The following is a 57,671-nucleotide window of genomic DNA, read 5'->3' as shown; positions in this document are numbered from 1 at the left end:
GCGCGCAGCAGGGCCGGCCGGTGAAGCGCCCTTGCCAGTCCCGCCACGAGGGTGTTCACGTCGGCGGGTTCCGGCGCCGCAACATTCACGGCGCCCGAATTCCCTGACGTGAGGAGGAACCCGAACGCGGAGGTGAGATCGGGGAGGGTGATCCATGGCCAGTACTGCCGGCCGTTGCCCAGCGGACCGCCAATGCCTGCCCGCAGCAGGGGCAGCAGGCGGCCCATCGCTCCGCCCGACCGGCTCAGCACCACTGCGGTCCGCGGGGTCACAATCCGGACTCCGGACGGGGCCTCGCGGGCTGCCGTCTCCCACTCGACGCAGATGCGTGCCATGATGCCCTGCCCGGCGGGGGAGTTCTCCGTCAGCGTCGACTGCCCGGCGTCGCCGTAGTAGCCCGAACCGGACTGGCTGATGAAGGTACGCGGTGGCGAGTCGAGCCGACGCATCGCCGAGGTAAGCGTCCGGGTGGGATCAAGGCGCGACCGGAACAGCTCATCGATCCGATGCGGCGTCCATGGCCTGGCGCCAATGTTCGCGCCGGAAAGATTGATGACGGCGTCGGCTCCCTCAAGGGAAGCCGGGTCCAGGGTTCCGGTGGCGGGATCCCACGGGATTTCCGACGGGGACGACGGCGGCCGCCTTACCAGCCGGACGACGTCGTGCCCGTCGGAGGTTAGGCGGGAGGAGAGTGCGGTTCCGATGAGCCCTGAGGCGCCGGCCATGACAATGCGCATGATCCATCTCACCATGCCCGGCACGGCAGGGCACCTCCCCGATGGCTCATGTCACGTTGACTATGATCGAACGATGACCTCTTCGAGTTACCTCCGGTTCCCTCATGTTCACGGCGATCTGGTCACATTTGTGGCCGAGGACGACGTCTGGATTGCCCCCCTCAGCGGCGGCCGTGCCTGGCGTGTTTCCTCGCTCCAGCTGCCGGCCCGCAACCCGCGCTTTACGCCGGATGGAACGAAGCTGGTCTGGACGGTCGTGCAGGGGACGGCTCCCGAGGTGGTCATCGCTGATGTCGACGGCGGGGGGTACCGCCAGCTGACTTTCTTCGGGCACAGCACCACTCGGGTTAAAGGCTTCACCCCCTCAGGGGACATCGTGGTCACCAGTGCGTTCCGCCAGGCCGAGAGCCGCCACACGCACGCTTACCGGCTGTCCACGGAGGGCGGCTGGGCCGAGGAGCTCCCGCTGGGACCGGTCGAGTCCGTGGCGTTCGGCCCGGAACTCGGGGACGAAAAGCCGGTGGTGGTGGGCAGTGTGCTGTCCCGCGAACCGGCCTGGTGGAAGCGATACCGTGGCGGCACCGCCGGCAAGCTTTGGATCGACAGCGACGGAAACGGCGAGTTTGAGCGGCTCCTGCCGGAGCTGGACGGCAATCTGGCTGACCCCATGTGGGTAGACGGGCGTATCGCCTTCCTCTCAGACCACGAAGGCTACGGCAACCTGTACTCGGTCCTGCCCGGCGGCGGGGACCTGCGGCGCCACACCGACCACGAGGACTTCTACGTCCGCCACGCCTCCACGGACGGCAAGCGCGTCATCTTCGAATCGGCGGGTGAGCTCTGGCTCCTGCATGACCTTGGCTCGGAAGCGATCCGGCTGGAGATAACGCTTGGATCGGCGTCCCAGGGCCGCCGTCCCTCACTCCTCAGGGTCTCCAAGCACCTCGGCGACGTCCGGCCGGACACCGCAGGGGAAGCCAGTGCTGTGGAGGCCCACGGAACAGTCCACTGGCTCCGGCACAAGGACGGACCGTCCCGCGTGGTCGAGGCAACGGCCGGCGTGCGCGCCCGCCTGCCCCGTCCACTTCCGGACGGCCGCATCGCGTACGTGGCTGACCACGACGGCGACGAGGCCCTGTTCATCAGGGAGATCGCCCCACAGGTCCCGGCACACGACGCCGCAGTCCATGCAGCCGCAAAGGCCGCAGCAGCGGCCAAGACCATTGCTGCCCCGGACACCGCAGCCGCCGGTGATCAGCCGGAGCCCGCCTCGCCGGCAGTTCCCCTGCCCAGCCCCGTTTCCGCCGCCGGCGTCGCGGGGCCCCGCGCCACCCACCCGGTGGCCGACGACGCTGCGGCCGACCTCGCCCCGGCGGAGGCAGCGACCGGGACTGCGGCCGGCCAGGCAACCGGCACCGTTGCGGGCGGTGCAAGCCAGCTCACGGTCCGGTTCCCCAAGCCTTCACGCGCCAGCGCCATCGAAGCCAGCCCCGACGGCCGCTGGATCGCGATCGGAACCGCCTTTGGCGACCTGTACATCGCTGACACCCAGGACGGCGCACTGACGGTGGTAACCAGTATCGGCGAGGGCAGCATTGAGGACCTCGCCTGGTCGCCGGACTCCGCCTGGCTGGCCTGGTCTGAACCGGTGACGTCCTTCGGGTCACGCAGCCGCCTGCGCCTGGTCCGCGCCAGCGCCCGGGAAGCCAACGCCAGGGAAACCAGCGCCGCGGAGGTCAAGACCGGTGAGGCCGCCATTGTGGAGGTGACGGACGGGCGCTTCCGGGACGAATCGCCGTCGTTCTCCCCGGACGGCAAGTTCCTGGCCTTCCTCTCCAACCGCAGTTTTGATCCGGTCTACGACGGCCATTCCTTTGACCTGTCCTTCCCCAGCCCGATCAAGCCCTATCTGGTGGCCCTCGCGGCGGACACCGCTTCGCCGTTCGGCCCCAGCGTCGCCCTGGCAGCCGGAGCCAACGAACAGGACGGCACCGCAGCCCAGTCCGGTGCAGCCGCCGAAGGCCAGACGGCGCCGGCCGCTGTCAGGGTGGACGCCGAAGGCCTCGCCCACCGGGTCATCAGCGTCCCGGTTCCGCAGGGCAACTATTCGGCCCTGACTGCCGCAGACGGAGCGCTGCTGTGGCTCGACAGCGCGCTTGCCGGAGTTACCGGGGAGGGCAGGGCAAGCCTGGAGGACAAGAACGCTGCCCCGAGCCTTGTCCGCTTCGACCTGGCCAAGCGCAAGAGCACCATCCTCGTGGACGCCCTGAACAGCTACCGCCTGTCCGGCGACGGCCGGAAGGTGGTCCTGGTCCATGACAAGCAGATCCGGGTGGTGCCCTCCGATGCTAAGGCCGACGAGGACTCCGGCCAGTTGGTCATGGTGGACCTCACGCGCATCCGGGTCCTGATGGATCCGCTGAGCGTCTGGGGCCAGGCGTTCGACGAGGCATGGCGGCTGCAGCGCGACTTCTTCTGGACCGAGGACATGGCGGGCCAGGAATGGGACTCCATCCACACCCGCTACCGTCCGCTCGTGGAGCGGCTCGGATCGCATGACGACCTGGTGGACCTGCTGTGGGAGCTGCATGGTGAGCTCGGCACGTCCCACGCCTACGTACGCCCGGCGGCAGCCACCGAAAACGGCAGCAACGGCCAGGGCCGGCTGGGTGCCGACCTCGCGTTCAACGGCGAGGGCTGGGAAATCGAGCGCATCCTGGCCGGCGAATCGTCGGACCCGCTGGCCACCTCACCCTTGACCCGGCCGGGCGCCGACGCCAAGGCCGGGGACGTCCTGCTGGCAATCGACGGCGTGCGCCTCACAGAGTCGCTGACCCCGGCCATGCAGCTGGTGGGCGCGGCGGGGCGGGCGGTGGAACTGACCATCCGCAACGGCGCCGGCCATGGCCCGGCATCCGGAGCCCAGCGCCGGATCGCCGTCGTCCCCATCAAGGATGAGGAACGGCTCCGGTATCAGGACTGGGTGAATGCCAACCGCCGTACGGTACGCGAAGCGTCGGACGGCAACTTCGGCTACCTGCACATTCCGGACATGCTGGCCAACGGCTGGGCGCAGCTCCACCGTGACCTGGACACCGAGACGGCGCTTGACGGCCTGATCGTGGATGTTCGCCGCAACCGCGGCGGGCACACCTCCCAGCTCGTGGCCGAACTGATCGGGCGGAAGGTGACGGGCTGGAGCATGCCCCGCGGCGAAAAGCCCCGGACCTATCCGCACCACGCGCCGCGCGGTCCGGTCATCATCCTGGCCGATGAATTTGCCGGTTCCGATGGCGACATCATCACGCAGGTCTCGAAGCTGCGTGGCATTGGCCCGGTGATTGGCACCCGCACCTGGGGTGGCGTCGTCGGCATCGACAACCGCTTCACGCTGGCCGACGGAACAGGCGTGACCCAGCCCCGCTACGCCACGTGGTTCGGCGGCGGAGTGGGCTGGAGCGTCGAAAACCACGGCGTGGCTCCGGACATCGAGGTGACGTTCCCGCCGCACGCGTATGCTGCCCGCCGGGACCCGCAGCTCGAATCCGGCATCACGGCGCTGAAGGAGATGGTGCAGGAGCTGCCCACGGACCGGCCGCCGGCCCGCGAGGGCTACCGCCGGCTGCGGCCGGAACCGCTGCCGGCCCGGCGCCAAACGCAGGCGTAAAGCGAAGGCCCTGGGGGTTCTGGTGTTCCAGAACTCCCAGGGCCTTTGCTGTCGGCGCCGCCACCAAGCGGCGAAGCCGGGAAATTAGGCCGGGAACATTAGGAAGTTGCGAGCGTGGCGTCGAGGGTGATGTCGATGCTGGCGAGGGCGCCGGAAACAGGGCAGCCGACCTTGGCTTCCGCTGCAATCTTCTGGAATTCATCTTCCGAGATGCCTGGGACCTTGGCATTCAGGGTCAGGTGGCTGCCCGTGATGCCAGTGCCGGGCACGAAGGTGACATCCGCCTTGGTGTGAACCTCTTCCGGCGTGTGGCCGGCCTGGGCGAGTGCGTGGCTGAAGGCCATGGAGAAACAGGCCGAGTGAGCGGCGGCGATCAGCTCTTCCGGGCTGGTCTTGCCTTCCGAGGCCTCGGTGCGGGCCTTCCAGGTGACCTCGTAGGTGCCCAGTCCGGAGCTGTCGAGCGTCGTGTTGCCTGCGCCCGTCATCAGGTCGCCGTTCCATACTGTGTGTGCGGTGCGTGTTGCTGCCATGTCCACTCCTTAACTTGGGTTCAGTCCTGGGCCAGGCTGCCGCCCGGCCCTTCCTGCTCAATCCTATGGATTAGGTGCCTCCCGTGCACGGGTTGTCCGCTGTCAGAGGATTATGACCGGAAGCGCCAAAACGACGACGGCGACGCCCCCCGCGGGAGGGGGCGTCGCCGTCGTCGTTGGCATGGCAGGGGGCGGTTACCGCCAGAGCGTCGCGATAGCGACGTTCAGCAGAGCCAGCCCACCCACGCTGTGGGCCAGGCCGGCGGAGATCGGCTCGCCCTTCTTGTACTTGCGGCGGCCGATGAAGGCCAGCACGCCGACGACCAGGGCGACGCCGATCTTGATGCCCAGCTTCGCGTAGTTGGCGTCCATGTCGAGCGCGGGGATCAGGCCCATCATCACGATGCCGGTGAGGAGCTGAAGTGCCGCGCCGTCGAACTGCCGGGGATGGACAGTCGGCTTCTTCATGTTGCCGATCCAGATGCCGACGATCATGGCGGCGCCGACGATGTGCAGGAAGACCATGACGTTATAGACGATGTTCATGGCACCAGTCTAGCCAGATACTTCTACGCGCCGTAGTAAGGAGAGGCGGCGGTTCGCGGCGCAGATTTACCAAACAAAAGACGACGGCGGTGCGGACGCCGGTGGCATACCACCGGCGCCCGCACCGCCGTCGTCGTTGGCTGTTGGTTACAGTCCCAGGTCCGCTTCGAACGCGCCCTCTTCGAGGCGGGCCTTCAGCGTCTGCAGGAAGCGACCGGCGTCCGCACCGTCCACCAGGCGGTGGTCGTAAGTGAGGGACAGGTACATCATGGAGCGGATGGCGATCGAGTCGTCACCGTTCTCGTCCTGGACCACCACGGGGCGCTTGACGATCGCACCGGTGCCCAGGATGCCGACCTGCGGCTGGTTGATGATCGGGGTGTCGAACAGTGCGCCGACGGAGCCGATGTTGGTGATGCTGAACGTACCGCCGGACAGTTCGTCCGGGCCGATCTTGCCGTTGCGGGTGCGGTCCGCGACGTCGGCGATCTTGCCGGCGAGGCCCGCGAGGTTCAGGCTTCCGGCGTCGGAGATGACCGGAACCAGGAGGCCCTTGTCCGTGTCCACGGCGATCGCCAGGTGCTCGGCGTTGTGGTACGTGATTTCCTGCTTGTCCTCGTCGTACGCAGCGTTGAGCGTGGCGTGCTGCTTGAGTGCCTCGGCCACGGCCTTGGCGATGAAGGGCAGGAAGGTGAGCTTGACGCCGTTCTGGGCCTGGAACGAGTTCTTGGCCTTCAGCCGCAGCTTGGCCACCTTGGTCATGTCCACTTCGTGCACCTGGGTCAGCTGGGTGGAAACATCCAGCGACTCACGCATGCGGCGGGCGATGACCTGGCGGATACGCGGCGCCTTCTTCACGGTGCCGCGCAGCGATGATGCTGCTGCCGACGGAGCAGCGGAAGCTGCGGCAGGGGCTGCCTGCGCTGCGGCTGCCGGAGCGGCCTTGGACTCAGCAGCGGCCAGGACGTCCTGCTTGCGGATGCGGCCGCCGACGCCCGTGCCGGAGACGGAGGCGATGTCCACGCCGTGCTGGTTGGCGAGCTTGCGGACCAGGGGAGTGACGTAGCCGGACTCGCCGCCTGCGGCCGGAGCGGCCTGCGGTGCGGGTGCAGCCTGGGGCGCGGGCGCTGCCTGGGGAGCCGGCGCGGGGGCTGCTTCCTGGGCCGGAGCAGGCGCGGCGGCGGGCTTCTCAGCTGCCGGTGCGGGCTGTTCCGCTGCGGGGGCGGCGGGAGCCTCGGCGGGCTTCTCGGGAGCTGCAGCAGGAGCAGCGGCGCCGGAGCCGATGACGGCGAGGACAGAGCCAACCTCGGCGGTCTCGTCCTCGTTGACGCGGATTTCCTGCAGCGTGCCGGCCACGGGGGACGGGATCTCGGTGTCCACCTTGTCGGTGGAAACCTCGAGCAGCGGCTCATCAACTTCAACGGTGTCGCCAATGGCCTTGAGCCAGCGGGTGACGGTGCCTTCGGTGACGCTCTCGCCAAGTGCCGGCAGAGTGACCTCGTGGCCTTCGCCGGAGGCGGCGGGTGCTGCCTCGGCTGCCGGTGCTTCCTGGGCCGGTGCTGCAGCGGGTGCCTCTTCGGCGGGGGCTGCGGCCGGTGCTTCCTCGGCCGGGGCTGCTGCGGCGGGCGCCTCTTCGGCGGCTGCGCCGCCGCCCGAGCCGTCACCGATGCGCACCAGCGGGGCGCCAACTTCAGCGGTCTCATCTTCGGCGACGAGGATTTCCTCGATGACGCCGGCGATCGGAGAGGGGATTTCAGTGTCTACTTTGTCGGTGGAAACCTCGAGCAGCGGTTCGTCCACCTCTACCCGGTCACCTACCTGCTTGAGCCAGCGGGTGACAGTTCCTTCGGTGACGCTCTCACCGAGGGCGGGCAAGTTAACGGATTCAGACATGTCGTCCCCGTTCTCCTTTATTGATCTAAAGTGCGGATGATTGCTGCATTGTTCGGGCCTGGTGCACGCTGCTGTTCGAGCCGGGTGCACCAGGCCCTGGTTGTCTTGCGGAACGAATTAGCCGTGAAGGGCTTTGCCGGCGAGGGCAAGGTTGGCCTCGCCCAGGGCCTCGTTCTGGGTCGGGTGGGCGTGCAGCAGCTGGGCCACATCCTCCGGGTAGGCTTCCCAGTTCACGATCAGCTGTGCTTCGCCGATCTGCTCGCCCATACGTGAGCCGAGCATGTGGACGCCCACCACGGGGCCGTCCTTCTGGCGGACCAGCTTCACGAGGCCGCCGGTGCCGAGGATGGAGCTCTTGCCGTTTCCGGCCAGGTTGTACTCCTGGATTTCCACCTGGTCGTCGCCGAACTTCTCCTTCGCGGCCTTTTCGGTGAAGCCGACGGTGGCGATCTCGGGTTCGGAGTAGGTGACCTTGGGGATGTTGACATCCTCGACGATGACGGGCTTCAGGCCGGCAATTTCCTCGGCCACGAAGATGCCCTGCTGGTAGCCGCGGTGGGCGAGCTGGACGCCGGGGACAATGTCGCCGACGGCGTAGACGTTGCCCACGCCGGTGTGCAGGCGTTCGTTGGTGATGACGAAGCCGCGGTCGATGGTGATGCCGGCCTCTTCGTAGCCCAGGTTGGCGGTCACGGGGCCGCGGCCGACGGCCACGAGGAGCAGTTCGGCTTCGAAGGTCTTGCCGTCAACAAGGGTGACCTTGACGCCGTCGTTGTTCTGTTCGACGCCCTGGAAGAAGACACCGGTGGAGAACTTGATGCCGCGCTTCTTGAATGCACGCTCAAAGTTCTTGACGATCGCTGCGTCCTCGTTCGGGACCAGCGACGGCAGGCCCTCAACGATGGTGACGTCGACGCCGAACGACTTCCAGACCGAAGCGAACTCGACGCCGATCACGCCGCCGCCCAGGATGATGACGCTCTTGGGGATGTAGTCCATGGTGAGTGCTTCGTCGGACGTGATGACCTTGCCGCCGATTTCCAGGCCCGGCAGCGACCGGGAGTAGGAACCCGTGGCGAGAACGATGTTCTTGCCCTTGTAGGCCGTGCCATTCACGACGACGGTGTCGGTGCCCTGCAGCTTGCCTTCACCTTCGATGACGGTGATGCCCTTGGACTTGATCAGGCCCTGCAGGCCCTTGAACTTGCCGGCGATGATGCCGTCTTTGTAGGCGTTGACAGCCGTGATGTCGATGCTGTCCAGGGTGACGTTCACGCCGTACTTGGCGGAGTCGCGGGCGTGGTCTGCCAGTTCGGCCGAGTGCAGCAGCGCCTTGGTGGGGATGCAGCCGTTGTGGAGGCAGGTACCGCCGAGCTTGCCCTTCTCCACAAGGCCAACGGTGAAGCCAAGCTGAACGGCCCGGAGAGCCGTGGCGTACCCGCCGCTGCCACCACCGAGTACCAGGATGTCGAATTCTTGCGCAGTTGCCTGATCGGCCACTTAGACGCTCCCTCGCGTGAACGATGACACGAGAGTACGCATCATCTGGTCTTGGAAATTGCTCTGCCGTGATTATGCCAGCAGGCCATTTCCCTTTCATTTGTGACTACTGTGGTTCACCTTAGCGAACCACTTATCCATGCTCCACCTTGCCGGTGCTTTTGTGGAGCGCTTGTGTCGAGTGTCACGCGGCTGTGTGGCGAGCGGATCACGCTGCCACACAGCCGCGCGGCATACGGGCTCAGGCCAGGAGATCCTCGACGTAGGCCACCAGCGTGCGCACGGTGCAGCCGGTGCCCTGCTTCGGCGTATAGCCGTAGGGCGCCCCGTTGTTGAAGGACGGGCCGGCGATGTCGATGTGCGCCCACGGGATGGTCTGGCCGCCCTTGTCCTTGCCTACGAACTCGCGCAGGAACACGGCCGCCGTCATCATGCCGCCGTGGCGCTCACCGATGTTGGCGATGTCCGCCACCTGGGAGTCGAGGCTGGGCCGCAGCTCGTCCGGCAGGGGCATGGGCCACACGAGCTCGCCAGCCCGGTCCGCGGCTGCCTTCAGCGGGCCGGTCACGCTGTCCGCGCCCATGATGCCCGCGGTCCTGTTCCCGAGCGCGATCAGCTGCGCGCCGGTCAGGGTGGCAACGTCGATGATGGCGTCCGGGTACTCCTGGCTTGCCGCGACGATGCCGTCGGCCATGACCAGCCGGCCTTCGGCGTCGGTGTTAAGGACTTCGACCGTCTTGCCACCGAACATGGTCAGCACGTCCGCGGGACGCGACGCGGCCCCGGAGGGCATGTTCTCGGCGATGCACAGCCATGCGGTTGCCTTGACGGGCAGTCCCAGGCCCGCGATGGCCAGCACCGTATTAAGCACGACGGCGGCTCCCGCCATGTCGCTCTTCATGTCGCCCATGCCGAGGGCCGGCTTAATGGAGATACCGCCGGTGTCGAAGGTGATGCCCTTGCCGACCAGAGCGATTTTCCGGGTGGCCTTGGCGGGGGAGTACTCCACCTTGACGAGCCGGGGCTGCCGGGCGGAGCCCTTGCCGACGCCCATGATGCCGCCGAAGCCCTCCTTCTCCAGGCGCTTTTCGTCCCACACCGTGACCTTGACGGGCAGTCCCTTGGAAAGGTCCTTGGCGGCGTCAGCGAACGACTCGGGGTAGAGGTGGCTCGGCGGCTGGTTTACGAGTGAGCGGGTGGCGTTGACGGCCTTGCCCAGCAGGCGCGCACGGTCAAGTGCCGCGTTCAGGTCCTTGTCGCCGGCCAGTTCGGTGAAGATCGCGACGTCGGCCACGGGTTCCTTGAGGCCGTCCTTGGAGGAACGGAATTCGGTGAAGGAGTACGCGCCCAGCGCGGCACCCTCGGCGATGGCGGCAACATCGGCGACAGTCGCCGTCGGGAACGCCAGCGTGACCGAGGGCAGGCCGGCAAGCTGGCGGACTGCGGAGCCGGCGGCGCGGCGCAGCGCCTCGCCCGAGACCTTTCCTCCGGCGTCGACCTTGCCGACGCCTGCCAGGACCAGGATTCCGGGGCCCGTTTCCGGAAGGCCGGGAAGGCGGACCGCCTGGTCCGGAGCGCCGGTGATGCCGAGGACCTTCAAGGAGTCGGCCAGTGCCTCGACGGACTTCGCCGTCAATGGGTTTTCCAGCAGGAACGGGCCGTCCGTACCCTGTCCGACGCCGATGACCACTGCGTCGCTTGCCGCCTTCTTCAGGTCCCTTGCAATGGCACTAAGGTTGACTTCAGTATTCTTGACCACGAGGATCGGTCCTCAATTCTCTGTGATTGTTCGGGCAGGGAGCGCAGGCAAAAGAGCCAATTCCGATCGTAGTCTCTCGTTCCGCAACTACGGGGAAGCCCCCGGGACCCGGACCGGTTGAGAGCCGCGCCACAGCGCCCTGAGGAATGACGCCGCCCTGCCGGGCGTTATGCAGATTAACTCCCTGACCACGAAAGGAACTCGCCGTGTTTGAAAGGATTTCCGGCTCGCTGCTGGACCCCGACGCGCTCTATGCCAAGAACATTGGGCTGTTCCATAACCCTGAGCTCCGCGGGCTGAACCTGGTGATGGGCTTCACCGGTTTCGCCGATGCCGGCCACGTGGTCCGGCAGATCACGGACGAGCTTCTGGACACACTCGACTCCGAACGTGTGGCTGTGTTCGACGCCGACCAGCTGATGGATTACCGGTCCCGGCGCCCGCATGTGACCTTTGTCGAGGACCATCTGCAGGACTACCAGCCGCCCACCCTCGCCCTGTACAGGCTGGTTGACGGGCTGGGCAAGCCCTTCCTGTTCCTCGCCGGTTTCGAGCCGGATCTGCAGTGGGAACGTTTTGCCCGTGCCGTGGTGCAGATCGTCGAGGCACTGGATGTGAACCTGGTGACCTGGATCCACTCAATTCCCATGCCCGTGCCCCACACCCGCCCGGTCGGGGTGACTGTGCACGGCAACCGGCCGGAGCTCATTGAAGGCATCTCCTCCTGGAAGCCGACCGTGGAAGTGCCGGCCGCCGTCGGGCACGTCCTGGAACTCCGCCTGACCGACGCCGGCCGCAATGTTGCCGGGTACGTGATTCACGTGCCGCACTACCTGGCCGAGGCGGAGTACCCCACCGCTGCTGTGGCTGGGCTGGAGTACCTGGGGGCAGCCACGTCGCTGATGCTGCCGACCGACCGGCTGCGCGAGTCAGGCCGCGAAGTGGGCCGGCAGATTGCCGAGCAGATCGAGGCCTCCGAGGAAGTCCAGCAGGTGGTGGCCCGGCTCGAGGCCCGCTACGACGAAAAGGCCGAGGGCACGGTGCGCCGGTCCCTGCTCGCCAACGAGAACGATGAACTGCCCGACGGCGACGCCCTGGGCGCCGCTGTGGAGGCCTACCTCGCCCGGGAGAACCCCGCCCCGTAAGCCCCGTCACTGGGAGGCATAAGACTCGTCACTGCTGGGCCAAAACCGGACCAATTAAATAGTATTTTTGCTGGCGCTGGGGATAATAAAAGGGTGACTGCACCCCGCGCCTGGCTCATCTGGTCCATTGGCATCTTCTCGTACCTCGTGGCTGTGACGCAGCGTACGTCGTTTGGTGTGGTCGGACTGGAGGCCACCGAGAGGTTCCATGCCAGCGCCTCGGCCATCTCCTTTTTTACGGTGCTGCAGCTGCTGGTGTACGCCGGACTTCAGATCCCGGTGGGCGTGCTGGTGGACAGGTTCGGTTCCCGGGCCATGATTGCCGGGGGCGCCCTGCTGATGGGCCTCGGCCAGCTGCAGCTGGCATTTGCGGACAGTGTTCCGGCAGGTGTGCTGGGCCGCGTCCTCGTGGGTGCCGGCGACGCCATGACCTTCATCTCCGTCATCCGGCTGATCCCGCTGTGGTTCGCGCCTGCCCGGGTTCCGCTGCTGACCCAGCTGACCGGCATGTCCGGACAGCTCGGCCAGTTGCTGAGCGTGGTGCCGTTCGCCTTCATCCTGCACACCGCGGGCTGGACCCCGGCGTTCCTTGCGCTGGCGGGATTCTCCGGTGTCGCCGTCGTGCTGGTGGTCCTGATGCTGCAGGACGTGCCGCCCGGTACGCCCAAGCAGGACGCAGCCAAGGGGCTGCGCGCCACGGGAGTTTCCCTGTCGCGTGCGTGGAAGCAGCCGGGGACGCGGCTGGGGATGTGGAGCCACTTCACCATCCAGTTCAGCGGCACGGTGTTCGCGATGACCTGGGGCTACCCGTTCCTGATTTCGGCGCAGGGGCTCGACGCCGGCACCGTCGCCTCGCTCATGTCCCTCTACGTGGCCGGCGCCATCGGGGCCGGGCCGCTGATCGGACGTTTTGTCGCGCGGCACCCCCTCCGTCGCTCCACCATGGTCCTCCTCCTCGTCGCTGCCACCGCGGCAGCCTGGGCAGCTGTGCTGCTGTATCCCGGCCGGTCACCGCTGTGGCTGCTGGCCGTCCTCATCGTGGTGCTGGCCATCGGCGGCCCGGGCTCCATGATCGGCTTCGACTTCGCCCGCACCTTCAACCCGGCCCACCGGATCGGGACCGCCACGGGCATTGTCAACGTGGGCGGCTTCTTCGCAGCGCTGATGGCCATCTACCTGATCGGCGCCGTCCTGGACATCCTCAACTCCACGGGCTTTTCCCGCGGGGAGCTCTATGGCCTGGAACCGTTCCGCATCGCGCTCTGCGTTCACTTCCTGATCCTCGGCGTCGGCTCCACCGCCATGATGGTGGTCCGCCGCAAGGTCCGCCGGCAGATGGCTGCCCAGGGCGTGGTGGTGCCTCCGCTGTTGCAGGCAATGGCCCAGCAGCGTAGGGCACGGATTGCCCGCCGCAGGACTCCTTCCCGCGATTAGGCGCTGTTCCCGCTGACGGCGCCACTGGACTGCTCGTGGGGCCCTGCTCCTCAGCAGGCGCCTGTTGTCCACATAGCGCAGGTGTCCACATAGCGCAGGTCTCCACATACCGCAGGTCTCCACATACCGCAGGTCGGGTATCGCGGACGCGGTGACCGCCGGCGGAAGCTGTTTTCATGACAGCACCGGAGCATCTCACTATCAGCGGACCCGAAGACATTCTTGGCTACATCCCGCACAGCCTTGGGTATTGGCCCTCGCAGAGCCTCGTGGCCATGACCATGCAGGGCAAGCGCCTCGGAGCGACGCTTCGGGTCGACCTCCCGGAGGGCCGCGGACGCCGCGGCCGGGAGGCGTTCGCCAGGACTGTGGCGGAGTACCTTCTGGCGGATAAGGAAGCTGACGGCACACTGCTGGTCTTCTTTACCGACGGCCTTAACGACGACGGCAGGGAAAGTGCGACGGCGTGGTCCTTTCGGCCCTTACTCGCCGATCTGGAATGCGCGCTGGGCCTGGCCGGCATGCCGGTGCGGGATGCCTGGCGCGTCGGCGACGAGTACTGGCGCAACGTCTACTGCACTGACAGCAGCTGCTGCCCGCCGCCAGGCCGGCCCATTGCCGAGATCCGTGACAGCCGGCTCAATGCCGAAATGGTGTATCTGGGCAGCAGCGTCGGCGCGCCTCCCGGGGATGCACTACCCGGGAATGCCAATACGCCGGCAGCGGAGGATGCGGCTGTCACGGCAGCTGAACGCGACTGGACTCTGGCCCTGGCCGGTAAGGGGACCCATCGGGCGCAGTTCGACGCGGTCCTCGACGCCTGGACAGCAGCGTTGGAAGCCGTTTCGCCTGAAGCCGTTCCCGGGGGAGCCGTCCCGGGGGGAGCCGGTCTACTTGCGGCCCGTCCACTCTCAGGCGTTTCGGGCCGCGGGCTTGAACCGGAACTCGCCGGCTTCCTGCGCGCGTCCCTCCGTGTTCCGGCATGGCGCGACGCCGTCCTGGTCATGGCGGCCGCGGGACGCGCCGCAGCGGCTGCAGGGGCGGAAGCCTTTGGGATTTTCTCGGCGGGGGCAGGATCGCCCGTGTCCTGCCCGCCGCTGCCGGAACCGCATCTGTCTCCGAGCGGGCTTGCTGGCCCGGCAAGCGACGCCCGCGAGGCGTCCGCGGTACCCGGAACAGAACAGGGCGGTGATCGTTCCGAACAGGGCACTGCCACCCGTTGTCCTGGGCAGGCGCCGGTCTCCAGCTCCGGCCGGAATGCCTTGCCCGGCTATGGCGAAGTCCTGTTGGGCCTGAGTCCACCGGTGCCGGACTGGGACACGCTGAAACGCCTGGAGGGCCTGATGGTGGAGCTGTCGTGCGGCGGGGGTGAGGCGCAGGCCGCGGCACTAACGGCGACCGGCTGGATCGAATGGTGCCGGGGGAGGGGTTCCTTCGCGCATGCATCACTGACCCGGGCTCTGGAAGCGAGTCCGGGATACCGGCTGGCCGAGCTGTTGTCCGAGGTGGTCAGGCGTGGGACGATCTGCGGCTGGGCAGGTCGCCGCGAGGCCGCGTGGCAGAAATTCGGAGCGGACGCTGCTTAGAGCCTGACCTGGCGAAGCCGCCACGCCCCACCCCGGGGTGTATTACGGCCCGGTCGGCCCCTGGCACGGAAAATCATGAGACAATGGAGGCCTAGACCCGGTTGGGTCCGTGAATCAATGCTTGCAGTGGATCCCAAACGGGAACATTGCGGCCGCCCCGGCAGTTCTACTTAGTGGCTCTGTCGGTCGGATGCATCTGATGTCGATCACGGACTTGACAGGGTCATAGTGGTGTTGCCCGAAGGTGACTCCACAGACCGCCGCTAGAAAGGTTTTCTGTGACCCCGTCTTCCGCGAAGAAGGAACCCGCCGCCCTGGCCGTTGAAACTGCCGAGGAGAAGCCGGCGGCATCCAGCGCCAAGCGTCCCGCCACCCGTGCCGCTGGGAAGCCCGAGCCCAAGAAGCGCGGACCGAAGCCCGGAGCCAAGGCTGCGGCCGAAGCTGCCGGAAGCCGCTCAACCGATGACGACGCGGAAGCCGAGGAGGACCTCGACGAAGCGCAGCCCGACACCGCTGATCTGGTCGATGAACCCGACGAGGCCGGCAAGGAAGCCGCAGCGCCTACCGGTTCGGGATTCGTTTACTCTGACGCCGATGACGACGACGCGCCTGTCCAGCAGGTCATGTCTGCCGGCGCCACCGCCGACCCCGTCAAGGACTACCTGAAGCAGATCGGCAAGGTAGCCCTCCTCAACGCCGAGCAGGAGGTTGACCTCGCGCTCCGCATCGAGGCCGGCCTGTTCGCCGAAGAGAAGATCGCCGCCGACGACGGTTCCATGGACCCGAAGTTCAAGCGCGAGCTTGAGTTCATCATCCATGACGGCAAGCGCGCCAAGAACCACCTCCTCGAGGCCAACCTCCGCCTCGTGGTGTCGCTGGCCAAGCGCTACACGGGTCGCGGCATGCTGTTTCTGGACCTCATCCAGGAAGGCAACCTCGGCCTCATCCGTGCCGTCGAGAAGTTCGACTACACCAAGGGCTTCAAGTTCTCCACCTACGCCACTTGGTGGATCCGCCAGGCCATCACCCGTGCCATGGCGGACCAGGCTCGCACCATTCGCATCCCGGTGCACATGGTGGAAGTCATCAACAAGCTGGCCCGTGTCCAGCGCCAGATGCTGCAGGACCTGGGCCGCGAACCCACGCCCGAGGAGCTGGCGCTCGAGCTCGACATGACCCCCGAGAAGGTCGTCGAGGTGCAGAAGTACGGCCGCGAGCCCATTTCGCTGCACACCCCGCTCGGCGAGGACGGCGACTCCGAGTTCGGTGACCTCATCGAGGACTCCGAAGCCGTAGTGCCTGCCGATGCAGTGAGCTTCACCCTGCTGCAGGAACAGCTTCACTCCGTGCTGGACACCCTGTCTGAGCGCGAAGCCGGTGTTGTTGCCATGCGGTTCGGCCTCACGGATGGCCAGCCGAAGACTTTAGACGAAATCGGCAAGGTCTACGGCGTTACCCGTGAGCGCATCCGCCAGATCGAATCCAAGACCATGTCCAAGCTCCGCCACCCGTCCCGGTCGCAGGTCCTGCGGGACTACCTGGACTAGGAAACGCTGGGCTAGTACACGCGAACAAAGGCCAGGCAATCCGCCGGAAAACCGGTGGAATGCCTGGCCTTTGTCGTGCCCGGGTGTCCTAGTGCTGGCACGCGAACCCAGAAAAGCTGCGCGTGTCCGTGCCTGGCGCCACGGGAGTTCGTCCCAGGGTCGCAAGCCATGACCTGGGTCGCCTGTCGGCAACACTCGATAAAGTAACCAGCCCGTTGGGGTACTCAGTCAGCAGTCACCCCGACTCGGGCGACAGGGCCCGGCCGTTCCGGGGTATCTGGTTCAGGGATCGCTGGATCCAGAGTGACTGGTTCCACCCGGACCGGTTCCCGATAGCCCGCTTCCAGGCAACGGCGGTGCGGTGGAGTGGTAGCTGTGGCCGGTTGGCGTAGTGATCTCCACGGTGTGCCTCGGACCCGGTCTGGGTTGGGCTTTCCAGCCGGGCAGTTCTTTGGTGTGGTTGCAGGCTTCGCACAGTCCGGCGCCGTTGGCGAGGGTGGTGGTTCCGCCGTCGTGCCAGGGGGTGATGTGGTCGTGGTGGCGGATTGGGGCGTCGCAGTAGGGGGTGCGGCAGGTGTCGTCGCGGATGTGGATGAAGCGTCGCAGTGGTGCCGGGAAGAGCCGTCTTCGTGAGTCCATCGCGACGAGGTCACCGGTTCCGGGGGCGGTGTAGAGCCGCCGGATCCAGGTCTTCAACTCTTTCGCGGCGGTTGTATCGACCTCGCCGGGCTGGCCGCGATCCGGCCGGCCCGGATGCTGGAACTGGGCGGAATGTTGTCCCTGCGTGATGAGATCGCGTGCCCAGGCACCGGGGACGATGCCGTAGCCGGGTATCCGGGCGGGTTCGCTGTCGCCTTGGAGGAGGGTCCGGTCGGTCATGACGAGGTTGAGTTCGATGCCGGTGATGCCGGCGGGGGTCCCGGTGGTCCACTCGACCAGGGTGTCGGCCTTGATCTGGCCGCGGGAGCGCGGGTCCCCGGCAGCCCGAAGGGAATCGGCCTGCCGGGTCAGCGCCGAGTACACGGCGACGCCCTGCTGAACAGGCAGCAGCGCCGTCAGATAGGTCATGCAGTCCGGCGCCGGGCGCAGGCTCACCCTCCGTTCCGACGCGGCATGACTGGCCCGTTGGGCCACGGAACGGGGGTCCCTGCGGGTGGCCGCGGCCCGGACCGCGGCGATCACGGTCCGGGTCCCGACACCGGTGAAGGTTCCGGTGTCCGCGGCGAGTTCCTCGTCAACGGCAGTCCGGTCGGCCGGACTCAGGCAGTCGGTCTCTTTGGCTACGTGCATGACGCGCTCTTCGTTGAGCTGTCCGGTGTCCAGGGCGGCGAGGGTGTGGGGCATCTGCATCAGGGCTTTTGCTGTGCCGAGCAGCCGGCCGCCCCGGTTTGGGGACTCGCGCCGGGCCAGCGCGATTTGTTCGGCTGCGCCCAGGTCCCTGTCTTTATCGCGGTCCTTGCCCAGGTTCTCGGCGGTCAGTGGCGCCTGGTCGGCGTGATCCTGGCGGTGACGGGCTTCGAAGGCCACCGAAAGCCGTGCCTGTTGCCCGGAAGCCCAGCACTTGACGTCCTCGTACGCGTGGATCTGGTCGATCAGCCCGGCATTGTCAGCGGTGAGGTCAGCAGTCGGGAGAAAAGAACCCGAGGTAGTTGTAGGGGTAGCGGCCGCAACGTGCCAGGAAGTAGCGGCTCCGGAGGGAACGCCGCCATCAAATGGGCTGCCGCTAAAAACGCTGTCGTCAAAGAGGTCCTCGTCGAAAGGACGGCCGGCAAAGAGAGCCTCGGGAAAGGGGTCCTCAGGAAAGGATGCCGGAAACGCGGCGTCGAGATCATCGTCATACGGCAGCCCGTTGTACGGGTCGGCGTGGAGAACCGCGGCGCCAGGGAAAGCAGCCGCGGGCAGAGTGCCGGCGCCCGCGTCGGCCGCAAGAGCCTGCTCCGATACCCCGATTCCATCCATACACACAGTCTGATGAGGGGGACTGACATTTAAGTGTTTCCGGGCAGCGCCAGGTAAAGAAAAAGCCAGGGCCCCGCGCGGGGGCCCTGGCTTTGAGCTTTGTTGTCTAGTCGACCGGAACCGGTGCCTTTTCGTGCAGCCGGTCCGTCTCATCGTGCCAGTCGGAGCTGAGCGGCCTAAGGGTCGCTTCGACAGCGCGTGAATGGTGGGCGCAGAAGAGCAGCTCACCTCCGGAGGACTCGAGTGCAACGCGGACGTATGCCTGCGCTCCGCAACGGTCACATCGGTCAGCTGCGGTTAGCGTGCGGTCGGCAACTGCTGTTGTCATGTCGGCCTCCTTAGTAGATCTGTACATCTATATAACCAGCATTCGCTGCCAAATCATGGCAAGGATGGGTCACTTTCGCTGTCCGCGTATCACGTGTGCGTAACGAACCGCCGCAGTTCGCCGCCGTGTCAGGAGTGGCAGTCCGGCGTTTGGCGGCAGCAGGACTAGGCTAGAGGGAGCCTTTTAACGCCGATCCGGCCTGTTCCTCAAAGGAGTTCACTACCTGTGGCACCGAGTTCTGATTACACCGCCCGCCACCTTTCGGTGCTGGAGGGGCTGGAGGCCGTGCGCAAACGCCCCGGTATGTACATCGGATCCACGGACTCCCGCGGGCTCATGCACTGCCTGTGGGAAATCATTGACAACTCCGTCGACGAGGCGCTGGCCGGCTTCGGCCACGACATTAGGATCATCCTGCACGCGGATAACTCCGTAGAGATCCACGACGACGGCCGCGGCATTCCCGTTGACGTCGAACCAAAGACCGGCCTCACCGGCGTCGAGGTGGTCTTCACCAAACTGCACGCGGGCGGCAAGTTCGGCGGCGGCTCCTACACCGCCTCCGGCGGCCTCCACGGCGTGGGCGCCTCCGTCGTCAACGCGCTCTCGGCACGCCTCGACGCAGAGGTGGACCGGGGTGGCAAGACGTACAGGATGTCGTTCCGTCGCGGCGAGCCAGGCCGTTTCAACGACAACGGCCGGCCCAGCCCGGCCGCCACGTTCGCACCGTTTGTCGAGGACTCCGTCCTTGACGTGGTCGGCAAGGCCAAGCGCGGCGTCACCGGAACGCGCATCCGCTACTGGGCGGACACCCAGATCTTTACGGCGGATGCCCGGTTCTCCTACGAGGAACTGACCGCCCGTGCCCGCCAGACCTCCTTCCTCGTCCCGGGCCTCAAAATCACCCTCCGCGATGAGCGCAAGCTCCCCGGCACGCCCGGTGAACTGGGAGCGCACGAGGAAGTGTTCCACCACGACGGCGGCATCTCCGAGTTCGTGGAATTCCTCGCCGCAGACTCCGGGGTCACGGACGTTTGGCGCCTGCACGGCTCCGGCAAGTTCAAGGAAACCGTCCCTGTGCTGGACGAGAAGGGCCACAGCAAGATCGCGGAAGTGGAACGCGACTGCGAAGTGGACGTCGCACTGCGCTGGGGGATCGGCTACGACACCTCTGTCCGCAGCTTCGTGAACATCATCTCCACGCCGAAGGGCGGCACCCACCAGGCCGGCTTCGAGCAGGCCCTCGTGAAGACCTTCCGGAAGACCGTGGAAGCCAACGCTCGGAAACTGAAGGCCGGCAACGACAAGATCGAGAAAGACGACATCTTCGCCGGACTCACCGCCGTCCTGACCGTGCGCCTCGCCGAGCCGCAGTTCGAGGGGCAGACGAAGGAAATCCTCGGCACCTCGGCGGTCAAGGCCATCGTGGCCCGGGTAGTGGAGAAGGAGATCGCAGCCAAGCTCAACTCCTCCAACCGCAACGACAAGGCCCAGTCGGCGCTGCTGCTGGAAAAGATCGTCAGTGAGATGAAGTCACGCATCTCCGCCCGTGTCCACAAGGAGACTCAGCGCCGCAAGACCGCGCTCGAGTCGTCCTCCATGCCCACCAAGCTCGCGGACTGCCGCACGGACGACGTCGCCCGCTCCGAACTGTTCATCGTGGAGGGCGACTCGGCCCTCGGCACCGCGAAGCTGGCGCGCTCCTCCGACTTCCAGGCACTCCTGCCGATCCGGGGCAAGATCCTCAACGTCCAGAAGGCCTCCGTGGGCGACATGCTCTCCAACGCCGAGTGCGCGGCCCTCATCCAGGTGGTCGGGGCCGGCTCCGGACGCAGCTTCGCGATCGAGGCAGCGCGCTACGGGAAGGTCATCCTGATGACCGACGCCGACGTCGACGGCGCGCACATCCGCACACTGCTGCTCACCCTGTTCTTCCGCTACATGCGGCCCATGGTGGAGGAGGGCCGCGTGTTCGCTGCCGTCCCGCCGCTGCACCGGGTGGAAGTCGTCAACCCCGGCCAAAAGGCCAACGAGATGATCTACACCTATTCCGAGGCCGAACTGCACGCCCTGCTGGCGAAGCTCGCCGCCGAGGGCAGGAAGTACAAGGAACCCATCCAGCGCTACAAGGGCCTTGGCGAGATGGACGCCGAACAGTTGGCGGAGACCACCATGGACCCCCGGCACCGCATGCTCCGCAAGGTGAACATCCAGAACGCGCAGCAGGCGGAAGCCACCTTCGACCTGCTGATGGGATCGGACGTCGCGCCGCGCAAGGACTTCATCATCGCCGGCGCGTCCAGCCTGGACCGCGAACGGATCGACGCCTAAGCGCCGGCGCCGAATCCATCGACGCCCTGGTCCGGCCCGGCAGGCAGGCTCAGCCCAGCAGGCCGGGGACGATCAGCAGGGCGGTGGGCATCGCCAGCAGCAGCGCGCATACGGCAAGTACGGCTGCGCGGAGGCCTCCGGCGAGCGGCGGCCGGGGTGAGAGAAGGCGGCTGACGCGTGACGCCGTCGTGCTCGCCAGCCCGGCACCTCCGGCAACGTCCGGCAACTGCAGGCTTGCCCCGGCCAGATTGGCCGGTTCCACGACGGCGGCCCCCGCGGGCGCTGCTGAACCGCTGGCGACGATGGCTATGGCCTTGATCAGCGTCGCCTTGCTCTCCGTCTTGAGGGCAACGTCGTCCGCCAGCATTTCGATCAGGGAGTTCACGGCTTCCTGGGCAAGGCGTGTGGTGGGCAGCCAGGGCAGTGCCTGGCGCCAGGCGGCGAAGGCCCACAGCAGCAGGTGGTGGCGCTGGGTCAGGTGCGCGTTTTCGTGGATCAGGACGGCACGCAGCTCCGCCGGTTCAAGGGCCGCCATGAGTCCGTCAGAGAGCACCGTGACGGAGCGGGCGCCGCCCGGCAGGCAGTACGCCACCGGGGAATCGTGGTTGATGACCACCGTGCCTGGCCCGTCATCGGACGGCGAGGCCAGGAGGGCCAGCAGCTCGCGGTGCCGCCTGCGCTGGCGCTCAATCTTGTAATAGGTCAGCAGCAGCGTGAAGACGAGGTGTGCTGTCAGCAGCGCCGCCGCGGAGAGCGCGAAGAGATGCCAAAAACCCAGCGCCGTGGTGGGCGCTGCAAACAGCACCATGTCTGCCAGGGCGCGCAGGCCCGCAAGGAGGTTGTCGCCGACGGGTTCGAGGCCGTAAACCAGCATGGCGCCGATCATGGACAGCCCGCCGGCGAGGCCGATGGCCTGCCACAGCACCATGGCCGTAAAGGGGTCGCGCGCCGGCCAGTGGGCACGCGAAAGAAGGATAGGTACCGGCCAGGCCAGTACTATCGCCAGGACCGCCAGAAAATATGAGGTCCAGAACATCAGGTGTTAGCTGTGGCCAAGCAGTTTGCGCAGCGTCTCGGCTTCACTTTCCGTCACCGACCCGATGAACCGGGCCAGCACGGCCTCGCGGTCCGGAGCGGATCCCAGCACTTCGTGCATGAGTTCGGCGGTGTGGTCTTCGCGGCTGGATACAGCCTGGTAGCGGTGCGGCCGGGTGCCGCGTTCGCGTTCCACGAGGCCCTTCTTTTCGAGCCGCGAGAGGACCGTCAGTACGGTGGTGACCGCCAGGTCCTTGCCCTCATGCCCTGCTGCTCCGCCGTGCGCTGCCGTGCTCTGCGCAAGCAGATCCCGCAGCGTGTTGGCCGTGGCTGCTTCGTGGCCCGCCCATAGCAGGTCCATGACTGCGCGTTCGAGTTCCCCAAGACTTGCCATCTGTACATCCTTTGACAACGCACTGCTAAGGGCCGGTTGCCCGGCCCGTGCCGTGATTCCAATACTGCAACTTCAAATCTATCGCGTTTGGCCGTTTGTTTCTACATGAGGTAGAACGTTCGGCGCGTCGCGGGTGATTGCGTTCCTCCGGTGTGCATGCAACCGTGTTTACAGTGTTCGCCCCGTGTTCTACACTCTGTAGAAGTTGAAGTTCTACGTTGCGTAGAAAACAGCGCTGGAGAGCTAAACCCAATCGTAAGTAGGGACCGCCTTGGACGCCTTGGAAATCGCACGCTGGCAATTCGGAATCACTACCGTCTACCACTTCATGATGGTGCCGCTGACAATCGGCCTGGGCCTGGTCGTCGCAGTGATGCAGACCGTCTGGTACCGCACCGGGAACCCGGCCTATCTGCGGATGACCAAGTTCTGGGGAAAGCTCTTCCTCATCAACTTCATCATGGGCGTGGCCACGGGCATCGTCCAGGAGTTCCAGTTCGGCATGGCCTGGAGCGAATACAGCCGGTTCGTGGGTGACGTCTTCGGCGCCCCGCTGGCCCTCGAGGCGCTCCTCGCCTTCTTCGTCGAGTCGACCTTCCTGGGCCTGTGGATCTTCGGCTGGAAGCAGCTGAAGAAGGGCATCCACCTCGCCTGCCTCTGGATCGCCGTGGTGGGCTCCTTCTTCTCCGCGTACTTCATCATCGTGGCCAACAGCTGGATGCAGCACCCCGTCGGCGTCACGATGATTGACGGCCGCCCGGTCATGACCGACGCCTGGGCCGTGTTCACCAACAACACCGCCCTGGTGGCCGTGCCCCACACCCTCTTCGGCGCGCTTGCCGTGGCCGGGGGATTCCTGCTGGGCATCGCTTGGTACCACCTCTGGCGCCGGCGCCGCGACGGCATCGACACCGTCGGGGCGGACGGAAAGGTCATCGCCGGTGAGGCCGCGATCCCGGGCCGCGACCGCACCGACTACACGGTGTGGATCAAGTCCCTGCGGATCGGCGCCGTCGTCGCCATGATCTCCTTTGCCGGAACCGCGCTCACCGGAGACCTGCAAGGCAAGCTGATGTTCGAACAGCAGCCCATGAAGATGGCCGCCGCCGAAGCCGCGTGCCACGACGGTACGGGATTCTCCGTCCTGAGTGTCGGCAACGTCGGCTCCCGCAACTGCGACGACATCGTGGCGCTGATCGAGGTCCCGGGCATCCTGTCCTACCTCGCCAAGGGCGACTTCACCACGGAGGTCAAGGGCGTCAACAGCCTGATCGAGCAGTACAAGGCGGACTACGGCACACACGTGCCGGACAACCCCATCTACGGTGACCGCGCCGGCCAGGAAGTCGAGTACGTGCCGGTCATGGAGGTCACCTACTGGGGCTTCCGGGCCATGATCGGCTTCGGCGGCCTGGCTGCCCTCGCCGCCCTGGTGGCACTCTGGCTGACCCGCAAGGGGACCGTCCCCGAGTCGCGCTGGCTAATGCGGCTGGCCGTGTTCGGCATCCTGGCTCCCTTCGGTGCCAACGCAGCGGGCTGGATCTTCACGGAAATGGGCCGCCAGCCCTTCGTTGTGGCCCCCAACCCCGACCTCAACGGCATCGACCAGGTCTTCATGTTCACGGCCGCGGCTGTTTCGCCAGGGGTTTCCGCTGGCGAAATCCTGACGTCCCTCATTGTCCTCACCCTGATCTACGCAGTGCTCCTCGTGGTGGAGGTGAAACTCCTCGTGAAGTACGTCCGGGGCGGCGTCGCCTCGGCAATGCCCGAACTGGTCCACGCGCCGGTTGACGAGAACGAGGACGCCACACCCCGCGACGGCGGACCGGACAAGCCCGGAACCTCCGACGATGTCCTGGCCTTCGCCTACTAAGACCCGAGGATACAAAGCATGGAACTGCTGCCAACCATCTGGTTCATTGCCATCGCCGTCCTGTGGACCGGCTACCTCTTCCTGGAGGGATTCGATCTTGGGGTTGGGATGCTGATGAAGATCTTTGCCCGCAACAACACCGAACGCCGCGTGCTCCTCAACACCATCGGGCCGGTCTGGGATGGAAACGAAGTCTGGCTTCTCACCGCCGGCGGCGCCACCTTCGCGGCCTTCCCGTTCTGGTACGCCTCCCTGTTCTCCGCCCTGTACCTGCCGCTGCTGCTGGTCCTTGTCGCGCTGATCTTCCGGGCGGTGGCGTTCGAATACCGCGGCAAGGTGGACACCGACCGCTGGCGCAACACCTGGGACTGGGCGATCGCCGCCGGATCCTTCCTGGCCGCCTTCGGCGTGGGTGCCGCCCTGGGGCTGACCACCACCGGACTGCCGCTGGACGCCAACGGCGACCGCGACGGCGGGCCGTTCGCCTGGTTCAGCTGGTACGCGGTGCTGGGGGGCCTGGCAGTGGCTGGCTTTGCCCTGCTGCACGCCTTGGCGTTCCTGGCATTGAAGACCGACGGCGACGTCCGGCACCGCGCGCGGCGGTGGTTTGTGCGGCTGCTTCCCGTCCTGCTCCTCCCGATGGCAGGCTGGGCCATCGGCGTGCAGGTCCTCAGCGGTGAAGCCTGGACGCTGGTTGTCCTCGGGGTGGCGGTGGTTGCCGCGGCCGTGGCATGGGCCCAGGCCCGGAAGGGAAACGAAGGCCGGGCCTTCCTGGCAATCGGCGTGTTCCTGGTGGGCGGCTCCGCCTCCATCTTCGGGGCTGTGTTCCCGGTGGTCCTGCCGTCCACCATTGACCCCGCTTTCAACCTCACCATCGCCAACGCCTCGTCCTCGGACTACACGCTCGGTCTGATGAGCATCGTGGCGTGCGTGGGGCTGCCGCTGGTGATCGCCTACCAGGCGTGGACGTACTGGGTGTTCCGCCGCCGCGTCAGCGCCGCCCACATTCCGGAGGCGCACAGCTTCCTGCCCGCGGTCGCCGCTAAAGCACTCATCAGGAAAGACTGACCCGCATTGAAACCCCAGTTCCCGTCCGGACCCTCCACCCGCCGCGCCCTCTACGGACTGGGCCTGCTGGCTGCTCTAAAGGCCCTGTCCCTGGTGCTCATGGGGCAGGCCGTCGCCGATCTGCTGGCCGGCCTCATGACGCAGGACGCCGCGTGGGCTGGCCAGCTGGGCTGGGGCGCGGCCGGCGTGGTGCTGCGGTCCGTGACGGTCTGGGCGCAGGGCGTCGCCGCGAGGCGCGCCGCCCTGGGCGTCAAGGAGGAGCTGCGCGCGCAACTCCTGGAGACGGCAGTGCGCAACGGCGTCCGGTCCGCAGGCCCTTCCGACGGCGGCCTGGCAGTGCTTGCGACGCGAGGCCTGGATGCGCTGGACAGCTATTACACGCAGTACCTCCCCGCGCTGGTGAACTGTGCGGTCATACCGCTGCTGCTCGGCGCCCGGATCCTTTTCGCCGACTGGGTCAGCGCGGTGGTGATCGTGCTGACGGTGCCCCTGGTTCCCGTGTTCATGGTGCTGATCGGCCGCTACACGGAGGACAAGGTGCGGGATGCCCAGGCCGCCCTGTCCAGGCTGTCCGGGCACATGCTCGAACTCGCCAAGGGACTGCCGGTGCTGGTGGGACTCGGCCGCGCCGCCGCCCAGCGCCGCGCCCTGGAGGACATCTCCGAGGATTACCGGTCGCGGACCATGGGGACCCTGCGGACGGCGTTCCTCTCCGCCCTCGCCCTGGAACTGATCGCCACGATCTCCGTTGCCGTGGTGGCGGTGTTCATCGGCGTCCGGCTCGTCCACGGCGACATGGCGCTGGAGGCCGGGCTGCTTGCCCTCATCCTCGCCCCCGACTGCTATCTTCCGCTCCGTGAGTTGGGGACCGCACACCACGCGAGCGATGACGGCCGGGCCGCCCTTGCTGAAACTACGGCGGTGCTGGAAGCACCGGAGCCCCGGCGGCTCGTGCCCGGTCCGGCCTCGGCAGGGCCGGGCGGTGTGGAGGCCGCCGATGAGGCGGGCCCGGGCAGCCTGAGGGTCCGGGACCTCACGGTCAGCTATCCGGGAAGGCAGGGTCCCGCCGTCGGCCCCCTGAGCTTTTTGGCGCCGGCCGGACTGGTCACCGCGCTGGACGGCCCCAGCGGGGCGGGCAAAAGCACGGTGCTGGGAGTTCTGGCGGGCACGGTCGGAACCGGGTGCGGCACCGCGGTCTCCGGAACTGTTGAAGGATTCACTGCCGGCGACGTGGCCTGGGTGCCGCAGCATCCCGTGATGGTGGCGGACACCGTGCGCGGTGAAGTCCTGCTGTACCTGACGGCCGGGACTGTTACAGCCGGCACCGAAGTAACCAGTGCAGCGGCAGCCGGCGACGAAGCACATGCCGGGGGAGTGCTGCGCTGCCTGGCGGCCGTAGGCGCGGACCATCTGGCGGACAAGCATCCGGCCGAACTGAGCCCGGGCGAGTTGCGCCGCGTGGCCCTTGCCCGCGGGCTGGCCCGCATCGAGGCGGGAGCCACGGTATTGCTCCTGGACGAGCCCACCGCACACCTCGACCGCGAATCGGCCAACCGTGTCCACGACGCGATCCGTTCGCTGCACGGCTGCGCCACCGTCATCCTGGTGGCCCACGACCGCCAGACGAGGGAACTCGCGGACCATATCGTGCCGCTGTCCGGCCGAGGAGCGGCGGCACCTGCAGTGCCCGCTGTTGAAACTACGGCCACTGCCCAGGCTTCGGCCAGCGCCGCCGTTCCCAGTGCGTCGGCCGACGGCAGGGGAGACTCCTGGGCGGAGGCCGGAACCAGGACGGCCGGCGTCCCGGTTGCCGAGGCACAACCCGGCTCCGGTGACGTGGCCGGCATGCTTGCCCGGCTGCTCGCGCCCGTCCGCGGACGGTTCGCGGCCTCCGGACTCGTCGGGGCCCTGGCCGCCCTGTTCGCCGTCGCGCTTTCCGGGCTGTCCGGATGGCTCATCCTGCGCGCCAGTGAGCAGCCGCCCATCATGTACCTCCTGACGGCCATCGTCGGCGTCCGGTTCTTCGGCATCGGCCGCGCCGTTCTGCGTTACTGCGAGCGCCTCCTCCTGCACGAAGCCGTGTTTGCCTCACTGACGAAGCTCCGCGGCGGCCTCTGGGCGTCCCTCAGCCAGCGGGCGCTGTCCCTGCGCCGGCTGCTGCAGGGCGGCAATGTGCTGGGCGCCGTCATCGAGGACGTCGACACCGTCCGGGACCTGCTCCCGCGGGTGGTGCTGCCGCCGGTTACCGCCGTGGCGGTGGCCGCCGCTGCTGCCGGTACGGTGGGCTGGCTGCTTCCTGCGGCCCTGCCGGCAGCGCTCGCCGCCGCCCTGGTAAGCCTTGTGGCCGCCCCGGCCGCGGCGCTGCTCGCCGACCGGATGTCGGCACAAGCCGAACAGCGCCTGCGTTCCGGGGTCCTCCGGCGGGTCGCCGCGGCACTCGACGCCAGGGCAGAACTGCACGCGAACGGCGCGAAGCGGCCGGTTCTGGACGCCATCCGTGCGCTGGACCGGGATGCCACCGGCGCGGCACGGCGTTCGGCCTGGGCTGAAGGCCTGGGCCAGGGCCTTACCGTGGCCGCGTGCGGCGCGGGTGCCCTCTACAGCGCCGTGCTGGCGGCTCCCCAGGTGCTGGCCGGTTCCCTTCCGGCGACCACCGTCGGCGTCGTGGTCCTGCTGCAGTTGGCGCTCGCCGAACCTTTTGGGGCCATGACGACGGCGGTACGGCAGTTTCCGGCATTGCGTGCGGTCCTGCGTCGCATCGGTGAGTCGGGCGTCCTGCAGCCGGGAGAACCCCGCGCGGGTGTGGGCTCTGCGGAAGGCCCGGACGGCGTTGATGGCAAGGACACCGGGCGGCCTTCCCGGCCGGATTCCCGGGAGTTCGCGCAGCCGGGCGTTGAACTGGATGAATTGTCGGCCGCGTGGCCTGGGGGCGGGACTGTCTTCAGTGGTCTGTCCGCCGTGGCTGAGCCCGGCCGCTGGCTGGCGGTGACCGGCCCGTCCGGCGCTGGCAAGTCCACGCTGCTGGCAGTGATGCTGGGCTTTCTCCCTGCCCGGGCAGGCCGCATCGCGGTGACGGGCACCGCGGCGTGGTGCCCGCAGGAGGCGCACCTCTTCGACTCCACGGTCCGCGGGAACCTGCTGCTCGGCAGCCCGGGGCAGCAGTCCGGTGGGAAGCTTGCGGCGGAGGCCGAGCGTTCGATGCGCGAAGCGCTGACGGCGGTTGGGCTGGCGCCCCTGCTGGCGCGGCTGGAAAACGGCCTGGATACCCGCATCGGCCCGGGCGGAGCGTTTCTCAGCGGTGGCGAACGGCAGCGGCTGGCAGTGGCACGCACCCTGATGACACAGGCCGACGTGATCCTCCTGGACGAGCCAACGGCGCACCTCGACGCCGAATCCGGCCGGGCGCTGATTGCGGACCTGCGTGCCGGACTTGCGTCGCGCACCGTGGTGCTGGTGACCCATAACCCGGCCGACATCAGCCCCGGTGATGCGCTCCTGGACCTTCGCCCCGAACACCGGCTCTCCGCCTCCGCGGTGATGGCGTCCGGCCGGGGTTAGCCCACCAGTGCCTGCTTCTGGCGGCCGTTGACCACCGACGTGGCTCCGCAGTTCGAGCAGGTGATCCGGTAGGAGCGGGACGTCGTGAAAACCGGGATAAAGAACAGCGTGAACTTCGTGGCGCGCTCCTCCAGGTGGTGGTGGGCGAACACGCCGCAGTACCGGCAGGATGCCGCCCGGCCGGGGAGCGGCTTCTGGACTGTCTTGAACCCGAAGAGTAGAAGCATGCTGTTCCTTTCAGGGAACGCTGGGGTAATTGTCCCCGCCCGATGATGGCACCAGCCTATGGCTTCCCACGCCGCCGTGTCAGGAGTACCAGGCCGTGTCAGGCTTGCTGGCGCGGCCTCTTCCCGGCGGCTAGCCTGTTCCCATGACGCACACTGATGCCTCTGACCCGACCGCGGACGGCTCAGCTGAGCAGCCCGCCGTCGGCTTTCCGGAACTGCACTGGCGCAGCGCCGTACCCGCGGACCTGGACGCCTGGGCTGCGCTGATCGCCCGGACCGCGGCCGTCGAGCGGCCGGTGTGGTTTGAAAGGCGGGCGGACCTGGAACAGATCATGGAATCCAAAAACAACCCGCTGGGGCCAAACACAGTACTTGGCCTGGACCCCAGCGGCGTCCCGCGGGCCTACGCCCGCCTCACCAAGAACAAGGACGGGGCCAAGGCGCACGGATTCTGTGCCGTCGACCCGCAGTGGCAGCGCCGCGGCGTGGGCTCGGCCCTTCTGGCCTGGCTGGAGGCCCGGACAAGGCAGCGGTTCGCGGAAGATCACAGGGCAGGGCCGGACAGTGCGGCGCCGGACGGCGGAGGGCCGGTGCCACGGCTGCGGCTTTTCATCGAGCAGAAACAGCAGCACCAATGCGTCCTCCTGGAGGAGTCCGGGTATGAGGTGGTCCGCTACTACAACGAGATGCACCGCCCGCTGTCGGCTCCGCTGCCCGATGCACCCCTGGACCACGGGCTGGAACTGGTGCCCATGGAACCCGGGCTGAGCGAAGCCCTGCGGTTGGCGCACAACCAGGTCTTCGCCGACCACTGGGGCAGCGAACCACGGGACGAGGAGTCATGGGGCTTCGTGGTCAACGACCCCCTGGCCCGGCCCGACCTCAGCGCCGTCGTGCTGGAGAGCCGCACGGGTGAGATCGCAGGCTACCAGCTGGCCAGCTATGACCCCGACAACACGGTGGCGCGCGGGTTCAGCGAGGGCTATACGGACCTGCTCGGTGTCCGCCGGGAGTTCCGCGGGCGCGGGATCGCCCAGGCGCTTCTGGCCGACGCCATGCGGCGCTTTGCCGCCGCCGGCCTGGACAAGGCGTCGCTGGACGTGGACTCCGAGAATCCAAGCGGGGCCATGGCGCTGTACCGCAAGATGGGCTATGTCCCGGTCAATACGAGCCTCGCGTGGGACAAGGTCCTTTAGCCGGACTGATTTAGGTCAGCCGTCCACGTCCGCAAGGTGATGGACGACGTCGTGCAGGAAATACTGCCCGAGCGTCAGGACGGTGAACTCCGAGCCGTTGTTGCGCAGGCCGGTCCGGCCCCACTGCCACTCCTGCACCCTGGCGAAGGAAGCCGCAACCTGCTGGCCCTCCGCGGTGAGCTCGGCGCTCACCACGGCCGGGTCCGCATTCGCGTAGTCGCCCTCCACCGCTGTCTGGTCCTGGTCCCAGTTCTTAAACTGGGCATTGTCCTCGGTGAGCATCAGGTTGAGGCGGCGGTCGAAGAGGCTGAACACATCCCTGACGTGGCAGGCGTACTCCAGCGCGGACCAGGTGCTCTCGTCCGGCCGCTCGCTGGCGTCCGGCCGCCGGAGCACGGCCCGCCAGCGCGGCAGCATGTTTTCGACGCTGCCGGGAACTGTTGACGGCGTGACGGTGGACGCGTCGAAGCCGCACTGGCTGCAGGGGCTGGACAGGACCCAGGTCCAGTCCTTTTCATCCGGGACGATAGGCATGGCAGTAGTCTAGGCGGATTCCTGCCAGGCCATGCTCGGACCGATCTCATCCACCGCCTGCGAGAGCGGGATGCCCGAACCGTCGCGCCGGCCGTGCTCCTGGGGCAGCGAGCGGGCTACCCCTGCCGACGACGACGCCTTAGCCGGGCCGTGGCCGGCCCACGCCAGCAGCAGCGTGTCCTCCCCCTTCAGGAACCGGTGCGCCCGGACCCCGGCGGTAGCGCGGCCCTTGACCGGGTATTCGTCAAAGGCCGTCACCTTGGCAGCACCGGGGGCGGTGCCCGGCAGGGCACCTTCCGTGCCGGAAATGGTGACGACGACGGCGGCCTCGTCGCCGGGGGCGACCGCACCGAAGAACACCACCTGGTCGCCCGCGGCAAGCTTGATGCCCGCCATGCCCCCGGCCGTCCTGCCCTGCGGGCGGACGACGGCGGCGCTGAACCGCAGCAGCTGTGCCTGCCGCGTGAGGAACACAAGGTCGGCGTCGTCGGACCCTGCCGGCGCCACTCCCACCACGGTGTCCTTGTCCTTCAGCGTGATCACTTCCCAGTCCTCGCGGTTCAGGGGGTAATCCGGCTGCACCCGCTTCACGACGCCCTGCGCCGTGCCGATCGCCAGCACAACATCAAACGGGGCGAACGCCACGAGCGTCTCACCCTTCAGCAGGGTAATGAAGTCCCTGGCCGGAACACCGCCGGCGAGGTTCGGCAGGCCGGACACCGGCGGGAGGACGGGCATGTCCATCACCTGGATCCGCAGCATGCGCCCCTGCGAGGTGACCGCAGCGATCTCGCCCCGGGCGGAGGTCTTGACCACCGAGCGGAACACATCGTGCCTGGCGCGCGGTCCGGTCTCAGCCAGGCTGTCCTGGTTGGTAGTCCGGGCAATCTGGCCGGAGGCCGTGAGGATCACCCAGCACGGGTCGTCCGCGATCTCGAGGGCCAGGGGAGCGGGCTTGCCCTTGGCCCCGGCCTTTCCCTCGACCGCGGCGGCGCTGGCCACAGTCGGGGAGACGGCCTCGGATTCCAGGAGCACGGTCCGCCGCGGCGTTCCGTACTTCTCCGCTATCTCCGCGAGTTCGCCGGACACCAGGTCCCGCAGCAGCTGATCGGATTCGAGGATGGCCTCCAGCTCGGCGATCTCCCTGCGGAGCTGCTCCTGTTCCTTCTCCAGTTCGATCCGGCTGTACTTGGTCAGCTGGCGGAGGCGGAGCTCAAGGATGTAGTTCGCCTGGATTTCGGAGAGGTCGTAGATGGACATCAGCCGTTCGCGCGCCGCGGAGGCCTCGTCCGAGGACCGGATGATCTGGATGACCTCGTCAATGTCCACGATGGCGATGAGGAGGCCCTCCACCAGGTGGAGGCGGTCCTTCTTCTTGCCAAGCCGGAACACCGTACGGCGCCGCACCACCGAGATGCGGTGGTCCACGTAGACAGTGAGCAGCTGGAGCAGTCCCAGCGTCTGCGGCTGCCCGTCCACCAAAGTGACGTTGTTGATGCCGAAGGAATCCTCCATCGGCGAGTAGCGGTACAGCTGCTGGAGCACGGCGTTGGGGTTGAAACCGTTCTTCAGCTCGATGACCAGCCGCAGGCCGTGCTTGCGGTCGGTCAGGTCCACGACGTCGCTGATGCCCGCCAGCTTCTTGCCGTTGACCGCGTCCTTGATCTTCTCGATCACCTTTTCCGGGCCCACCATGTACGGCAGTTCGGTGACCACGAGGCCGGTCCGGCGGGCCGAGAGCTGCTCCACCTCCACCTTGGCGCGGGTCTTGAAGGAGCCGCGGCCCGTGGCGTAGGCGTCCCGGATGCCGTCCAGGCCCACGATGCGGCCACCGGTGGGCAGGTCGGGGCCGGGGACGAAGCGCATGATGTCTTCCAGCGTGGCGTCCGGGTTGGCGATGAGGTGCCGGGCGGCGGAGATGACTTCCACGAGGTTATGCGGCGCCATGTTCGTGGCCATGCCGACGGCGATGCCGGTGGTGCCGTTCACCAACAGGTTGGGGAACGCTGCCGGGAGGACCTCCGGCTGGGTGAGCTGGTTGTCGTAGTTGGGGACGAAGTCCACAACGTCCTCGTCGAGGTGGTCCGTCATGGTGAGTGCTGCCGCCGCCAGGCGGGCTTCGGTGTACCGCGGTGCCGCGGGGCCGTCGTCGAGCGAGCCGAAGTTTCCATGGCCGTCGATCAGGGGAAGCCGGAGCGAGAAGTCCTGGGCCATGCGAACCATGGCGTCGTAAATGGCGGTGTCGCCGTGCGGGTGGAGCTTGCCCATGACCTCACCCACCACGCGGGCACTCTTGACGTGGCCGCGGTCCGGACGGAGGCCCATGTCGCTCATCATGTAGAGGATGCGCCGCTGGACAGGTTTCAGGCCGTCCCGGGCGTCGGGCAGGGCCCGGGAGTAGATGACCGAGTACGCGTACTCCAGGAAGGAGCCTTCCATCTCGGAAGTCACGTCGATATCAACGATGTTTTCGGTGTAGTCCTGGACTGTTTCCCCTGCTGGGGTGCGTGTTTGGCGGCGTGCCATGGGGCTGGTGGATCCTTTTTGGGGTGCACTTCGGGAGGTTTAGCTAGGCTAAGCCTATGGTGGATCAGCCCGGGGACGGCGAATATCCGGAATATTGGGAGGCCGATGTCGTTCTGAGGGACGGCGGAACAGCGCATTTGCGCCCCATCCATCCCGCCGACGCGGACGCCGTGCAGACCTTCCACACGCGGCAGTCGCAGGACTCCATCTACATGCGGTTCTTCGCCTTCAAGGAGCGGCTCTCCAGCCGCGAGCTCAAGCGTTTCACCGAGGTGGATTACCGGGACCGCGTGGCTTTCGTGATCACCATCGGCGGGGACATCATCGGCATCGGCCGGTACGACCGCCTGGATGACCCCGCGGAGGCCGAGGTGGCCTTCAACATCGCAGACGCGCACCAGGGCCGGGGCATCGGCTCGATCCTGCTGGAGCACCTCGCGGCGGCGGCCCGCGAAAACGGGATCCGCCGGTTCAGCGCCGAGGTCCTGCCCGAGAACCGCAAGATGCTCATGGTCTTCTCCGACGCCGGCTACGACGTCAAACGCCATTTCGACGACGGCGTGGTGAGCCTGGAGTTCAACATCGACCCCACGGACAAATCACGCGCCGTGATGGAAGCCCGGGAGCACCGTGCAGAGGCGAGGAGCGTCCAGGACCTGCTGGCGCCGTCGTCGGTGGCGGTGATTGGTGCGAGCCGCCGGTGGGGAACCGTGGGGTACCAGCTCCTGGAACACATCATCGAAGGTGGCTTTACCGGCCCCGTCTACGCCATCAACCCCGAAGCCTTTGAACTGGCCGGCATGCTGTCCTTCGGCAAGCTCTCCGACGTGCCCGGGCCGGTGCAGCTGGCGATCGTCGCGGTGCCCTACGAGGAAGTCCCCAAGGTGGTGGATGAGTGCGCCGCCGCCGGCGTGAAGGGGGTCCTGGTGGCCTCCGCCGGGTTCACCGAGGACGGGGAGCGGGGCCTCGTACGGCAGCGGGAGCTGGTGCGGCAGGCGCGGGCCAACGGGATGCGGGTCATCGGGCCGGCCTCGCTCGGCATCGTGAACACCAACTCCGCAGTGTCGCTGAACGCGTCCATGGCTCCCAGCCTGGCCCACGGCGGCAGCCTGGGGCTGTTCAGCCAGTCCGCGGCGATCGGGGTGGCGCTGTACGCGGCGTCCAGCCGGCGCCGCGCCGGCATCTCCACCTTCCTGTCGGCCGGAAACCGGGCGGATGTTTCCGGCAACGACATGATGCAGTTCTGGGAGGACGACGCCGGCACCACCGCCGTGGGCCTGTATCTGGAGTCGATCGGCAACCCGCGCAAATTCTCCCGCATCGCCCGGCGGCTGGCGCGGACCAAGCCCGTGATTGTGGCCAAGTCCACCTCCATGGGGCTGCAACTGCCGCCCGGCCATGCCGTGCGCACCACCCAGGCTCCCGCCGATGCGCTGGACTCGATGATGCGCCAGTCCGGCGTGATCCGGGTGGAGACCATCGAAGAGCTCATGGACGTGGCGCAGATCGTGTCCGCCCAACCGCTCCCCAAGGGAGCCGGCGTCGCGGTGTTCAGCAACTCCGGGGCGCTGGGGAAAGTAGTGGCGGACAGCGCCGAGTCCCACGGCCTGGGCGTGGAGGAGCTCGTGACGGAGCTGGATCTGGACGCGGGCATGTCCCGTGCCCTTCCCGCCCTGCGGGACCGGCTCCGGGAAGTCCTGGCCAAGGAGGCGGTCCACGCCGCCGTGGTTGCCTTCCTTCCGGCCCGCGGACTGACCGTCGAGAAGATTGCCGGGGCGCTCGCAGAATCCTCCGCCGTGGCCGGAAAGCCGGTGGTGGCGGCGTTCACCGGCATCCTCGATCCGTCCGTGTACGTGGAAGGCATGGTGGGGGAGGGCTCCGGCGCGGCACCGGTGCCGTGCTACTCGAACCCCGGGGCGGCGGTGGCCGCCCTCTCCGCCGTCGTGCGGTACGCCGAATGGGCGGAACGGGACCAGGGCCTCTTTGTGGATCCTGACAGGTGCGATCCTGATGCCGCGCACGCCGACCTCGAAAACCTGCTCGCCGATGTCCGCGGCGAGCAACTCAAGAAACTCAGTCCCGACGACGCGGCCCGCCTGCTGGCGCATTACGGGATCAGGGTCATGCCCTCGGAAGGCTTCGAAACGGACGATGAAGCCGTGGAGGCGGCCGGCAGGCTGGGCTGGCCGGTGGCACTGAAGACCACCGATCCGACGCTGCGCCACCGGCTGGACCTGGGCGGGGTGCGGCTGGATATCCAGGACGCGGACTCCCTCCGCGTGAATATCCTTCAGATGCGCCGGGCGCTTGAGCCCTACGGTTCGGCGTCGCTGGAGGTCCAGTCCATGGCCCCGGTGGGCCAGGCCTGCACCCTGCGCGCCATCGAGGATCCCCTGTTGGGGCCCGTAGTGTCCTTCGGCCTGGCCGGCGACGCCGTGAACCTGTTGGACGACTGGGCGCACCGGGCACCGCCGCTGTCCGCTGGGGACCTGCGTGACCTGATCCGAAGCCCGCGCGCGTCCCGGAAGCTGTTCGGCTACCAGGGCCTGCCCGCCGTGGACGTTTCCGCCTTGGAGGACGTGGCCGCCAGGCTGGCACGGCTCAAGGACGCGCACCCTGAGATAGCCCTCGTCGAGTTCAACCCGGTCCTGGCCACGCCACAGGGGGCGTTCATCCTTGCCGCCGACGTGCGGATCGGCAACGCCGCGCAGCGCACCGACAGCGCGCGGCGGGCAATGCGCAGCTAGCTGCCGGGTTAGCATGTGCCACACCGATCTGTGAAAATGGGGAAATGAGCTCCCAGCCTCCCACTTCGAAGCCTCAAGCGCCCGACCACAGCCCGCAGGCTTTCCACCACAGCTCACACAACCACAGCGTGCAGGGCCAGAGCCTCGATGGCGCCCTGCAGCAGGCCGGCTTTTACCCGCTGCTGGTGGCCGACGTGGTGGATGACGCCCTGGACGGCCGGGACTGCCTTGCACACCTGGTCCACCTCGAGACGCATTTTGACCGCGCAGAGGTCCGCCGGCACATCACCGTCCTGGTCCTCACTGAGGACATGCTGGTGATCACGCACGTGGACGACCAGCAGCTCGACGAGGCGGGCGAGCAGATCGTGGCACAGATTTCCACGGAGTCTGTCCCGGTGGCGCAGATCCGTTCCGTGGTCCTGAGCTACATGTACGCCCAGCCGCAGGACTACAAGCCTTCCGACCCCGTCCGCGAGGTCACCCTGTCCATCGCCTGGTCCGGCGGCCAGCGCCTGGACATGGGGCCGGCGAGCTGCGGGGACCCGCAGTGCGAGGCCGACCACGGCTACAGCGGCACCATCGCCCAGGAGGACATCGTCCTGCGCATCAGCGCCGAGGCGGACGGCCTGCAGGCGGTCCAGGATGCCAAGCTCTTTGCCCGTGCCCTGCGCGCGGTGAACACCGGATCCGCCAACCCGGTCCGGCATGCGCCGTCGGCCACCCACCCGCGTCCCCGCATGGGCGTTTTTGCCAACCGGCTCAGCCGCGGGCACAAGCGCTGAGATGCGGGAACAGGACAACCATTCTTCAGACTCTGCAACACGAACCACGGAACCCGGCCCTGCCGTAAGCGGGTTGCCGGCCGCCCCGGCCTACGGCCGCCGCTCCGTGGCCGAGGTGCTGGGCAGCGCGGCAGCCAGCCTCGGCGTGCCGGGCTTCGAGAACGCGCTGGGCCTCCCGCAGGCCAAGCGCGTGTGCGTGGTCCTGGCCGACGGGCTGGGACGCAGCCTGCTCAAGCAGAAGACCGCGCACACCCCCTTCCTCCGGGGCGTCCTGCAGCAGGTCCAGGGTGCCGTGCCCGTCTGGCTGGATTCCGCGTTTCCTTCGACCACCGCAGCGTCCCTCGCCAGCCTGGGCACGGGACTCGCTCCCGGCCAGCACGGCCTGGTGGGATATGACGTTTTGGATCCCGCGCAGGACAAAGTGGTCAACATGCTGGGCAACTGGGATGCCGGCGTGGACCCGCAGCAGTGGCAGCCCTTCCCCACGGTCTTCGAACGTGCCTCCGAACATGTTGCCGTCACTACCGTCAGCCTTCCGCAGTTCGGCGGCTCGCCCATGACCCAGGCGGCGTTGCGCGGCGGCACGTTCGTCTCCGGCATCACCTCCCATTCCCGCACTGAGGCGGCGGCCGAGGCGATGGCGGACGCGGAGTCCGCGCTCATGTACTTTTACGTGAACGACCTGGACAAGGCCGGCCACCGGTACGGCGCGCAGTCGCCGCAGTGGGAGCACCAGCTTGAAGAGCTGGATGCCACCGTCAAGCGGCTGGATGCGACCCTCCCGGCAGGAACCACAGTGCTGGTCACGGCCGACCACGGCATGCTGGACGTCGCGGAGTCACAGCGCCTCGACTACGCCGCAGATCCCGCCCTCGTGGACGGCGTCCGGCACACCGCCGGGGAACCGCGCATGGTGCACCTATACCTGGAGGACGACGCCGGCGATGCCGCACGGGAGCGTCTCCTGGCGGCCTGGCGTGCCCGCTTCGGCGACAGGATCTGGGCCTTCACCAGGGAGGAAGCCGTGGCTGCAGGGCTCTTCGGAACGGTCCGGCCCGAGGTCACGGGACGGCTGGGCGATGTGATGGTGGCAGCCCGGGACGCACTGGCGTTCTACGACACGCGCCGGGTGCGTCCGACGGCCATGGAAGTGGTGGGCCAGCATGGTTCCCTGACCAAGGCCGAACGCGAAGTCCCGCTGCTCAGCTTCCAGGCTTCCGGCAAGACAGCCGCAGCTAAGACAGGCAAGGCAGTTTCAGGCAGGACAGCAGGCCGCCGGGGATCCCGTGGCTGAACTCGTCTTTTTCTCCGGAACCATGGACTCCGGCAAGTCCACCCTTGCGCTGCAGATGGACTACAACCACCGCGCCCGCGGCCGGGGCGGGGTGCGGTTCAGCCGCAACGACCGCGCCGGAGACTCCAGGATCTCCAGCCGCCTGGGGCTGCAGACCGAGGCCGTGGAAGTCGTCGATTCCACGGACTTCTGGGACGAAGTGGTGCTCCGCCGCACCCAGGGGATCCGCGTGGACTACCTCATCTGCGATGAGGCACAGTTCTATTCAGCCGCCCAGGTGGAGCAGCTGGCACGCGTGGTGGACGAGATCGAGGTGGACGTCTTTGCCTTCGGCATCACCGCGGACTTCCGGACCCGCCTCTTCCCGGGTTCGCAGCGCCTGATTGAACTCGCGGACCGGGTGCAGGTCCTGCAGGTTGAAGCGTTGTGCTGGTGCGGCCGGCGCGCCACCCAAAACGCCAGGACGGTCGACGGCGTGATGGTCACCGAAGGTGCCCAGGTGGTGGTCGGAGACGTGGACATGGCCGTTGATCCTGCGGCCGGCGATCCCGGCAGTGATGCAGGCTATACGCCCGTGGTGGGATACGAAACGCTGTGCCGGAGGCACTTCATGCGCCGCGTCACCGCTCATGGCGCCAGCATCATTGCCCAGCAGGACCAGCTGCTCCCGTTCGAGGTGGACGCTTGCCTGTGGCACGGTTCCAGCGGAACTGCCAGTGCCCGCGGCCGGTCTGGCAGCTAGTACTTAGTCGCCGCGGGTGCCGAAAACGATTTCGTCCCAGCTGGGAACGCTAGAGCGTTTCGGCCGGGACGGCTGGCGTTCCGGTTCGTCCCGCTCCTGATCGGCGCGGGATGCTCCCTGGCCAGGCTGCGGCCGTGCCCCCTCCATGCGGCTGCCGTCCATGCGGCGCCGGGCATTGCCGCGGCCCAGGAGCTCGTCCAGCCCCGGGTTGGCAGGCGCCGGACGGCCGGTAACCGGGCCGGTGGCCTGCGCCGCCGGTGAGTTGGGCTCCTCGGGCTTGGCCGGACTGTGCTTTTCGGCTGCCGGGTTACCGGGGACTATGGTGATTTCGCGGGTGTGGGTGCTGACGCCGTCGTGAAGCTTCAGCGACTCGTCGTCGGATTCCTCGTGCCGGGGCACCAGGTTGAGGCGGGAGACCATCGAGGGCCGGCCGTCACGGCGTCGTGCCAGCGTGAACTCCGCTGCCGGAGCCTCGGCGGCGCCGTCGTCGTCGTTATCCTCCGGTTCTGACTCGGGATCCTGTTCTGCACCGTCCTGCTGCACAGAATCATCGGGATCCACCGAATTATGCGACTGCCAGGAACCGTCGGCCGGCGCTTCGGCCTCTGTGCCTGCGGGTGCTTCCTCGGCCCGCGGGTGGGCGGCCGGGACACCGTTTGCCAGCAGCAGCGCCAGGGCGTCGTCGCTGTCCTCATCCACACCAAGCCGCTGGCCACGCCGCGAACGCAGCATGTCCAGCAGGCCGTCCGGGTCTTTCTGCTGCTCGGTGCCAGTTCCAGCGCCGGCCCCAATGCCGGTGCGGGCCGCTGCCTCCGCGTCGGTTTCGAAGTCGAATGGCCTGTCGGACACCGCGGACAGCCGGCGGGCCGGCACAGGTCCGTCCAAAGGCTCCAGTTCGCTGAGCTGCTGGGCCCAGCGGTTCGCGTTCTGCAGGGATTTGCGGGTGGGGTTGAAGGTCCACATCGCGGGGGGTTCTTCGCCGATGCTCGCGTGGCCCCCGGGTGCGGCGTCAAACTTGGCCACCACGGTCCAGGTGCCGTCCGGCCGGCGCCATGAATCCCACTCAAGTGTGGAGGACTGGATGCCGTGGGCGGTGAGCCGGTGGGCCACCATGTCGCCGAGGGTGGCAGGGTTGTCGCCGAAGGCCGAACGGTAGACGTCGTGCCCCGGGGCGGGGGAGGCGACCTCCACCTTCTGGGCCTGCTGGGCGGTGTACGCGCGTTCGGCCAGGACTGGCCCTTCGTACCGCTCCACCTTTTCCAGCGGCATGCCGCAGGCGGCGGCAACCTCGGCTGCGGTGGAGCCGCTGCGGATTTTCGCCTGGATGTCGCGGGGGGACAAGGTCACCGAGGCGACCGCGGACAGGCGTGCAGAGGGCCGGCTGGCAGCCAGTCTGAGCGCCTCGTTGATCGGCAGCCGGAACATTGCGCCGTCGGTGCCGCTTAACAGGAGATGCTCCCCGTCGTCGTGCACGCCTACAAGCCGTAGATCCTGCATACAATCCTCCACCCTGGCATTACTATCATTCGAAACTCTGCCACCCCGCACTGTCTTTTCCCGTTAGGGCAGAGGGCGCGCCGCGAAATTCCGGGAGTTTCGGCCGGTTGTTGGAAGCCCGGGGAGGCGTTGGTTCCGGATATGGCTTTTCCCCGCGGCAGAAAGGGAGAATGTGCGCGTGACCGGGCACAAACCAGGTTCGTCCGGCGTTGTGCCGGATGAGTCATTCGAGCGATTCGACGGAGTGTGACAGCAGGCCATGGCGACTGATTACGATGCGCCGCGGAAGTCCGAAGAGGACCTCAGCGAGGACTCGATTGAGGAGCTGAAGACCCGCCGTGTCGAGAAACCGACGGCAGTGGTGGAGGAGGACGAGTCCGACCTCGCCGAAGGCTACGAGCTTCCCGGAGCCGACCTGTCGGGCGAGGAGCTGACGGTCCGCGTGATGCCCGCCCAGGCCGACGAATTCACTTGTGCCTCGTGCTTCCTGGTCCGGCACCGCTCCCAGATCGCCCGCGAAAAGAACGGGCTGCTGTACTGTCGCGACTGTGAAGGCTAGGCGCGATTGCGAGGGCTGACCCCCTACCTAGTCCCCGTTGATGGCGGCCACGAGTTCCTCTGGGCGGCGGGTGGACGTCAGCCAGTACGGCGTGGGGTCCGACGGGTCCGTGATCTCGATCCTGACCACCGGGTCAATCCATCCCCGGATGCACATGTAGGCGAGGCCGTTCAGGCGCGTGCCACGCTCCGCCGTCGCCTCTTTGCCGCGGTGCGCCGCCGCCCCGCCGATCAGGCTGCGTTCGATGCTGGCCCGGCCCACCTGAAGGGTGCGTGTGGTCACCGACACTGACGGCGTGGACAGGACCAGCAGTACGGCTTCGATGGCGAACAGAACAGCGGCTGCCGTGAATCCGGCCACCATACTGATGGGGGCGAAGACCAGGATGCCCGCTGAGGCGATACCCAGGGCCACAACCCAAATCCAGGCGCCGGGCCACAGCTTCTCGGAGAAAAGCACGGTTTCGTCCGGTGAAGACGGGTTGCGGGAAGGGACGGCGGCGCTTGATTCGGGCATGCCCCCAGCTTAGTGGCCCGTATGAGGACCTTCTGCAGTAGGAGGAGTCAGAGCGCGGGCGATAGAGTGTGGGACTGTGACTGACGAATCAACTGCCATGACATCCTTGGCGCAGCAAGCCCCCACGGCTGCCGCTGCGCAGCCGCCCAGGGCGGAATTCGGAGCACCCACGGTGCAGGTGCAGCTGAAAATGCTCGACGACGGCCTGGAAGCGCCGTCGTACGCCCACCCCGGTGACGCCGGGGCGGATCTGCGGGCCCGCGAGGACGTGGTGCTCGAGCCGGGCGAGCGGCGCCTCGTCCCCACCGGTGTATCCATCGCCCTGCCTGATGGTTTTGTAGCCCTCATCCACCCCCGCTCGGGCCTCGCCACCAAGCACGGGCTTACCGTCGTGAATGCACCTGGGACTGTCGACGCCGGGTACCGCGGAGAGATCGCGGTGACGCTGCTCAACACCGACCGGGACCAGGCCATAGAACTGCGGCGCGGCGATAGAATTGCACAGATGGTGATCCAGCGCGTGGAGCACGCGCAGTTCGTCGCCGTGGGGGAGCTGAACGACTCTGTCCGCGGTGCCGGCGGGTTCGGCTCCACGGGCGGGTTTGCCGTTCCGGGCACGTAGCGGCACAACACCGGCTGAGCTGCACACCCGCGATTCGGGGCGCGCGACACGATCACAACTAAGGAGACAACGCATGGTTTTTGGGCGGGGCAAGAAAGCCAAGAAGCAGGAATCGGCAGAACCGGAGGACTTCCAGGAGGATGTCACCCCGGAACCGGCCGAGAATGCCGCGGACAACCGCAGGGCCAACGGCCCCTTCGACGTCTCCGAGGTCAGCAGCCGCGACGGCTATGTGGACCTCGGCGCCCTGCTCATTGCCCCGCGCGACGGACTCCAGCTCCGGCTTGAAGTTGAGGAAGCAACCCAGCGCGTCGTCGCCGTGACCATGGACCTTGAGGGGTCGAGCCTGCAGCTGCAGGCATTTGCCGCGCCCCGCTCCGAAGGGCTCTGGGACGAGATCCGGGAGCAGCTCGGGCAGTCTGTGGGTGGCCAGGGCGGCCAGGTTGAGGAGATCCCGGGAGAGTACGGCGTCGAACTCGTGGCCAAGCTGCCGGCAGGCGCCCCGGACGGCAGTCAGGGTTACCGTGCCGCCCGCTTCATCGGCGTCGACGGCCCCCGCTGGTTCCTGCGCGGCGTTTTCGGTGGCGAGGCCGCGCTGGACCGTGAAGCGGCCGCCGGCCTCGAGGACCTGTTCCGGAAAATCGTCGTCATCAGGGGCGAGAACCCCATGCCGCCCCGCGACCTGCTGCAGCTGCGCCTGCCCAAGGACGCTGCGGGACCCGTGGCCCCCAGCGCGCCGGACCTCGAGCAGCCCGAGCGCGGGCCGGAGATCACTCAGATTGGTTGACGCAGGCGGCCCGCAGGACCAGGCGGTACCCATCGGCGGGCTGCCGGAGCGCGGGCGCGTCCTGTGCCACGGATTTATCGAGTCGGTAACCTACGCGCCCCCGTCGCAAGTGGCAGCCTTCATGGCCGTCGTCTCGGACCACGACACCCCGGTCACGAAACGACGCGGGCGGCTGCGGGTCATCTGGCTGGGCCGCCGCCGCATTCCAGGGATCGACGCGGGGACGGAACTTAGACTCGAAGGCATGCTGACCGTAAAAGAAGGTATGCCCACCATGTTCAACCCCCGCTACGAGATATTGTCCCGCCAGGAGAACCAATGACTTTGCCTGAGAACCCCGATTCGGGACCGGGCAGCGAAGAACCCAAGCCCGCGCCCGAGACCCCGGGTTTTGCAGGGCTGGCCGAGGACTACGCGTCCAAGGCAGGGCTGCACCGTACCCACGACGGCCGCATCGACGTGCTCAAGAGCGCCGGCGGTTACCAGGGAATCGCCGAGAGCATCCTGCCCGGCCTGGTCTTCCTGGTCGCCTTCACCGCCACCAGCGCCCTGACGCCGTCGCTCATTGCTGCCCTGGGCACCGCCGCCATCTTCACCGTGGTCCGGCTCGTGCAGCGCCGTCCGCTGACCCAGGCACTGGCCGGCGTCGTCGGTGTGGGCATCTCCGCATGGCTCGCCAACACCACCGGCAAGGCCGAAGACTTTTATCTTCCGGGATTCCTGACCAACGCGGCCTACATCGTGGCGATGGTCATCTCCATCGCCGTCCGCTGGCCGATCGCGGGCCTGCTGTTCGGGTTCATCCGGAACGAGGGCCTGGACTGGCGCAAGGACCCGGCCCGGGTGCGCGCCTACCGGCTGGGCACATGGATCATTGTCGGCGTGCTGCTGCTGCGCCTGCTGGTGCAGGTTCCCCTGTACCTGATGGGTCCGGACGGGCTGGCGGCATTGGCCACCACCAGGCTCATCATGGGAGCGCCGCTGTACATCCTCGGTGTGTGGCTCGCCTGGCTCATCACCAGGCCTGCGGCAACGCCGGACGGTCAGCCGTCGAAGCCGTCGTCGTCCAGCTGATCTGCAGTTGCCGGCGCCACTGCTGCGGTCGCGCCGGCCTGCGGTGAAGCGCCGGTGGTCTGCCCCTCGCCGGACGCTTGTCCGTCGCCTGAACTGAATCCCTCGCTTGAACCGTGCCCCTCATTGGACGCGTCCCCTTCGCTGGAGCCGTGTCCTTCGCTGGAGCCGGGTGACAGGAGCTCGCGCAGCTGGTTTTCGGCCGCGATGGTGGTGACGAAAAACAGCTCGTCGCCGCCGTCAATGACATCGTCCCGGCTGGGTGTGATCGGTGCCTGGTCCCGCAGGATGGCCACCAGCGTGGAGTCCTCCGGCCAGTCGATGTCGCCCACCGTCAGCCCGATGGCGTGGGAGTCATGCGGCACCGTGAACTCGACGATGGACGAGACACCTGTCTGCAGGGTCAGCAGCCGGACCAGGTCGCCGATCTCCACAGCTTCCTCCACCAGCGCCGTCATGAGCTGGGGCGTGTTCACGGCAACGTCCACGCCCCACGAGTCATTGAACATCCAGTCGTTCTTCGGGTTGTTCACGCGTCCCACGGTGCGTCCGATGCCGAACTCGGTCTTGGCCAGCAGCGAGACGACGAGGTTCACCTTGTCATCGCCTGTGGCGGAAACCACCACGTCCGCGTCCTCGAGCTTCGCATCCTGCAGAGTGCTCAACTCGCAGGCGTCGCCCACCAGCCAGTGCGCCCCGCGCAGGCCGCTGCGCCCAATCACCTCAGGCTTCAGGTCGATCAGCAGGATCTCGTGCTTGTGGGCCAGCAGCTCACGGGCAATCGAGGAGCCGACGCTTCCGGCCCCGACGATGACGACTTTCACTTAGGACTCCTTGGCGGGTGCTTTGGCGAGGATGTGGGCGACTTCGGACGTGCGGTCCGCCCGCAGCATGGCGTGCACGGTATCGCCGTCCTGGTAGGAGGTGCCCGCGGCGGGCAGTATCCCTTCGCCGAACCTTGTCAGGTAGGCGACCCGGACGTCGGCCACCTTTTCGATGGAGGAGACCGGATGGCCCACCCATTCCGGGTGGAGGTCGAGTTCGGCCAGCACGAGGCGGCCGGAGGGGTCGCGGAAGTCGCCGGCGAGGTGCTGTTCCGGAAGGATGCGGCGCAGGACCTGGTCGGCGCTCCAGCGCACCGCGGCCACCGTGGGGATGCCCAGCCGCTGGTAGATCTCGGCGCGGCCGGGATCGTAGATGCGGGCCACGACGTGCGGCACGTGGAAGGTCTCGCGCGCCACCCTGGTCGCCAGGATATTGGAGTTGTCGCCGCTGGATACTGCCGCGAAGGCATAGGCGTCTGCAACGCCCGCCTGCGTCAGGGTGTCGCGGTCGAAGCCGACGCCGGTGACTTTCCGGCCGGTGAAGCCCGAGCGGAGGCGGCGGAAGGCGCGGTCGTCCTGGTCGATGATGGCCACCGAATGGCCGGCGTCCTCGAGCGTGTGCGCCAAGGTGGCCCCGACGCGTCCACAACCCATGATCACGAAGTGCGCCACGCGTTCTCTCCTCAACTCTCGCCGACTGCTCCGTAAGACTCTACCGCCGGAAACCTGCCATGACATCGCGTGCGAATCAGACTAACTTTGTGTGGTGCTGACAATTCTGAATGCCGTGAAGCGCGTGCTGGTGGGGAGGCCCTTCCGGAACGACAGGATGGCCCACACGCTCCTGCCGAAGAGGATAGCGCTGCCCATCTTCGCCTCGGATGCACTGTCCTCCGTTGCCTACGCCCCCGATGAGATTCTCCTCACGCTGGCCTTGGCCGGCGTGAGCGCCGTGGCATTCTCACCGCTCGTGGGCCTCGCTGTCATGGTGGTCCTGCTGACCGTCGTGGCGTCCTACCGCCAGAACGTCCACGCCTACCCCTCAGGCGGAGGCGACTATGAGATCGCCAACGTGAACCTGGGCAAGTACGCCGGACTGACCGTGGCGTCTGCGCTGCTCGTGGACTACGTGCTCACCGTTGCCGTGTCCATGTCATCCGCGGCCGCCTACCTCACCACCGCTATCCCGTCACTCCATGGCCAGCAGGCACTGATCGCCACTATCGGCGTGGTGCTCCTGGCGCTCGTCAACCTGCGCGGCATCAAGGAAGCAGGCAGCGTTTTCGCGGTGCCGACGTACATCTTCATGGCCTCCATCCTGGGCATGACCGCCGTCGGCATCTTCCAGGCCGTGACCGGCCAGCTGGGCCGGGCGCCCTCGGCCGCGTTCGAGATTGTCCCCGCCCCTGGTTTCGACCAGGGCCTCGTCGGACTCGCGGGCGCATTCCTGCTGTTGCGGGCATTCTCATCGGGTGCCGCCGCCCTGACGGGTGTGGAAGCCATCAGCAACGGCGTACCCAACTTCCAAAAGCCGAAGAGCAAGAACGCGGCCAGCACGCTGCTGCTGCTCGGGATCATCGCCTCAGCCATGCTGGCAGGCATTATCTACCTGGCCAACGCCACCAAAGTGCACATCGTGCTGGATCCGGCAACGGAGTTCCTGCTCAACGGGCAGCCGTTGCCCGAGGGCTACATCCAGAACCCGGCCATCAGCCAGATCGCGCAGACCATCTTCGGTGCCGGCTCCATTCCGTTCTACATCGTGGTCGCGGCCACGGGCGTCATCCTCGTCTTTGCCTCCAACACGGCCTTCAACGGCTTTCCGGTGCTGGGCTCCATCCTCGCCCAGGACGGATACCTGCCCCGGCAGCTGCGCACCCGCGGCGACAGGCTTGCCTTCAGCAACGGTGTGCTTGCCCTGGCGGCCGGCGCCCTGGTGCTGATCCTGTCGTTCAACGCGGATGTCACCAAGCTCATCCAGCTGTACATCGTCGGCGTTTTCATTTCGTTTACGGCAAGCCAGCTGGGCATGGTCCGGCACTGGGGCCGCGAGCTGAAGCTGGCCAGGGACAAGGCCGTCCGGCGCCGGATGATCAAGTCGCGCACCATCAACATGATCGGCTTCGGCATGACCGCGCTGGTGCTGGTGATCGTGCTGATCACCAAGTTCGAACAGGGTGCCTGGATTGCCCTGCTTGCCATGTTCGTGCTGTTCCTCATCATGTGGAGCATCCGCGCGCACTACGACAACGTGGCCAAGGAGCTGGCGGTCGACGAGGATTCGTCGCCGCGCGCCCTGCCCACCCGCGTGCACGCAGTGCTGCTGGTGTCCCATGTCCGCAAGCCCGTGCTCCGGGCGCTGGCCTATGCGCGCGCTTCCCGGCCGTCGCGGCTGGACGCCATCACGGTGGACATTAACGCCGAGGAAACAGCGCACACGCTTGCCGACTGGGAGAAACTGGAGATCCCGGTTCCGCTGACCATCCTCGCCAGCCCCTACCGCGAGACGGTCACGCCGATCATGGACTACATCAAGAACATGCGCCGGGACTCGCCCCGGGACCTGATCGTGGTCTATATCCCCGAGTACGTGGTGGGCAAATGGTGGGAGCAGCTGGTGCACAACCAGACAGCCCTCCGCATCAAGACCCGGCTCCACTTTGAGCCGGGCGTCATGGTTGCCAGCGTCCCCTGGCAGCTCAAATCATCCGAAGAAGCCAAGAGACTGCAGGACATTCAATGAGCCCGGACACCCAGACCACCTCCACCGGACTCGAACTGGTGGTCGACGTCGGCCCCGTCGCCCACGGCGGACACTGCGTTGCCCGCCATGAGGGCCGCGTCGTGTTCGTCCGCCACGGCATCCCGGGGGAGCGGGTGCGGGTCCGGCTCACCGACGCCGAAGAGAAGGCCAAGTTCTGGCGCGCGGACGTTGTGGAAGTCCTCGATGCTTCGCCGGACCGGGTTCCGCACTTCTGGCGAAGCGCCGATTCCGCCGGCTCCTGGGCACACGGGCGTCCGCCGGTCGGCGGCGCCGAACTCGGCCACGTGTCGCTGCAGCGCCAGCGGAGGCTCAAATCGGAGGTGCTGGCCGAACAGCTCCGGCGGCTGGCCGCCGTCGAACTCTCCCCGGACGTGGAAGCGGTCGGACAAGCCGCAAAAGCCGACGGCGCCGGACTAGCGGACGGTGCCGGACAAACGGACGGTGCCGGAAAAGCGGACGACGGCGGGGCCGGCCTTGCGTGGCGCACGCGCGCCAGCTTCGGCGTCACCCAGAGCGGCCGGCTCGGCATGCATGCCCACCGCTCCGACCAGGTGATTCCCGTACAGGAAATGCCCCTGGCGGTGGACGGCATCAACGCCCTGCGGCTGTGGGATGTGGACCTTCAGGGCATCGAACGGGTGGAGGTGGCCGCGCCCGCCAATGGCTCGCGGCCGCTCGTACTGCTCGCCCCCGCCCCGGGGACCCGCGCCAAACGGCTGAACTCCATCCTGGCTCAGCTTCCCGCGGACGTGTCCGTGGCCAGCTACGATCCGCTCAAAAATGAGACTCTGCAGCTCCGCGGCCGGACCTGGGTCCAGGAATCTGCGGCCGGCCACGACTACCGGGTCACTGGTGCGGGGTTCTGGCAGATCCACCGCGACGCGCCGGAAACCCTGGTGGGTGCCGTCACCGGATTCCTGCACGAGGGCGGGTTCCTGGAACCCGGCGCCGCGGTGGCCGACCTCTACGCCGGTGCAGGCCTCTTCACGGCCCCGCTGGCCGACGCGGTGGGGGAGACCGGGTCCGTCCTGTCGGTGGAGGGGGCCCCGGGCACCAGCCGGGACGCCCGGAAAAACCTGCACGGTTCACCGCAGGTGGAGATCGTGCAGGGCAAGGTGGAGCGGGTGCTCCGCCAGCGGCCCCGCCAGTTCGACGCCCTCATTCTCGACCCGCCGCGCGCCGGTGCGGGCAAGGCCGTGGTCAGCCAGCTGATTGCCTCAAGCCCCCGCGCCATTGCCTATGTGTCCTGCGACCCGTCGTCGTTCGCACGAGACATTGGTTACTTCCAGGAGGGCGGCTGGCAGCTGGCCGGGTTGCGGGCCTTCGACCTGTACCCGCACACGCACCACCTGGAGACAGTCGCGCTGCTGACTCCCCGCGGCTGATGTGGCTAGGATGGGCGTAGTAGTCCCACGTCGCGCGCCGTATTCTCGGCTGACCCCATGCTCTTGTGTATGACCTTGTACTAGTTAGGATGACCTAACTAGCAAGCGGTCTACCGCGCGACAAAGATGAAACTGTTGCGAGAGGAGTCCTGCGATGAGCACTGTGGACAGCTTCGGTTCAAAAGGCAAACTTAATGTAGCCGGAACCGAATACGAAATTTTCCGGTTGAACTCCGTTGAAGGTTCAGAAAACCTTCCGTTCAGCCTCAAGGTATTGCTTGAAAACCTGTTGAGGACCGAGGACGGCGCGAACATCACCGCCGATCACGTCCGCGCCCTGGCGGGATGGGACCCTAATGCCCAGCCCGACACCGAAATCCAGTTCACGCCTGCCCGCGTGATCATGCAGGACTTCACTGGTGTTCCCTGCGTGGTGGACCTTGCCACCATGCGCGAGGCAGTGAAGGAGCTTGGCGGCGATCCAAAGAGGGTGAACCCGCTTGCTCCGGCCGAGATGGTCATTGACCACTCCGTCCAGATCGATGTCTTCGGTAACTCCGGCGCACTGGAGCGCAACATGGAGATCGAATACCAGCGCAATGGTGAGCGCTACCAGTTCCTGCGCTGGGGCCAGACCGCGTTCGACGACTTCAAGGTTGTCCCGCCGGGAACCGGCATCGTGCACCAGGTCAACATTGAGTACCTGGCCCGCACCGTGATGACCCGCGAAGTGGACGGCGCGGTTCGTGCCTACCCCGACACCTGCGTCGGCACCGACTCCCACACCACCATGGTCAACGGCCTGGGCGTGCTGGGCTGGGGCGTCGGCGGCATCGAGGCCGAGGCCGCAATGCTGGGCCAGCCCGTTTCCATGCTGATCCCGCGCGTCGTGGGCTTCAAGCTGACCGGTTCCATCCCGGCCGGCGCCACCGCCACCGATGTCGTCCTCACCATCACCGAGCAGCTGCGCAAGCACGGTGTTGTGGGCAAGTTCGTGGAGTTCTACGGCGAAGGCGTGGCGGCAGTTCCGCTGGCCAACCGCGCCACCATCGGCAACATGAGCCCGGAGTTCGGTTCCACGGCCGCCATGTTCCCGATCGACGACGTCACCCTCGACTACCTGCGCCTCACCGGCCGCTCCGAGGAAAACGTCGCCCTGGTTGAGTCCTACGCGAAGGAACAGGGCCTCTGGCACGATCCTTCCCGAGAGATCAAGTTCTCCGAGTACCTCGAACTGGACCTCTCCACCGTGGTTCCGTCGATCGCCGGCCCGAAGCGTCCCCAGGACCGCATCGAGCTGACCGAGGCCAAGGACGAGTTCCGCCACGACCTGAAGAACTACGTCACCCACGACGCCGATGCCGGCTCCCTGGACGAGTCGCTGGAGGAAAGCTTCCCGGCTTCCGACCCGCCCTCGTTCACCACCGGTGCCACCCACGTGACCGACAGTGACCGCGTTCCGCCGAAGTACTCCGCCGCTCACGGCGCCGAAGGCCGCACCTCCAGCCCCGTCGCCGTGAAGATGGAAGACGGCCGCGAGTTCGACCTGGACCACGGAGCGGTGACCATCGCGTCGATCACCTCGTGCACCAACACGTCCAACCCCTCGGTCATGCTTGCCGCCGCCGTGCTGGCACGCAACGCCGTGAACAAGGGCCTCACCGCCAAGCCGTGGGTCAAGACCTCTGTCGCCCCCGGCTCCAAGGTGGTCACGGACTACTACGAGAAGTCGGGCCTCACCCCGTATCTGGAGAAGCTGGGCTTCTACATCGTGGGCTACGGCTGCGCCACCTGCATCGGCAACTCCGGCCCGCTGGAAGCCGAGATCTCCGAGGCCATCCAGGCCAACGACCTCGCCGTCAGTGCTGTGCTCTCGGGCAACCGCAACTTCGAAGGCCGCATCAACCCGGACGTCAAGATGAACTACCTGGCCTCCCCGCCGCTGGTCATCGCCTACGCCCTGGCCGGTTCCATGGACTTCGACTTCGAAGCCGACGCCCTGGGCAAGGACGAAGCAGGCAACGACGTCTTCCTCAAGGACATTTGGCCTAACCCGGTCGAGGTCCAGGAAGTCATCGACTCCTCCATCGACAAGGAGATGTTCGCCAAGGGTTACGAGGGTGTCTTCGAGGGCGACGACCGCTGGAAGGCGCTCGACACCCCGGCCGGCGACACCTTCGCGTGGGATGAGAAGTCCACGTACGTCCGGAAGCCCCCGTACTTCGAGGGCATGAAGGCCAAGCCGGAGCCCGTTCAGGACATCTCCGGTGCGCGCGTGCTGCTCAAGCTCGGCGACTCCGTCACCACGGACCACATTTCCCCGGCCGGTTCGTTCAAGTCCGACACCCCTGCCGGCCAGTACCTGCTGGCCAACGGCGTGGAGCGCAAGGACTTCAACTCCTACGGCTCGCGCCGTGGCAACCACGAGGTCATGATCCGCGGCACGTTCGCGAACATCCGCATCAAGAACCAGCTCCTGGACGGCGTGGAGGGCGGCTTCACCCGCGACTTCACCCAGGCTGACGGCCCGCAGGCTTACGTCTACGACGCCGCGCAGAACTACCAGGCAGCCGGCACCCCGCTGGTGGTCCTGGCCGGCAAGGAGTACGGCTCCGGTTCGTCCCGTGACTGGGCAGCCAAGGGCACGGCACTGCTGGGCGTCAAGGCCGTCATCGCCGAGAGCTACGAGCGCATCCACCGCTCCAACCTCATCGGCATGGGCGTCCTGCCGCTGCAGTTCCCGGCCGGCGAGTCCGCTGCCACGCTGGGCCTGACGGGCACGGAAACCTTCGCTGTGGAGGGCGTAACCGCCCTGAACGAAGGCACCACGCCCAAGACCCTCAAGGTCACCGCCACCGCCGAGGACGGTTCCACCAAGTCCTTCGACGCAGTGCTCCGCATCGACACCCCGGGTGAAGCGGACTACTACCGCAACGGCGGCATCCTGCAGTACGTTCTGCGCCAGATCTCCGCTAACTAGCGGGATTTAGCCGGGCCAGCCCCGGTAAGCAGTGCGGTGAGGCCCCGGCCGGTCAGCAGACCGGCCGGGGCCTCTGCCTTGCTGCTGGCGCTGCCCGAGTGCCAGCGCGGAGGCGTTAGAGTTAATAGGCATGTCTACCAGCCGAAGGAGGGGCCGTTGGGAATCTTGGAGACCATCCGGAATCCGCAGGACCTGAGCAAGTTGTCCGCGGCGCAGCTGAATCAGCTGGCCGCCGAGGTCAGGGAATTCCTGATCGGCAACGTCTCCCAGACGGGAGGGCACCTGGGTCCCAACCTCGGCGTCGTCGAACTGACCATGGCGGTGCACCGGATCTTCGATTCGCCCCGCGACAGCATTGTCTTTGACACCGGCCACCAGTCATACGTGCACAAGCTCCTCACCGGACGGCACGACTTCAGCACCCTCCGCCAGCAGGACGGCATGTCCGGCTACCCCGACCGCGCAGAGTCGGAGCATGACATCGTCGAGAGCTCCCACGCCTCATCCTCGCTGTCCTGGGCCGACGGCATTTCCCGCGCCCGGCAGCTGACCGGTGACGGCGACCGGTACGTCGTCGCCGTCGTCGGTGACGGCGCGCTCACCGGCGGCATGGCCTGGGAAGCCATCAACAACATCGCGGCGGACAAGAAGCGCCGCGTCGTGATTGTCGTCAACGACAACGGCCGCTCCTACGCCCCCACCGTCGGAGGCTTTGCCGACTACCTGGCGTCCCTGCGCCCCACCATCGACTCCCTCCGCACCGCCCCCGCCTACGAGGGCGCCCTGGACTGGTGGAAGAAAAAGCTCCAGAACGGCGGCCCCGCCGGCCAGTTCACCTACAAGAGCCTGCACGCCATGAAAAAGGGCATCAAGGACTGGTGGGCGCCGCAGGGCATGTTCGAGGACCTCGGCATGAAGTACATCGGCCCGGTGGACGGCCACAACCTGCAGGCCATGGAACACGCCCTGTCCACCGCCAAACACTACGCCGGTCCGGTCATCGTGCACGCCATGACCGAAAAGGGGCACGGCTACGCGCCGGCCCGGGCGCACGAAGCGGACCAGTTCCACGCCGTCGGGATCATCGACCCCGAAACGGGCGAGCCGGCAGAAGTCGGCGGGGCGAAGTCCTGGACGTCGGTGTTCGCCGATGAAATCGCGGACCTCGCCGACGAGCGCAAAGACATTGTCGGCATCACCGGCGCCATGCTCATCCCGGTCGGGCTGCACAAGTTCGCGGCGCGCTACCCGGAGCGCGTGTTCGACGTCGGCATTGCCGAACAGCACGCGCTCACGTCCGCGGCGGGCATGGCTTTCGGCGGGCTGCACCCGGTGGTGGCTGTCTACGCCACCTTCCTCAACCGCGCCTTTGACCAGCTCCTGATGGACGTCGCCCTGCACAAGGCGGGCGTGACGGTTGTCCTGGACCGCGCCGGCGTCACCGGCCCCGACGGCGCAAGCCACCACGGGATGTGGGACATGGCCATGGTCCAGATCGTTCCCGGGCTCCACTTGGCTGCGCCGCGCGATGCCTCGCGGCTGCGCGAAGAGCTCCGCGAAGCCGTCGCCATCGAGGACGCCCCCACTGTGATCCGCTATTCCAAGGGAACTGTCGGCGCCGAGGTCGAGGCCATTGAACGGCTGGCCGACGGCGTGGACGTGCTGTCCCGCCGCCCGGCCGGATCTACCGAGAACGATGTCCTGATTGTCAGCGTGGGCGGCATGTCCGAGCTGGCCCTGAACGTCGCCAACCGGCTGGGCGCGCAGGGAATCAGCTCCACCGTCGTGGACCCTCGCTGGGTCCTCCCGGTGCGGAAGTCGATCATCGCCCTGGCCGCCAGGCACCGTTTGGTCATCTGTATCGAGGACGGCGTCCGGGCCGGAGGAGTCGGATCCAGAATCCGCCAGGAGATGCGCGCCGCCGGTGTGGACACTGCCCTCAACGAGGTTGGCCTGCCCGTCGAATTCCTGGACCACGGCACCCGGAGCCAGGTGCTGGAGCGGGTGGGCCTGACCGCCCAACAGATCACCCACGACGTCGTCGCCCAGGTCCTTGGGACCAAGGTTCCGTTCGCCCGTCCGCTGCCCGGCCAGGAACACCCCACCACCGGAAGCCTGCCCAAACTGTGAGGGAGCCCGATTCCCTGCAGCCAGGGGAACTGGTGGTGTCCCGCAACCGCAAATGGGACGGCTCGGCACACTGGGTGGTGCCTGGCAGGTACCTTGGCGAGGACCAGCACGGCTGGTGGATCTTCCAACCGGCCAACGAGTTCTGTTCCCGGCCCGGCGCCGCCTTTTACACCGCGTCCGATGCCGTGCTGCTGGTTCCGCGGACCGGCGAGTTCGTCGTGACCTTCTATGACGACACCTATCTGGGCGACTTCCGCGTCTACGTCGACCTGGCCACCGGCCACGAGTGGCGCAGGATCCAGCAGGGCGTCACTGAATTCCACGTCATCGACATGGACCTCGACGTGATCCGCTCGGTGCAGCGCGGCGTGTTCGTCGACGACGAGGACGAGTTCGCCGAGCACAGGCTCCGCATGGAGTACCCTGAGACGCTGGTGCACGCCATGCAGGCCGAGTGCGACGCCCTGTTCCTTGCCGTCAAGGGCCAGGACGCGCCATTTGACGGCACAGACACCAGTTGGTTTACGAGAGGACGGGCATGAGCGGAATTATCCGGGTCTACAAACGCGACGACGAAGGAACCCTGCTGTTCCGGGAAGCCTGGTACGACGAGGACTACAGCCAGTTCGTCATGAACCATGGCGCCGTGGGGCACCAGAGCAAGACCCAGGAAACCGACGTGCCGGACGCCGAGGCAGCCGAGCGCCTGATGGACGCCTTCGAGGCGGCCTGCACCGAGGACGGCTACGCCGAGATTCCCGACGAGGAGCAGTACTGGGTGGTGGCTCAGTACGCGCTCAAGACCAGGGAGGGCACCAGCCGCGACCGCTACCTGGAGGAAAAGGCGAAGGACGCGCTCTCGGGCCACCTGGCCTGGCGCGGCCTGGGCATTGTGGACCGCTCGGAATTCAGCGACGCCAAGCTCAACATCTTCTGCCTTTGCCCGGACGTGAACAAGGCCGTGAACGCGATCAAGGTCTGCATCCGTGGCGAGGACCTGGACTTCACCAAGCTGAGCATTGGAGCCGCCCCGTTCAGCGACCCCTCGGCCCTGAAGCTCAAGCATTCACCCAAGCAGGTGGCCAGCTTCACCCTCTAAAGCAGTTCAAGCACCCAACGCAGTCAGCACCAGGAAGGCAGAACGTCATGACGAAGAAGTCAGCCCAGCCGGGACGCACGCCGCTTCCGCGGGGCCTCGCCTCGCCCGACCGCAGAATCCTCGCCCACTCCGGCGTGGAGTCCCTTGAGCAGCTGGCGCAGTTCGGCCGGCGCCAGCTGGCGGCGCTGCCGGGCATCTGCCCGCGGACCCTGGCGCAGCTCCAGGATGCGCTGGAGGAGCACGGCCTGGAGTTCGCCTCCGCCTGAGGGGTTCCTCGAGGAGCCGGCCGGAAAGGCGGGCCGCGAGAGCTGCCGCCGGGGACGTTATAGGGTGATCCCATGACTGAATACCGCCGTCTTGGAAAATCCGGACTGACCGTCTCCGTCGTGGGCCTTGGCTGCAACAACCTCGGCCGGGCCAACACGGTGACCGAATCGCAGGAGGGCACGGACGCCGTCGTTCGTGCCGCCCTCGACGCCGGGATCACACTCTTCGACGTCGCCGATACTTACGGCCGCGAACCGGGACTCAGCGAAACGATGCTCGGCAGGGCGCTGGGGGCCAGGCGGGACGACGTCGTGGTGGCCACGAAGTTTGGCATGGACATGCGCGGAGCCAACGGCGAGGACTTCGGAGCCCGCGGTTCACGCCGCTATGTCATCCGCGCCGCGGAGGCCTCCCTCCGCCGGCTCGGAACCGACTACATCGACCTGTACCAGTTCCACACGCCCGACCCTTTGACGCCGATCGAGGAGACCCTCGACGCACTGAACGACCTCGTCACCAGCGGCAAGGTGCGCTACATCGGCCACTCGAACCGCGCCGGCTGGCAGATCGCCGACGCCGAATACGTGGCGCGCGCCCGCGGCGGGGCCCGGTTTGTCTCCGCTCAGAACCACTACAACCTCCTGGACCGCCGCGCAGAGCAAGAAGTCACTCCGGCGGCCGAGGCCTACGGGCTGGGCGTGCTGCCTTACTTCCCGCTGGCCAACGGCCTCCTGACCGGCAAGTACGTGCAGGACCAGGCGCCGGAAGGTTCACGCCTCAGCCACACACGGACCAACTTGGTGCACGAAGCCGACTGGCAGCAGCTGAAGGCGTTCAGCGCCTTCGCCGCCGCCCGTGACCTGACTGAAGTGCAGGTGGCCTTCTCCTGGCTTGCGGCGCAGCCGTCTGTCAGCAGCGTGATAGCTGGCGCCACGCGTCCGGAGCAGGTCCGGCAGAATGCCGGGGCGGTGGCCTGGGTGCCGGACCGGGCCGAACTTGACGAACTGGATGCCATCTTCCCGCAGACCCCCAAGGTGGCCCTGTTCTGATGCCGTCCATCCTCATGGATGTTGACACCGGGATCGATGACGCCCTCGCGCTGGTCTACCTGCTGTCCCGGCCGGAGGTCCGGATCGAGGCCATCACCTGCACGGCGGGCAATGTGGGTGCCCGCCAGGTGGCACTGAACAACCTCGCACTGCTGGAACTCTGCGGCCGGGCCGGCATTGAAGTTGCAGTGGGTGCGGAAGTGCCCCTGGAGATTCCGCTGGTCACCACGGAGGAAACGCACGGCCCGCAGGGTATCGGCTATGCCGAGCTCCCGCCGCCGAAGCGCGGGATATCACCGCGGCATGCCGTTGACGTGTGGGTGGAAACGGCCCGGGCACGCCCGGGTGAGGTCACTGGACTCATCACCGGGCCGCTGACGAACTTCGCGCTGGCGCTGCGGGCGGAACCGGACCTTCCCAAGCTGCTCAAGGGGCTGGTCATCATGGGCGGTTGCTTTAACTACCAGGGCAACACGACGCCGACGGCGGAGTGGAACGTTTCCGTGGACCCGCACGCCGCCGCGGAGGTCTTCGCCGCCTACGGCGGCCTTCCGGAGGACAGCCTTCCGGTGGTGTGCGCCCTCGAGACCACGGAACGCATCGAGCTGCGGCCCGAGCACCTGCGGCGGCTCGCCGAGGCCGCCGGAGCCGAACCGGAACTCGTGCTGCCCGAACAGTCGGAAGGCCAGCGCAGCGGCTCGGGCAACCCGCTCGTGGCGTGCCTCTCGGATGCCATCCGCTTCTACATGGAGTTCCACCGGCTCTACGACCAGGGCTACATCGCGCACATGCATGACGCGTTCGCCGCAGCCGCGGCCGTCGGACGCACCCCGTTCGGCACGCGGCCGGCCACCGTGCACGTGGAAACGGAATCGTCCCGTCTGGTCGGGACCACCGTTGCCGACTTCCGGGGCATCTGGAAGGAGCCGTTCAATGCCAGGATTGTCACCTCAAACGATCCCGAGCAGTGCTTCGACGAACTGATCTCCTCGGTGGGCAAGCTGGCCGCGGCAGTGGGGCAGCGTAGCTAGCCGTGCCTCCGGGTCGGTAGGATGGTAGCCGCGCCAAGGTGACATAGGCGCCCGCTTCCGCGTTCGCGGAAGATCACGCCACGGGTGCGGGACCCGCCGTTTTCAGCCTAAGGATCCACCATGTCACAGATCCTTCTATGGTTGTCAAG

At 67.2% G+C, this 57,671-nt stretch carries 45 protein-coding genes (1 of these 45 running past the window's edge); 28 read left to right on the top strand and 17 right to left on the bottom strand.

Annotated elements, in window-relative coordinates; translation table 11 throughout:
- On the bottom strand, window positions 1–737 hold the 5' portion of the coding sequence (locus J7I85_RS14010) for a TIGR01777 family oxidoreductase (protein WP_214852610.1). Its footprint begins 157 nt before the window's first position; 737 of the gene's 894 nt are visible here — the first part of the coding sequence; it begins with the start codon at window positions 735–737; its stop codon lies beyond the left edge, outside the window.
- Window positions 738–810: 73 nt separating this feature from the next.
- On the opposite strand from J7I85_RS14010, the gene J7I85_RS14005 reads away from it, so the two are divergent.
- On the top strand, window positions 811–4,404 hold the full coding sequence (locus J7I85_RS14005; RefSeq protein WP_214852608.1) for a S41 family peptidase: 3,594 nt from the start codon (window positions 811–813) through the stop codon (window positions 4,402–4,404).
- A gap of 98 nt (window positions 4,405–4,502) precedes the next feature.
- Here J7I85_RS14005 and J7I85_RS14000 read toward each other — a convergent pair whose 3' ends face one another.
- The 5 genes from J7I85_RS14000 to J7I85_RS13980 form a co-directional block, all read right to left on the bottom strand.
- Window positions 4,503–4,934: an OsmC family protein gene (locus J7I85_RS14000; RefSeq protein WP_214852606.1), complete on the bottom strand. Its 432-nt coding sequence runs from the start codon at window positions 4,932–4,934 to the stop codon at window positions 4,503–4,505.
- Window positions 4,935–5,129: 195 nt separating this feature from the next.
- The gene (locus J7I85_RS13995; protein ID WP_214852603.1) at window positions 5,130–5,480 is read right to left on the bottom strand and encodes a hypothetical protein; all 351 of its coding nucleotides are present in this window, start codon (window positions 5,478–5,480) and stop codon (window positions 5,130–5,132) included.
- A gap of 147 nt (window positions 5,481–5,627) precedes the next feature.
- Window positions 5,628–7,373 carry a 2-oxoglutarate dehydrogenase, E2 component, dihydrolipoamide succinyltransferase gene (gene sucB / locus J7I85_RS13990; RefSeq protein ID WP_214852601.1) on the bottom strand — a complete coding sequence of 582 codons (1,746 nt, stop codon included), beginning with the start codon at window positions 7,371–7,373 and terminating at the stop codon, window positions 5,628–5,630.
- 117 nt (window positions 7,374–7,490) lie between these two features.
- A complete protein-coding gene (gene lpdA / locus J7I85_RS13985; protein WP_214852600.1) occupies window positions 7,491–8,873 on the bottom strand; it encodes a dihydrolipoyl dehydrogenase in 1,383 nt (460 codons plus the stop codon).
- A 241-nt stretch (window positions 8,874–9,114) separates the two neighbouring features.
- Entirely contained in the window at window positions 9,115–10,632 is a 1,518-nt protein-coding gene (locus tag J7I85_RS13980) for a leucyl aminopeptidase (protein WP_214852599.1), read from the bottom strand.
- Between the two features lie 206 nt (window positions 10,633–10,838).
- On the opposite strand from J7I85_RS13980, the gene J7I85_RS13975 reads away from it, so the two are divergent.
- From J7I85_RS13975 to J7I85_RS13960, 4 genes are all read left to right on the top strand, one after another.
- On the top strand, window positions 10,839–11,777 hold the full coding sequence (locus J7I85_RS13975; protein ID WP_190603358.1) for a proteasome assembly chaperone family protein: 939 nt from the start codon (window positions 10,839–10,841) through the stop codon (window positions 11,775–11,777).
- Window positions 11,778–11,870: 93 nt separating this feature from the next.
- On the top strand, window positions 11,871–13,211 hold the full coding sequence (locus tag J7I85_RS13970) for a nitrate/nitrite transporter (RefSeq protein ID WP_214852598.1): 1,341 nt from the start codon (window positions 11,871–11,873) through the stop codon (window positions 13,209–13,211).
- A gap of 176 nt (window positions 13,212–13,387) precedes the next feature.
- Window positions 13,388–14,797 (top strand): DUF4192 family protein, encoded by a 1,410-nt coding sequence (locus tag J7I85_RS13965; RefSeq protein WP_214852597.1) that lies wholly within the window; start codon window positions 13,388–13,390, stop codon window positions 14,795–14,797.
- A 278-nt stretch (window positions 14,798–15,075) separates the two neighbouring features.
- On the top strand, window positions 15,076–16,344 hold the full coding sequence (locus J7I85_RS13960; protein ID WP_214852596.1) for an RNA polymerase sigma factor: 1,269 nt from the start codon (window positions 15,076–15,078) through the stop codon (window positions 16,342–16,344).
- A gap of 282 nt (window positions 16,345–16,626) precedes the next feature.
- On the opposite strand, the gene J7I85_RS13955 is transcribed toward J7I85_RS13960, so the two are convergent.
- Both J7I85_RS13955 and J7I85_RS13950 read right to left on the bottom strand, forming a co-directional pair.
- Window positions 16,627–18,303: an HNH endonuclease gene (locus J7I85_RS13955; protein ID WP_251024340.1), complete on the bottom strand. Its 1,677-nt coding sequence runs from the start codon at window positions 18,301–18,303 to the stop codon at window positions 16,627–16,629.
- Between the two features lie 106 nt (window positions 18,304–18,409).
- Window positions 18,410–18,631 carry a hypothetical protein gene (locus tag J7I85_RS13950; protein ID WP_214852595.1) on the bottom strand — a complete coding sequence of 74 codons (222 nt, stop codon included), beginning with the start codon at window positions 18,629–18,631 and terminating at the stop codon, window positions 18,410–18,412.
- A 225-nt stretch (window positions 18,632–18,856) separates the two neighbouring features.
- On the opposite strand from J7I85_RS13950, the gene J7I85_RS13945 reads away from it, so the two are divergent.
- Entirely contained in the window at window positions 18,857–20,962 is a 2,106-nt protein-coding gene (locus J7I85_RS13945) for a type IIA DNA topoisomerase subunit B (RefSeq protein WP_214852594.1), read from the top strand.
- Window positions 20,963–21,011: 49 nt separating this feature from the next.
- Here the strand turns inward: J7I85_RS13945 and J7I85_RS13940 are convergent, their stop codons facing one another.
- Both J7I85_RS13940 and J7I85_RS13935 read right to left on the bottom strand, forming a co-directional pair.
- Window positions 21,012–21,998 carry a M56 family metallopeptidase gene (locus J7I85_RS13940; protein ID WP_214852592.1) on the bottom strand — a complete coding sequence of 329 codons (987 nt, stop codon included), beginning with the start codon at window positions 21,996–21,998 and terminating at the stop codon, window positions 21,012–21,014.
- Between the two features lie 6 nt (window positions 21,999–22,004).
- The gene (locus J7I85_RS13935; RefSeq protein ID WP_190603345.1) at window positions 22,005–22,391 is read right to left on the bottom strand and encodes a BlaI/MecI/CopY family transcriptional regulator; all 387 of its coding nucleotides are present in this window, start codon (window positions 22,389–22,391) and stop codon (window positions 22,005–22,007) included.
- Window positions 22,392–22,662: 271 nt separating this feature from the next.
- Here J7I85_RS13935 and J7I85_RS13930 point away from each other — a divergent pair, with 271 nt between their 5' ends.
- From J7I85_RS13930 to cydD, 3 genes are read left to right on the top strand one after another with little or no spacing between them, the layout of a single operon-like run.
- A complete protein-coding gene (locus J7I85_RS13930) occupies window positions 22,663–24,264 on the top strand; it encodes a cytochrome ubiquinol oxidase subunit I (protein ID WP_214852590.1) in 1,602 nt (533 codons plus the stop codon).
- Window positions 24,265–24,282: 18 nt separating this feature from the next.
- Window positions 24,283–25,332, top strand: coding sequence for a cytochrome d ubiquinol oxidase subunit II (gene cydB / locus J7I85_RS13925; protein WP_214852589.1), 1,050 nt, complete (start codon window positions 24,283–24,285; stop codon window positions 25,330–25,332).
- A 6-nt stretch (window positions 25,333–25,338) separates the two neighbouring features.
- A complete protein-coding gene (gene cydD, locus J7I85_RS13920) occupies window positions 25,339–28,890 on the top strand; it encodes a thiol reductant ABC exporter subunit CydD (protein WP_214852586.1) in 3,552 nt (1,183 codons plus the stop codon).
- On the opposite strand, the gene J7I85_RS13915 is transcribed toward cydD, so the two are convergent.
- Window positions 28,887–29,117 carry a zinc-ribbon domain-containing protein gene (locus tag J7I85_RS13915; RefSeq protein ID WP_214852584.1) on the bottom strand — a complete coding sequence of 77 codons (231 nt, stop codon included), beginning with the start codon at window positions 29,115–29,117 and terminating at the stop codon, window positions 28,887–28,889. The two genes, cydD and J7I85_RS13915, sit on opposite strands and share 4 nt — an antisense overlap.
- A 143-nt stretch (window positions 29,118–29,260) precedes the next feature.
- Here J7I85_RS13915 and J7I85_RS13910 point away from each other — a divergent pair, with 143 nt between their 5' ends.
- Window positions 29,261–30,313, top strand: coding sequence for a GNAT family N-acetyltransferase (locus J7I85_RS13910; RefSeq protein ID WP_214852583.1), 1,053 nt, complete (start codon window positions 29,261–29,263; stop codon window positions 30,311–30,313).
- Window positions 30,314–30,328: 15 nt separating this feature from the next.
- Here the strand turns inward: J7I85_RS13910 and J7I85_RS13905 are convergent, their stop codons facing one another.
- Both J7I85_RS13905 and J7I85_RS13900 read right to left on the bottom strand, forming a co-directional pair.
- Complete coding sequence (locus J7I85_RS13905) at window positions 30,329–30,847, bottom strand: DinB family protein (RefSeq protein WP_214852582.1); 519 nt, start codon at window positions 30,845–30,847, stop codon at window positions 30,329–30,331.
- Between the two features lie 9 nt (window positions 30,848–30,856).
- On the bottom strand, window positions 30,857–33,373 hold the full coding sequence (locus J7I85_RS13900; protein ID WP_214852581.1) for a DNA topoisomerase (ATP-hydrolyzing) subunit A: 2,517 nt from the start codon (window positions 33,371–33,373) through the stop codon (window positions 30,857–30,859).
- A 56-nt stretch (window positions 33,374–33,429) separates the two neighbouring features.
- Here J7I85_RS13900 and J7I85_RS13895 point away from each other — a divergent pair, with 56 nt between their 5' ends.
- The 4 genes from J7I85_RS13895 to J7I85_RS13880 are packed head-to-tail and all read left to right on the top strand — an operon-like array spanning window position 33,430 to window position 38,941.
- Window positions 33,430–36,120, top strand: a complete 2,691-nt coding sequence (locus tag J7I85_RS13895; RefSeq protein ID WP_214852580.1) for a bifunctional GNAT family N-acetyltransferase/acetate--CoA ligase family protein — start codon at window positions 33,430–33,432, stop codon at window positions 36,118–36,120.
- Between the two features lie 44 nt (window positions 36,121–36,164).
- On the top strand, window positions 36,165–36,905 hold the full coding sequence (locus tag J7I85_RS13890) for a DUF5998 family protein (RefSeq protein ID WP_214852579.1): 741 nt from the start codon (window positions 36,165–36,167) through the stop codon (window positions 36,903–36,905).
- 1 nt (window position 36,906) lies between these two features.
- A complete protein-coding gene (locus J7I85_RS13885; RefSeq protein ID WP_251024339.1) occupies window positions 36,907–38,199 on the top strand; it encodes an alkaline phosphatase family protein in 1,293 nt (430 codons plus the stop codon).
- Window positions 38,192–38,941, top strand: a complete 750-nt coding sequence (locus tag J7I85_RS13880; RefSeq protein ID WP_214852575.1) for a thymidine kinase — start codon at window positions 38,192–38,194, stop codon at window positions 38,939–38,941. The genes J7I85_RS13885 and J7I85_RS13880 overlap by 8 nt, the downstream gene beginning before the upstream one ends.
- A gap of 3 nt (window positions 38,942–38,944) precedes the next feature.
- Here the strand turns inward: J7I85_RS13880 and sepH are convergent, their stop codons facing one another.
- Window positions 38,945–40,438 carry a septation protein SepH gene (sepH, locus tag J7I85_RS13875; protein WP_214852572.1) on the bottom strand — a complete coding sequence of 498 codons (1,494 nt, stop codon included), beginning with the start codon at window positions 40,436–40,438 and terminating at the stop codon, window positions 38,945–38,947.
- A 259-nt stretch (window positions 40,439–40,697) separates the two neighbouring features.
- On the opposite strand from sepH, the gene J7I85_RS13870 reads away from it, so the two are divergent.
- A complete protein-coding gene (locus tag J7I85_RS13870) occupies window positions 40,698–40,997 on the top strand; it encodes a DUF4193 domain-containing protein (RefSeq protein ID WP_214852571.1) in 300 nt (99 codons plus the stop codon).
- A gap of 27 nt (window positions 40,998–41,024) precedes the next feature.
- Here the strand turns inward: J7I85_RS13870 and J7I85_RS13865 are convergent, their stop codons facing one another.
- Window positions 41,025–41,513 (bottom strand): DUF3093 domain-containing protein, encoded by a 489-nt coding sequence (locus J7I85_RS13865; protein WP_214852569.1) that lies wholly within the window; start codon window positions 41,511–41,513, stop codon window positions 41,025–41,027.
- Between the two features lie 76 nt (window positions 41,514–41,589).
- Here J7I85_RS13865 and dut point away from each other — a divergent pair, with 76 nt between their 5' ends.
- The 4 genes from dut (at window position 41,590) to J7I85_RS13845 (ending at window position 43,996) form a co-directional block, all read left to right on the top strand.
- Window positions 41,590–42,135, top strand: coding sequence for a dUTP diphosphatase (gene dut, locus J7I85_RS13860; RefSeq protein WP_214852567.1), 546 nt, complete (start codon window positions 41,590–41,592; stop codon window positions 42,133–42,135).
- Between the two features lie 73 nt (window positions 42,136–42,208).
- Window positions 42,209–42,922, top strand: a complete 714-nt coding sequence (locus J7I85_RS13855) for a DUF3710 domain-containing protein (protein WP_214852565.1) — start codon at window positions 42,209–42,211, stop codon at window positions 42,920–42,922.
- Window positions 42,915–43,244 (top strand): hypothetical protein, encoded by a 330-nt coding sequence (locus J7I85_RS13850; protein ID WP_214852563.1) that lies wholly within the window; start codon window positions 42,915–42,917, stop codon window positions 43,242–43,244. Before J7I85_RS13855 ends, J7I85_RS13850 begins: the two co-directional genes overlap by 8 nt.
- A complete protein-coding gene (locus J7I85_RS13845; RefSeq protein WP_214852561.1) occupies window positions 43,241–43,996 on the top strand; it encodes a DUF3159 domain-containing protein in 756 nt (251 codons plus the stop codon). Before J7I85_RS13850 ends, J7I85_RS13845 begins: the two co-directional genes overlap by 4 nt.
- On the opposite strand, the gene J7I85_RS13840 is transcribed toward J7I85_RS13845, so the two are convergent.
- Together J7I85_RS13840 and J7I85_RS13835 are read right to left on the bottom strand one after the other, a co-directional pair.
- Complete coding sequence (locus tag J7I85_RS13840; RefSeq protein WP_214852559.1) at window positions 43,966–44,817, bottom strand: TrkA family potassium uptake protein; 852 nt, start codon at window positions 44,815–44,817, stop codon at window positions 43,966–43,968. The two genes, J7I85_RS13845 and J7I85_RS13840, sit on opposite strands and share 31 nt — an antisense overlap.
- Window positions 44,818–45,489 carry a TrkA family potassium uptake protein gene (locus tag J7I85_RS13835; RefSeq protein ID WP_214852557.1) on the bottom strand — a complete coding sequence of 224 codons (672 nt, stop codon included), beginning with the start codon at window positions 45,487–45,489 and terminating at the stop codon, window positions 44,818–44,820.
- A gap of 94 nt (window positions 45,490–45,583) precedes the next feature.
- Between J7I85_RS13835 and J7I85_RS13830 the strand changes: the two genes are divergently transcribed.
- The 9 genes from J7I85_RS13830 (at window position 45,584) to J7I85_RS13790 (ending at window position 57,522) form a co-directional block, all read left to right on the top strand.
- On the top strand, window positions 45,584–47,560 hold the full coding sequence (locus J7I85_RS13830; protein ID WP_308159487.1) for an APC family permease: 1,977 nt from the start codon (window positions 45,584–45,586) through the stop codon (window positions 47,558–47,560).
- Window positions 47,557–48,966 carry a class I SAM-dependent RNA methyltransferase gene (locus J7I85_RS13825; protein ID WP_214852555.1) on the top strand — a complete coding sequence of 470 codons (1,410 nt, stop codon included), beginning with the start codon at window positions 47,557–47,559 and terminating at the stop codon, window positions 48,964–48,966. The genes J7I85_RS13830 and J7I85_RS13825 overlap by 4 nt, the downstream gene beginning before the upstream one ends.
- A 154-nt stretch (window positions 48,967–49,120) precedes the next feature.
- Window positions 49,121–51,946, top strand: coding sequence for an aconitate hydratase (locus J7I85_RS13820; RefSeq protein WP_214852553.1), 2,826 nt, complete (start codon window positions 49,121–49,123; stop codon window positions 51,944–51,946).
- A 156-nt stretch (window positions 51,947–52,102) separates the two neighbouring features.
- Window positions 52,103–54,076, top strand: a complete 1,974-nt coding sequence (dxs, locus tag J7I85_RS13815; RefSeq protein ID WP_214852551.1) for a 1-deoxy-D-xylulose-5-phosphate synthase — start codon at window positions 52,103–52,105, stop codon at window positions 54,074–54,076.
- Window positions 54,073–54,618 carry a DUF402 domain-containing protein gene (locus J7I85_RS13810; protein WP_214852549.1) on the top strand — a complete coding sequence of 182 codons (546 nt, stop codon included), beginning with the start codon at window positions 54,073–54,075 and terminating at the stop codon, window positions 54,616–54,618. The genes dxs and J7I85_RS13810 overlap by 4 nt, the downstream gene beginning before the upstream one ends.
- The gene (locus J7I85_RS13805; RefSeq protein WP_214852547.1) at window positions 54,615–55,175 is read left to right on the top strand and encodes a hypothetical protein; all 561 of its coding nucleotides are present in this window, start codon (window positions 54,615–54,617) and stop codon (window positions 55,173–55,175) included. The genes J7I85_RS13810 and J7I85_RS13805 overlap by 4 nt, the downstream gene beginning before the upstream one ends.
- Window positions 55,176–55,222: 47 nt before the next feature.
- Window positions 55,223–55,441 carry a hypothetical protein gene (locus J7I85_RS13800; RefSeq protein ID WP_111903495.1) on the top strand — a complete coding sequence of 73 codons (219 nt, stop codon included), beginning with the start codon at window positions 55,223–55,225 and terminating at the stop codon, window positions 55,439–55,441.
- A 72-nt stretch (window positions 55,442–55,513) separates the two neighbouring features.
- Window positions 55,514–56,491 (top strand): aldo/keto reductase, encoded by a 978-nt coding sequence (locus J7I85_RS13795; RefSeq protein ID WP_214852545.1) that lies wholly within the window; start codon window positions 55,514–55,516, stop codon window positions 56,489–56,491.
- Window positions 56,491–57,522: a nucleoside hydrolase gene (locus J7I85_RS13790; RefSeq protein WP_214852543.1), complete on the top strand. Its 1,032-nt coding sequence runs from the start codon at window positions 56,491–56,493 to the stop codon at window positions 57,520–57,522. The genes J7I85_RS13795 and J7I85_RS13790 overlap by 1 nt, the downstream gene beginning before the upstream one ends.
- Window positions 57,523–57,671: the final 149 nt, after the last annotated feature.

This window comes from Arthrobacter sp. ISL-65, from assembly GCF_018613795.1.
Taxonomy (GTDB): domain Bacteria; phylum Actinomycetota; class Actinomycetes; order Actinomycetales; family Micrococcaceae; genus Arthrobacter.
Note: the sequence above shows the minus strand (reverse complement) of the source record. Positions and strands in the feature narration are given on the sequence as shown.

Excerpts from the sequence above, each read along its gene's own strand:
- J7I85_RS14005 (WP_214852608.1), top strand. The coding sequence starts at position 811 with ATGACCTCTTCGAGTTACCTCCGGTTCCCTCATGTTCACGGCGATCTG.
- J7I85_RS14000 (WP_214852606.1), bottom strand. The coding sequence starts at position 4,934 with ATGGCAGCAACACGCACCGCACACACAGTATGGAACGGCGACCTGATG.
- J7I85_RS13995 (WP_214852603.1), bottom strand. The coding sequence starts at position 5,480 with ATGAACATCGTCTATAACGTCATGGTCTTCCTGCACATCGTCGGCGCC.
- sucB (WP_214852601.1), bottom strand. The coding sequence starts at position 7,373 with ATGTCTGAATCCGTTAACTTGCCCGCCCTCGGTGAGAGCGTCACCGAA.
- J7I85_RS13965 (WP_214852597.1), top strand. The coding sequence starts at position 13,388 with ATGACAGCACCGGAGCATCTCACTATCAGCGGACCCGAAGACATTCTT.
- J7I85_RS13955 (WP_251024340.1), bottom strand. The coding sequence starts at position 18,303 with ATGGATGGAATCGGGGTATCGGAGCAGGCTCTTGCGGCCGACGCGGGC.
- J7I85_RS13950 (WP_214852595.1), bottom strand. The coding sequence starts at position 18,631 with ATGACAACAGCAGTTGCCGACCGCACGCTAACCGCAGCTGACCGATGT.
- J7I85_RS13940 (WP_214852592.1), bottom strand. The coding sequence starts at position 21,998 with ATGTTCTGGACCTCATATTTTCTGGCGGTCCTGGCGATAGTACTGGCC.
- J7I85_RS13935 (WP_190603345.1), bottom strand. The coding sequence starts at position 22,391 with ATGGCAAGTCTTGGGGAACTCGAACGCGCAGTCATGGACCTGCTATGG.
- cydB (WP_214852589.1), top strand. The coding sequence starts at position 24,283 with ATGGAACTGCTGCCAACCATCTGGTTCATTGCCATCGCCGTCCTGTGG.
- J7I85_RS13915 (WP_214852584.1), bottom strand. The coding sequence starts at position 29,117 with ATGCTTCTACTCTTCGGGTTCAAGACAGTCCAGAAGCCGCTCCCCGGC.
- J7I85_RS13910 (WP_214852583.1), top strand. The coding sequence starts at position 29,261 with ATGACGCACACTGATGCCTCTGACCCGACCGCGGACGGCTCAGCTGAG.
- J7I85_RS13905 (WP_214852582.1), bottom strand. The coding sequence starts at position 30,847 with ATGCCTATCGTCCCGGATGAAAAGGACTGGACCTGGGTCCTGTCCAGC.
- J7I85_RS13900 (WP_214852581.1), bottom strand. The coding sequence starts at position 33,373 with ATGGCACGCCGCCAAACACGCACCCCAGCAGGGGAAACAGTCCAGGAC.
- J7I85_RS13895 (WP_214852580.1), top strand. The coding sequence starts at position 33,430 with ATGGTGGATCAGCCCGGGGACGGCGAATATCCGGAATATTGGGAGGCC.
- J7I85_RS13890 (WP_214852579.1), top strand. The coding sequence starts at position 36,165 with ATGAGCTCCCAGCCTCCCACTTCGAAGCCTCAAGCGCCCGACCACAGC.
- J7I85_RS13885 (WP_251024339.1), top strand. The coding sequence starts at position 36,907 with ATGCGGGAACAGGACAACCATTCTTCAGACTCTGCAACACGAACCACG.
- sepH (WP_214852572.1), bottom strand. The coding sequence starts at position 40,438 with ATGCAGGATCTACGGCTTGTAGGCGTGCACGACGACGGGGAGCATCTC.
- J7I85_RS13870 (WP_214852571.1), top strand. The coding sequence starts at position 40,698 with ATGGCGACTGATTACGATGCGCCGCGGAAGTCCGAAGAGGACCTCAGC.
- J7I85_RS13865 (WP_214852569.1), bottom strand. The coding sequence starts at position 41,513 with ATGCCCGAATCAAGCGCCGCCGTCCCTTCCCGCAACCCGTCTTCACCG.
- J7I85_RS13855 (WP_214852565.1), top strand. The coding sequence starts at position 42,209 with ATGGTTTTTGGGCGGGGCAAGAAAGCCAAGAAGCAGGAATCGGCAGAA.
- J7I85_RS13845 (WP_214852561.1), top strand. The coding sequence starts at position 43,241 with ATGACTTTGCCTGAGAACCCCGATTCGGGACCGGGCAGCGAAGAACCC.
- J7I85_RS13825 (WP_214852555.1), top strand. The coding sequence starts at position 47,557 with ATGAGCCCGGACACCCAGACCACCTCCACCGGACTCGAACTGGTGGTC.
- J7I85_RS13820 (WP_214852553.1), top strand. The coding sequence starts at position 49,121 with ATGAGCACTGTGGACAGCTTCGGTTCAAAAGGCAAACTTAATGTAGCC.
- J7I85_RS13805 (WP_214852547.1), top strand. The coding sequence starts at position 54,615 with ATGAGCGGAATTATCCGGGTCTACAAACGCGACGACGAAGGAACCCTG.
- J7I85_RS13800 (WP_111903495.1), top strand. The coding sequence starts at position 55,223 with ATGACGAAGAAGTCAGCCCAGCCGGGACGCACGCCGCTTCCGCGGGGC.
- J7I85_RS13795 (WP_214852545.1), top strand. The coding sequence starts at position 55,514 with ATGACTGAATACCGCCGTCTTGGAAAATCCGGACTGACCGTCTCCGTC.
- J7I85_RS13790 (WP_214852543.1), top strand. The coding sequence starts at position 56,491 with ATGCCGTCCATCCTCATGGATGTTGACACCGGGATCGATGACGCCCTC.